This window comes from Mesorhizobium sp. WSM4820 (genome assembly GCF_055811075.1).
Map to the genome: position 1 here is coordinate 209,145 of NZ_JBVVQN010000006.1, position 55,614 is coordinate 264,758.

General features: G+C 63.2%; 56 protein-coding genes and 2 pseudogenes (2 of these 58 running past the window's edge). 23 read left to right on the plus strand and 35 right to left on the minus strand.

Features of this window, described 5'->3' with window-relative positions:
- The 5 genes from pbpC to AC0L2R_RS12515 form a co-directional block, all read left to right on the plus strand.
- On the plus strand, positions 1–128 hold the end of the coding sequence (gene pbpC, locus AC0L2R_RS12495; RefSeq protein ID WP_473509216.1) for a penicillin-binding protein 1C. Its footprint begins 1,978 nt before the window's first position; 128 of the gene's 2,106 nt are visible here — the last part of the coding sequence; its start codon lies beyond the left edge, outside the window; it ends in the stop codon at positions 126–128.
- A gap of 272 nt (positions 129–400) precedes the next feature.
- Positions 401–1,429 carry a sulfate ABC transporter substrate-binding protein gene (locus tag AC0L2R_RS12500; RefSeq protein ID WP_473509217.1) on the plus strand — a complete coding sequence of 343 codons (1,029 nt, stop codon included), beginning with the start codon at positions 401–403 and terminating at the stop codon, positions 1,427–1,429.
- Between the two features lie 32 nt (positions 1,430–1,461).
- The gene (cysT, locus tag AC0L2R_RS12505; RefSeq protein ID WP_473509219.1) at positions 1,462–2,313 is read left to right on the plus strand and encodes a sulfate ABC transporter permease subunit CysT; all 852 of its coding nucleotides are present in this window, start codon (positions 1,462–1,464) and stop codon (positions 2,311–2,313) included.
- A complete protein-coding gene (gene cysW, locus AC0L2R_RS12510) occupies positions 2,306–3,190 on the plus strand; it encodes a sulfate ABC transporter permease subunit CysW (RefSeq protein ID WP_023798668.1) in 885 nt (294 codons plus the stop codon). Before cysT ends, cysW begins: the two co-directional genes overlap by 8 nt.
- Positions 3,191–3,270: 80 nt before the next feature.
- Positions 3,271–4,311, plus strand: a complete 1,041-nt coding sequence (locus tag AC0L2R_RS12515; protein ID WP_473509220.1) for a sulfate/molybdate ABC transporter ATP-binding protein — start codon at positions 3,271–3,273, stop codon at positions 4,309–4,311.
- 18 nt (positions 4,312–4,329) lie between these two features.
- On the opposite strand, the pseudogene AC0L2R_RS12520 reads toward AC0L2R_RS12515, so the two are convergent.
- Positions 4,330–4,449, minus strand: a pseudogene (locus AC0L2R_RS12520) (type II toxin-antitoxin system VapC family toxin); the annotation flags it as partial.
- Between the two features lie 377 nt (positions 4,450–4,826).
- Between AC0L2R_RS12520 and AC0L2R_RS12525 the strand changes: the two are divergent.
- The gene (locus tag AC0L2R_RS12525; RefSeq protein ID WP_473509222.1) at positions 4,827–5,813 is read left to right on the plus strand and encodes a sulfate ABC transporter substrate-binding protein; all 987 of its coding nucleotides are present in this window, start codon (positions 4,827–4,829) and stop codon (positions 5,811–5,813) included.
- Between the two features lie 252 nt (positions 5,814–6,065).
- Positions 6,066–6,515 carry an RrF2 family transcriptional regulator gene (locus tag AC0L2R_RS12530; RefSeq protein WP_027154320.1) on the plus strand — a complete coding sequence of 150 codons (450 nt, stop codon included), beginning with the start codon at positions 6,066–6,068 and terminating at the stop codon, positions 6,513–6,515.
- Positions 6,516–6,552: 37 nt separating this feature from the next.
- Here AC0L2R_RS12530 and AC0L2R_RS12535 read toward each other — a convergent pair whose 3' ends face one another.
- From AC0L2R_RS12535 to AC0L2R_RS12580, 10 genes are all read right to left on the minus strand, one after another.
- The gene (locus AC0L2R_RS12535; protein ID WP_473509224.1) at positions 6,553–7,080 is read right to left on the minus strand and encodes a gluconokinase; all 528 of its coding nucleotides are present in this window, start codon (positions 7,078–7,080) and stop codon (positions 6,553–6,555) included.
- A gap of 29 nt (positions 7,081–7,109) precedes the next feature.
- A complete protein-coding gene (locus tag AC0L2R_RS12540; protein ID WP_023798663.1) occupies positions 7,110–8,096 on the minus strand; it encodes an ABC transporter permease in 987 nt (328 codons plus the stop codon).
- Positions 8,093–9,073: an ABC transporter permease gene (locus AC0L2R_RS12545; RefSeq protein ID WP_473509226.1), complete on the minus strand. Its 981-nt coding sequence runs from the start codon at positions 9,071–9,073 to the stop codon at positions 8,093–8,095. The genes AC0L2R_RS12540 and AC0L2R_RS12545 overlap by 4 nt, the downstream gene beginning before the upstream one ends.
- Positions 9,070–10,638 carry a sugar ABC transporter ATP-binding protein gene (locus tag AC0L2R_RS12550; protein ID WP_473509228.1) on the minus strand — a complete coding sequence of 523 codons (1,569 nt, stop codon included), beginning with the start codon at positions 10,636–10,638 and terminating at the stop codon, positions 9,070–9,072. Before AC0L2R_RS12550 ends, AC0L2R_RS12545 begins: the two co-directional genes overlap by 4 nt.
- 69 nt (positions 10,639–10,707) lie before the next feature.
- Positions 10,708–11,832, minus strand: coding sequence for a sugar ABC transporter substrate-binding protein (locus tag AC0L2R_RS12555; RefSeq protein ID WP_023798660.1), 1,125 nt, complete (start codon positions 11,830–11,832; stop codon positions 10,708–10,710).
- A gap of 375 nt (positions 11,833–12,207) precedes the next feature.
- The gene (gene gntR / locus AC0L2R_RS12560) at positions 12,208–13,236 is read right to left on the minus strand and encodes an HTH-type transcriptional regulator GntR (protein ID WP_473509230.1); all 1,029 of its coding nucleotides are present in this window, start codon (positions 13,234–13,236) and stop codon (positions 12,208–12,210) included.
- A 248-nt stretch (positions 13,237–13,484) separates the two neighbouring features.
- The gene (locus tag AC0L2R_RS12565) at positions 13,485–13,706 is read right to left on the minus strand and encodes a hypothetical protein (RefSeq protein WP_236385640.1); all 222 of its coding nucleotides are present in this window, start codon (positions 13,704–13,706) and stop codon (positions 13,485–13,487) included.
- A gap of 122 nt (positions 13,707–13,828) precedes the next feature.
- Positions 13,829–14,239, minus strand: coding sequence for an SRPBCC family protein (locus tag AC0L2R_RS12570; RefSeq protein WP_473509232.1), 411 nt, complete (start codon positions 14,237–14,239; stop codon positions 13,829–13,831).
- Complete coding sequence (locus tag AC0L2R_RS12575) at positions 14,236–14,559, minus strand: ArsR/SmtB family transcription factor (RefSeq protein WP_473509361.1); 324 nt, start codon at positions 14,557–14,559, stop codon at positions 14,236–14,238. The genes AC0L2R_RS12570 and AC0L2R_RS12575 overlap by 4 nt, the downstream gene beginning before the upstream one ends.
- Positions 14,560–14,700: 141 nt before the next feature.
- On the minus strand, positions 14,701–15,933 hold the full coding sequence (locus tag AC0L2R_RS12580; protein ID WP_287285202.1) for an MFS transporter: 1,233 nt from the start codon (positions 15,931–15,933) through the stop codon (positions 14,701–14,703).
- 194 nt (positions 15,934–16,127) lie between these two features.
- Between AC0L2R_RS12580 and AC0L2R_RS12585 the strand changes: the two genes are divergently transcribed.
- On the plus strand, positions 16,128–16,415 hold the full coding sequence (locus AC0L2R_RS12585) for a DUF3175 domain-containing protein (RefSeq protein ID WP_091600302.1): 288 nt from the start codon (positions 16,128–16,130) through the stop codon (positions 16,413–16,415).
- A gap of 98 nt (positions 16,416–16,513) precedes the next feature.
- On the opposite strand, the gene AC0L2R_RS12590 is transcribed toward AC0L2R_RS12585, so the two are convergent.
- A complete protein-coding gene (locus AC0L2R_RS12590) occupies positions 16,514–16,852 on the minus strand; it encodes a hypothetical protein (protein WP_473509234.1) in 339 nt (112 codons plus the stop codon).
- A gap of 277 nt (positions 16,853–17,129) precedes the next feature.
- Between AC0L2R_RS12590 and AC0L2R_RS12595 the strand changes: the two genes are divergently transcribed.
- A complete protein-coding gene (locus AC0L2R_RS12595; protein ID WP_473509236.1) occupies positions 17,130–17,732 on the plus strand; it encodes a Crp/Fnr family transcriptional regulator in 603 nt (200 codons plus the stop codon).
- Positions 17,733–17,734: 2 nt separating this feature from the next.
- Positions 17,735–19,102, plus strand: coding sequence for an adenylate/guanylate cyclase domain-containing protein (locus AC0L2R_RS12600; RefSeq protein WP_473509238.1), 1,368 nt, complete (start codon positions 17,735–17,737; stop codon positions 19,100–19,102).
- Positions 19,103–19,129: 27 nt separating this feature from the next.
- Here AC0L2R_RS12600 and AC0L2R_RS12605 read toward each other — a convergent pair whose 3' ends face one another.
- Together AC0L2R_RS12605 and AC0L2R_RS12610 are read right to left on the minus strand one after the other, a co-directional pair.
- On the minus strand, positions 19,130–19,906 hold the full coding sequence (locus AC0L2R_RS12605) for a FadR/GntR family transcriptional regulator (protein ID WP_473509240.1): 777 nt from the start codon (positions 19,904–19,906) through the stop codon (positions 19,130–19,132).
- Between the two features lie 102 nt (positions 19,907–20,008).
- Positions 20,009–20,905, minus strand: coding sequence for an NAD-dependent epimerase/dehydratase family protein (locus tag AC0L2R_RS12610; protein ID WP_287121290.1), 897 nt, complete (start codon positions 20,903–20,905; stop codon positions 20,009–20,011).
- A 153-nt stretch (positions 20,906–21,058) separates the two neighbouring features.
- Here AC0L2R_RS12610 and AC0L2R_RS12615 point away from each other — a divergent pair, with 153 nt between their 5' ends.
- The gene (locus tag AC0L2R_RS12615) at positions 21,059–21,997 is read left to right on the plus strand and encodes an NAD(P)-dependent oxidoreductase (protein ID WP_473509242.1); all 939 of its coding nucleotides are present in this window, start codon (positions 21,059–21,061) and stop codon (positions 21,995–21,997) included.
- A gap of 122 nt (positions 21,998–22,119) precedes the next feature.
- Here AC0L2R_RS12615 and AC0L2R_RS12620 read toward each other — a convergent pair.
- Both AC0L2R_RS12620 and AC0L2R_RS12625 read right to left on the minus strand, forming a co-directional pair.
- A pseudogene (locus AC0L2R_RS12620) lies at positions 22,120–22,491 on the minus strand (FadR/GntR family transcriptional regulator); the annotation flags it as partial.
- 138 nt (positions 22,492–22,629) lie between these two features.
- A complete protein-coding gene (locus AC0L2R_RS12625) occupies positions 22,630–24,033 on the minus strand; it encodes an FAD-binding oxidoreductase (protein ID WP_473509244.1) in 1,404 nt (467 codons plus the stop codon).
- Between the two features lie 86 nt (positions 24,034–24,119).
- Here AC0L2R_RS12625 and AC0L2R_RS12630 point away from each other — a divergent pair, with 86 nt between their 5' ends.
- Complete coding sequence (locus AC0L2R_RS12630; RefSeq protein WP_473509246.1) at positions 24,120–25,151, plus strand: GlxA family transcriptional regulator; 1,032 nt, start codon at positions 24,120–24,122, stop codon at positions 25,149–25,151.
- A 931-nt stretch (positions 25,152–26,082) separates the two neighbouring features.
- Here AC0L2R_RS12630 and AC0L2R_RS12635 read toward each other — a convergent pair.
- From AC0L2R_RS12635 to AC0L2R_RS12645, 3 genes are all read right to left on the minus strand, one after another.
- Positions 26,083–26,391, minus strand: a complete 309-nt coding sequence (locus tag AC0L2R_RS12635) for an EthD family reductase (protein ID WP_473509248.1) — start codon at positions 26,389–26,391, stop codon at positions 26,083–26,085.
- A gap of 182 nt (positions 26,392–26,573) precedes the next feature.
- On the minus strand, positions 26,574–27,407 hold the full coding sequence (locus AC0L2R_RS12640) for a FadR/GntR family transcriptional regulator (protein WP_473509249.1): 834 nt from the start codon (positions 27,405–27,407) through the stop codon (positions 26,574–26,576).
- Positions 27,408–27,541: 134 nt separating this feature from the next.
- On the minus strand, positions 27,542–28,531 hold the full coding sequence (locus tag AC0L2R_RS12645) for a sugar-binding protein (protein WP_091599170.1): 990 nt from the start codon (positions 28,529–28,531) through the stop codon (positions 27,542–27,544).
- Positions 28,532–28,957: 426 nt separating this feature from the next.
- On the opposite strand from AC0L2R_RS12645, the gene AC0L2R_RS12650 reads away from it, so the two are divergent.
- Together AC0L2R_RS12650 and AC0L2R_RS12655 are read left to right on the plus strand one after the other, a co-directional pair.
- The gene (locus tag AC0L2R_RS12650; RefSeq protein WP_027154335.1) at positions 28,958–29,698 is read left to right on the plus strand and encodes an ATP-binding cassette domain-containing protein; all 741 of its coding nucleotides are present in this window, start codon (positions 28,958–28,960) and stop codon (positions 29,696–29,698) included.
- 40 nt (positions 29,699–29,738) lie between these two features.
- Entirely contained in the window at positions 29,739–30,737 is a 999-nt protein-coding gene (locus tag AC0L2R_RS12655; protein ID WP_128175099.1) for an ABC transporter permease, read from the plus strand.
- A 115-nt stretch (positions 30,738–30,852) separates the two neighbouring features.
- Here AC0L2R_RS12655 and AC0L2R_RS12660 read toward each other — a convergent pair whose 3' ends face one another.
- The gene (locus AC0L2R_RS12660; RefSeq protein ID WP_473509251.1) at positions 30,853–32,706 is read right to left on the minus strand and encodes an ABC transporter ATP-binding protein; all 1,854 of its coding nucleotides are present in this window, start codon (positions 32,704–32,706) and stop codon (positions 30,853–30,855) included.
- Between the two features lie 87 nt (positions 32,707–32,793).
- Positions 32,794–33,312: a GNAT family N-acetyltransferase gene (locus AC0L2R_RS12665; protein WP_473509252.1), complete on the minus strand. Its 519-nt coding sequence runs from the start codon at positions 33,310–33,312 to the stop codon at positions 32,794–32,796.
- Positions 33,313–33,650: 338 nt separating this feature from the next.
- On the opposite strand from AC0L2R_RS12665, the gene AC0L2R_RS12670 reads away from it, so the two are divergent.
- The 9 genes from AC0L2R_RS12670 (at position 33,651) to AC0L2R_RS12710 (ending at position 41,729) form a co-directional block, all read left to right on the plus strand.
- Positions 33,651–34,478 (plus strand): AraC family transcriptional regulator, encoded by an 828-nt coding sequence (locus AC0L2R_RS12670; RefSeq protein ID WP_287121277.1) that lies wholly within the window; start codon positions 33,651–33,653, stop codon positions 34,476–34,478.
- Positions 34,479–34,617: 139 nt separating this feature from the next.
- Entirely contained in the window at positions 34,618–35,061 is a 444-nt protein-coding gene (locus tag AC0L2R_RS12675; RefSeq protein WP_473509254.1) for an SRPBCC family protein, read from the plus strand.
- A 31-nt stretch (positions 35,062–35,092) separates the two neighbouring features.
- A complete protein-coding gene (locus AC0L2R_RS12680; protein ID WP_473509256.1) occupies positions 35,093–35,887 on the plus strand; it encodes an FAD binding domain-containing protein in 795 nt (264 codons plus the stop codon).
- 48 nt (positions 35,888–35,935) lie between these two features.
- Entirely contained in the window at positions 35,936–36,418 is a 483-nt protein-coding gene (locus AC0L2R_RS12685; protein ID WP_236376878.1) for a (2Fe-2S)-binding protein, read from the plus strand.
- 14 nt (positions 36,419–36,432) lie between these two features.
- Positions 36,433–37,800, plus strand: a complete 1,368-nt coding sequence (locus AC0L2R_RS12690) for a xanthine dehydrogenase family protein molybdopterin-binding subunit (RefSeq protein ID WP_473509258.1) — start codon at positions 36,433–36,435, stop codon at positions 37,798–37,800.
- Between the two features lies 1 nt (position 37,801).
- Positions 37,802–38,806: a xanthine dehydrogenase family protein molybdopterin-binding subunit gene (locus AC0L2R_RS12695; RefSeq protein ID WP_473509260.1), complete on the plus strand. Its 1,005-nt coding sequence runs from the start codon at positions 37,802–37,804 to the stop codon at positions 38,804–38,806.
- A 9-nt stretch (positions 38,807–38,815) separates the two neighbouring features.
- Entirely contained in the window at positions 38,816–39,712 is an 897-nt protein-coding gene (locus AC0L2R_RS12700) for an AAA family ATPase (RefSeq protein ID WP_473509262.1), read from the plus strand.
- 53 nt (positions 39,713–39,765) lie between these two features.
- On the plus strand, positions 39,766–40,842 hold the full coding sequence (locus AC0L2R_RS12705) for a vWA domain-containing protein (RefSeq protein ID WP_473509363.1): 1,077 nt from the start codon (positions 39,766–39,768) through the stop codon (positions 40,840–40,842).
- On the plus strand, positions 40,842–41,729 hold the full coding sequence (locus tag AC0L2R_RS12710) for an amidohydrolase family protein (RefSeq protein WP_473509365.1): 888 nt from the start codon (positions 40,842–40,844) through the stop codon (positions 41,727–41,729). The genes AC0L2R_RS12705 and AC0L2R_RS12710 overlap by 1 nt, the downstream gene beginning before the upstream one ends.
- A gap of 38 nt (positions 41,730–41,767) precedes the next feature.
- Here AC0L2R_RS12710 and AC0L2R_RS12715 read toward each other — a convergent pair whose 3' ends face one another.
- The 14 genes from AC0L2R_RS12715 to AC0L2R_RS12780 form a co-directional block, all read right to left on the minus strand.
- Entirely contained in the window at positions 41,768–43,204 is a 1,437-nt protein-coding gene (locus tag AC0L2R_RS12715; protein ID WP_473509264.1) for a DHA2 family efflux MFS transporter permease subunit, read from the minus strand.
- A 208-nt stretch (positions 43,205–43,412) separates the two neighbouring features.
- Positions 43,413–44,213: a 3-methyl-2-oxobutanoate hydroxymethyltransferase gene (locus AC0L2R_RS12720; RefSeq protein ID WP_128170193.1), complete on the minus strand. Its 801-nt coding sequence runs from the start codon at positions 44,211–44,213 to the stop codon at positions 43,413–43,415.
- Between the two features lie 37 nt (positions 44,214–44,250).
- The gene (locus AC0L2R_RS12725; RefSeq protein ID WP_128247706.1) at positions 44,251–44,565 is read right to left on the minus strand and encodes a MocE family 2Fe-2S type ferredoxin; all 315 of its coding nucleotides are present in this window, start codon (positions 44,563–44,565) and stop codon (positions 44,251–44,253) included.
- A 43-nt stretch (positions 44,566–44,608) separates the two neighbouring features.
- Positions 44,609–45,697, minus strand: a complete 1,089-nt coding sequence (locus tag AC0L2R_RS12730; RefSeq protein WP_473509266.1) for a fatty acid desaturase family protein — start codon at positions 45,695–45,697, stop codon at positions 44,609–44,611.
- A 91-nt stretch (positions 45,698–45,788) separates the two neighbouring features.
- Positions 45,789–46,970 carry an aldose 1-epimerase family protein gene (locus AC0L2R_RS12735; RefSeq protein ID WP_091599136.1) on the minus strand — a complete coding sequence of 394 codons (1,182 nt, stop codon included), beginning with the start codon at positions 46,968–46,970 and terminating at the stop codon, positions 45,789–45,791.
- Between the two features lie 16 nt (positions 46,971–46,986).
- Positions 46,987–47,769 carry an ATP-binding cassette domain-containing protein gene (locus tag AC0L2R_RS12740; protein ID WP_167366554.1) on the minus strand — a complete coding sequence of 261 codons (783 nt, stop codon included), beginning with the start codon at positions 47,767–47,769 and terminating at the stop codon, positions 46,987–46,989.
- A complete protein-coding gene (locus AC0L2R_RS12745) occupies positions 47,766–48,770 on the minus strand; it encodes an ABC transporter permease (RefSeq protein ID WP_473509268.1) in 1,005 nt (334 codons plus the stop codon). The genes AC0L2R_RS12740 and AC0L2R_RS12745 overlap by 4 nt, the downstream gene beginning before the upstream one ends.
- Positions 48,771–48,831: 61 nt before the next feature.
- Complete coding sequence (locus tag AC0L2R_RS12750) at positions 48,832–49,773, minus strand: sugar ABC transporter substrate-binding protein (protein ID WP_091599127.1); 942 nt, start codon at positions 49,771–49,773, stop codon at positions 48,832–48,834.
- Positions 49,774–49,798: 25 nt separating this feature from the next.
- Positions 49,799–50,713 (minus strand): sugar phosphate isomerase/epimerase family protein, encoded by a 915-nt coding sequence (locus tag AC0L2R_RS12755; protein ID WP_091599124.1) that lies wholly within the window; start codon positions 50,711–50,713, stop codon positions 49,799–49,801.
- A 26-nt stretch (positions 50,714–50,739) separates the two neighbouring features.
- Positions 50,740–51,852, minus strand: coding sequence for a Gfo/Idh/MocA family protein (locus AC0L2R_RS12760; RefSeq protein WP_473509366.1), 1,113 nt, complete (start codon positions 51,850–51,852; stop codon positions 50,740–50,742).
- Between the two features lie 35 nt (positions 51,853–51,887).
- Complete coding sequence (locus AC0L2R_RS12765; protein WP_473509271.1) at positions 51,888–52,979, minus strand: ABC transporter ATP-binding protein; 1,092 nt, start codon at positions 52,977–52,979, stop codon at positions 51,888–51,890.
- Positions 52,980–53,179: 200 nt separating this feature from the next.
- Complete coding sequence (locus AC0L2R_RS12770) at positions 53,180–54,268, minus strand: ABC transporter ATP-binding protein (protein WP_473509272.1); 1,089 nt, start codon at positions 54,266–54,268, stop codon at positions 53,180–53,182.
- The gene (locus tag AC0L2R_RS12775) at positions 54,265–55,242 is read right to left on the minus strand and encodes a carbohydrate ABC transporter permease (protein ID WP_473509274.1); all 978 of its coding nucleotides are present in this window, start codon (positions 55,240–55,242) and stop codon (positions 54,265–54,267) included. The genes AC0L2R_RS12770 and AC0L2R_RS12775 overlap by 4 nt, the downstream gene beginning before the upstream one ends.
- Positions 55,239–55,614: the 3' end of a carbohydrate ABC transporter permease gene (locus AC0L2R_RS12780; RefSeq protein WP_473509276.1), read on the minus strand. Its footprint extends 485 nt past the window's final position; 376 of the gene's 861 nt are visible here — the last part of the coding sequence; its start codon lies off the right edge, out of view — the gene reads right to left on this strand; the stop codon is at positions 55,239–55,241. The genes AC0L2R_RS12775 and AC0L2R_RS12780 overlap by 4 nt, the downstream gene beginning before the upstream one ends.

The following is a 55,614-nucleotide window of genomic DNA, read 5'->3' on the forward strand; positions in this document are numbered from 1 at the left end:
GCAAGCCGCTGGTCGGCATCGACCGGCGGCGCACCGCGACCTGGCAGCCGGACGGCGCCGGCTATTCGACCCTGACCGTGATCGACGCGGCCGGGCGTGCGGCCAGCGTGAAAGTGTTCGTTGAATAGAATGCGCCAAGCGATTCAGGGAATTGGCTTTCCATTAGGTCGGCGAGTAAGCAGGACACGCTCGACTCCTCAGGCCATTGCCGAGGCGCGACCTGTCTCTAGATAGATTGCTTCATGTGCCCGGATTCGGCACTGCAGCGTTGCGCGGAAAGAATTTCTTCGTGATGCCGAAAGCCGGCGAAAAATTGCTTCATTAGGCCGAAAAAAGCAACATTGATTGCATCTAATTTCTACCAATTCAATAGATTGAGGTGATCTCAACGGAGGCGGAAATGACCAATCCTCATTTCAGGAAACTGCTCGGCGCACTGGTCGCCACATCTGTCCAGTTCGGCACGCTCAGTTTCGCGTTCGCCGATACCACCATCCTCAACGTGTCGTATGACCCGACGCGTGAGCTTTACAAGCAATTCGACGAGGCCTTCGCCGCCCACTGGCAGGCCGAGACCGGCGAGACGGTAACCGTCCAGCAATCGCATGGCGGCTCGGGCGCACAGGCCCGCGCCGTGATCGACGGCCTCGACGCCGACGTGGTGACGCTGGCGCTCGAAGGCGACATCAACGCCATCGTCGAGAAATCGAAGAAAATCAATCCCGACTGGCGGACCAAGTTCGAGAACAATTCGGCGCCCTACACCTCGACCATCATCTTCCTCGTCCGCAAGGGCAATCCGAAAGGTATCAAGGACTGGGGCGATCTGGTCAAGGACGACGTCCAGGTGATCACGCCCAACCCCAAGACTTCGGGCGGCGCACGCTGGAACTATCTCGCCGCCTGGGCCTATGCCAACGCCAAGGATGGCGGTGACGAGGCCAAGACCAAGGAATTCGTCGGCAATCTCTACGCGCATGTTCCGGTGCTCGACACCGGCGCGCGCGGCGCAACTGTAACTTTTGCGCAAAAAGGCCTCGGCGACGTGCTGCTGGCCTGGGAAAACGAGGCCTATCTGGCGCTCGACGAATTCGGCGCCGACAATTTCGATATCGTCTACCCGCCGACCTCGATCCTGGCCGAGCCGCCGGTCGCCGTGGTCGACGCCAATGTCGATGCCAAGGGCACGCGAAAAGTCGCCGAAGCCTATCTGAGCTACCTCTACTCCAAGGAAGGCCAGACGCTGATCGCCAAGCACCACTATCGCCCGTCGAAGCCGGATTTGGTGCCGGCCGAGGACCTCGCCAAACTGCCTGAGATCAAGCTGATCACCATCGACGATCCGCTTTTTGGCGGTTGGAAGAAAGCACAGCCTTACCATTTCGGCGACGGTGGTATATTCGACCAGATCTACAAGCCGGCCCAGTAGACCCGTTAAGCTAGATTCTAGATCAGGACGACATGACCACAGCACCCGCCAAGGCGGGGTGGCGGTTCAGACAGCCGAGCGTCATTCCGGGTTTCGGATTGACGCTCGGCTTCTCGCTTGCCTACCTCACGCTCATCATCCTCATTCCCCTGTCAGGGCTGATCTGGCGATCGGCCGCGCTTGGCTGGGCCGATTTCTGGGCGATCGCCACCGACCGCCGCACCATCAACGCGCTTGAAATCAGCTTTGGCACCGCCTTCATTGCCGCCATGGTCAATGTCGTCTTCGGCACGATCGTCGCCTGGGTGCTGGTGCGCTACAACTTTCCGGGCCGCCGCATCGTCGATGCCATGGTCGACCTGCCCTTCGCCTTGCCGACGGCGGTCGCCGGCATCGCGCTGACCACGCTCTACGCGCCGAATGGCTGGCTCGGCAGCCTGCTGGCGCCGCTCGGCGTCAAGATCGCCTATACGCCGCTCGGCATCGTCATCGCGCTGATCTTCATCGGCCTGCCTTTTGTCGTGCGCACCGTCCAGCCGATCATGGAGGAGATCGACAAGGAGGTCGAGGAAGTGGCCGCCACGCTCGGCGCCAATCGCTTCCAGACTATCGCCCGGGTTCTGCTTCCGGGCCTGGCGCCGGCCATCGTCACCGGTTTTGCGCTGGCTTTCGCGCGCGGCGTCGGCGAGTACGGCTCCGTCATCTTCATCGCCGGCAACCTGCCCTACAAATCCGAGATCGCGCCGCTTCTGATCGTCATCCGGCTGGAGGAATACAATTATGCGGCGGCGACCGCGATCGCGGCGATCATGCTCGCTTTGTCGTTCGTGATGCTGCTGGTCATCAATCTGGTGCAGACGTGGAGCCGCAAGCGCTATGGCTGATCCGGAGATCAAATCCTACGCACCGCACCACGAAAGCCAGTCGGCGGCAGTGACCGAAAGCCGCCCGGCGAAAGCCGTGCTGATGATCGTGACCTTTGCCTTCCTCGGCATTTTCCTGCTGTTGCCGCTGATCGTCGTCTTCAATGAAGCCTTCGCAAAGGGCATCGGTGCCTATACCGAGGCGCTGACCAATCCCGACACGCGTTCGGCGATCCACCTGACGCTGCTGGTGGCGGCGATCTCGGTGCCGCTCAACATCGTCTTCGGCGTCTCCGCCGCCTGGGCGATCGCCAAGTTCGAGTTCAAGGGCAAGGCCTTCCTGACCACGCTGATCGACCTGCCGTTTTCGGTATCGCCGGTCATTTCCGGCCTGGTTTATGTGCTGCTGTTCGGCGCGCAAGGCCTGTTCGGCGCCTGGCTGAAGGCGCATGGCATCGTCATCCTGTTTGCCGTGCCGGGCATCGTGCTGGCCACCATCTTCGTCACCTTCCCGTTCGTCGCCCGCGAACTGATCCCCTTGATGCAGGAGCAGGGCAATGGCGACGAGGAGGCGGCGCTGTCGCTCGGCGCCAATGGCTGGCAGGCGTTCTGGTACGTGACGCTGCCCAACGTCAAATGGGGGCTGCTCTACGGCGTCTTGTTGTGCAATGCGCGCGCCATGGGCGAGTTCGGCGCGGTCTCCGTCGTGTCGGGCCACATACGCGGACTGACCAACACCATGCCGCTGCATGTCGAAATCCTCTATAACGAATACAATGCCGCAGCCGCCTTCGCCGTCGCTTCACTGCTTGCGGGCCTGGCGCTGGTCACGCTGGTCTTGAAAACACTTCTCGAGATGCGCTACGGCGCCGAGCTCGCCGCGACGCGCGGACACTAGTGCATGTCGCCCAAAAGTGTGTAGCGGTTTTGGGGATGACGACATGCATGAAACAAAGATTTTGAAAAAAGGGACGGTTGATGGAAGTTCGCGTTGCCAACGTGCGCAAGGAGTTTGAGCGGTTTCCGGCGCTCCATGACGTTTCGCTCGACATCAAGTCCGGCGAACTGATCGCGCTGCTCGGGCCTTCCGGCTCCGGCAAGACGACGCTGCTCAGGCTGATCGCCGGGCTGGAGCGGCCGACGAAAGGCAAGATCTTCTTTGGCGAGGAGGATGCGTCGCAAAAGTCGATCCAGCAGCGCAATGTCGGCTTCGTTTTCCAGCATTATGCGCTGTTTCGCCATATGACGGTCGCCGACAATATCGGCTTCGGCCTAAAAGTTCGGCACGGGCCGTCACGGCCGTCGGCGCAGGAAATCCGCCGCCGTGCCTCAGAGCTTCTCGACCTCGTCCAGCTTTCCGGCTTGGAAAAGCGCTATCCGGCTCAGCTTTCGGGCGGCCAGCGCCAGCGCGTGGCGCTGGCCCGCGCGATGGCGATCGAACCGGCCGTGCTTTTGCTGGACGAGCCGTTCGGCGCGCTCGACGCCCAGGTCCGCCGCGAATTGCGCCGCTGGCTGCGCGACATCCATGACGCCACCGGCCACACCACGGTCTTTGTCACCCATGACCAGGAAGAAGCGCTCGAGCTTGCCGACCGCGTCGTGGTGATGAGCCAGGGCAGCATCGAGCAGGTCGGCACCGCCGACGAAATCTACGACACGCCGAATTCGCCCTTTGTCTACGGCTTCATCGGTGAATCGAGCGTGCTTCCGGTCAAGGTCGAGGACGGCCAGGTCTGGATCGCCGATCGCCCGATCGGGCTGTCGGCGCCGCAGGCGCCGCGGGGCGAAGCAACGCTGTTCTTCCGCCCGCACGATGTCGACCTGGTGGACGAATGCAATGGCTGCATCGCCGGCACGGTCGCCGCCAGCCGCCGCGTCGCCGGCACCAGACGGGTGGAGCTCGAAATCGGCGGCGAGCGCCAGCGGGTCGAGATCGAGCTGCCGGTCGACCATCCGGCGGCGCAGAAGAGCCGGGTAGCGTTCAGGCCGCGGCGCTGGAAGCTTTTTCCGGCTGCTTGATCCCCTTCCGGCGCTACTCAGCCAGTTCTCGACCTTCAGGCCCTTGATCCGGTTGAACTCTCCCATGTTGGCGGTTACCAGGGTGGTGTCCAGCGCGTAGGCGTGGGCAGCAATAAAAAGGTCGTTTTGGCCAATAGTGGCTCTGCCCGCCGGGTCTCGGATCATGTCGCTGACAAGTTGGTGTCCAGCATGAGCCGCATTAAAAAATTCTTTCGGATTTGACAGGCATGTCGTCGGTTCCGGGGAAGTCGTCCTCGGGACCGAGCGGTGGCTCTTGCGCCCATTGCGCGAGCCGCGCCGAGAGGCCAGTGTCGCGATGCAATCGTCTTGCCAACGCATGGGGACCGCTGCCCAGGTGCTTCGCAAGACCCCGGGTGAAAGAAAATCCTAGCAACGGCCTGGAATGGGAACATTTTTCTCGCGAGGGCGTGGTGAAGCCGCTCTGCGTGTCTCGTCGCCCACCATGCCTTGCCGCTATGGTGGGAATAAGCGCACTGCATCGGAGCCCTGTTTTCATGAAGCGATTTTTGCTTGGCGTCGCCACATTGGCCGGCCTGTTCCTCGCATCCTCCCAAGCCTGGTCGGCCGACAAATTGCTGAACGCGTCCTATGATGTCGGCCGCGAACTGTTTGCGCAGATCAACAAGGCCTTCGTCGCAGAGCACCCCGGCGTGACCGTCGACCAGTCGCACGCCGGGACGTCGGCGCAGGCGCGTGCCATCGCCGAAGGCCTCGGCGCCGATGTCGTCACCTTCAACCAGGTCCTCGACATCGACTTCCTGGTCTCGAAGGGGCTTATCTCCGCCGACTGGCAGAAGGACTTCCCCGACAACGCCTCGCCTTTCTATTCGCTGCCGTCCTTTTTGGTGCGCGCCGGCAACCCGAAGAACATCAAGGATTGGAACGATCTCGTGCGCGACGACGTCCAGGTGATCTTCCCCAACCCGAAAACGTCGGGCAATGCGCGCTACACCTATCTCGCGGCCATCGCCTACGCCAAGGAGGCCTTCAAGGGCGACGACGCCAAGGTCAAGGAATTCGTCACCAAGCTGTTCAACAACGTGCCGATCTTCGACTCTGGCGGGCGCGCCGCCACCACCACCTTCGTGCAGCGTGAGATCGGCGACGTGCTGATCACCTTCGAGTCGGAAACGCGCGGCGTCCGCAGGGAGTATGGCGACGACAAGTTCGAGCAGGTGACGCCCTCGGTCAGCCTGCTGGCGGAGTTTCCGGTGGCGATCGTCGACACGGTCGCCGACGAGCATGGCACGCGTGACCTCGCCAAGACCTATCTCGACTTCCTCTACACGCCGCAGGGCCAGGACATCGCCGCCCGCAACGGCCTGCGGGCTCGCGACGCGGCGGTCGCCACCAAATACAAGGCCGAGTTTCCCGACGTCCGGCTGCTGACGGTCGAAGATGTCTTCGGCGGCTGGGCCAAGATCCAGGCCGAGCATTTCGCCGCCGGCGGACTGCTCGACCAGACCTATGGCAGCCGCTGAGCCAAGCGATCTTCGAAATCGATAGAAAGCCGGCTTTTGCCGGCTTTCTTCGTTTTTCGCGCTCCGGACAGGTGATTTCCCGCACGTTCCTAGCGCGCCGTCCAAAACGTCACGAAGAATCAACGTGTTTGTGCCTACTGTGCCCGCGGACGGCTTGTTTCGCGAAACTGCATCGCGCGACAAAACGTCATGATTTGCACACAAACAACCGCCAGATGCGGGCGGTTGGGATTTTCATGAACTGAATCGGGCATGCTTACCAAAAAAGGCAAATACGGCCTCAAGGCCCTCGTACACCTGTCAGGCTTGCCGGTCGGCCAGCTGGCGTTCGTCAACGACATTGCCGTCGCCAACAACATCCCGAAGAAATTCCTGGATGCCATTCTGGGCGAATTGCGCAATGCCGGCTTCGTCCAGAGCCGCAAGGGCAAGGAAGGCGGCTATCGGCTCGCCCGGCCGGCCTCCGAGATCAAGATCGGCCATGTCGTGCGCGTCCTCGACGGGCCGCTGGCGCCGATCCCTTGCGCCAGCCGCACCCAATATCAGCGCTGCGATGATTGCGACGAGGCGACATGCCAGGTCCGGAACATGATGCTGGAGGTGCGCCATGCGATCGCCGAGGTGCTGGACAATCGCAGCCTCGCCGCCATGCGCGACGCCGACAATGACGATTTTCCAGTCGAACTGACGTCACAGATCTGATCTGGCGTCTTGAAGCGGAATCGGCGCCAGCGACCCCTCATGAATCCGACTCGAACAGGCTTGTTACGTCGGCGACGATATCGGTGATCGGGCGCGTCGCATCGAGCGTCAATGCATTCTCGTCGGCTGCCGGCGGTTCGAGCGTGGCGAACTGGCTGTCGACCAGGCTTGCCGGCATGAAATGCCCCTGGCGGGAGCCGACACGCTGCTTTGCGGTCGCGGGGTCGATTTCCAGGTAGAGGAACAAAATGTCCTGGCAAAAACCGCGCAGACGCTCGCGGTAACTGCGCTTGAGCGCCGAGCAGGCGGCGACGACGCTCTGCCCATCGCCGACCGGTCCGGCAATGCGCCGGCCGGTCGCGTCGAGCCAGCCTTCGCGCAATGCGTCGGTCAGCGGCTCGCCGCTTGCCATGCGCGCGACGTTTTCCGGTGGATGCAGCCGGTCGCCCTCGACGAAGACAGCGGCCAATGCCGCCGCCAGCGCTTCGCCGACCGCCGACTTGCCACAGCCGGCGACGCCCATCACCACGACGGCCGGTGCGGGCCGAATGCGATCGCTCTGCATTTGTGCTGTCTTTTCGTCCACGATGCGGGTCAGCGGCTGGCCGGCGCGCGGCCGTAAAGCAGGAGCATGGCGACGATGACGACGCCATAGATGATCTGCCGCCCCGCCTCCGGCATCTGCATGACGGAAAGAATGGATTGCAAAAGCGTGATCAGGATGACGCCCGCGACCGTGCCGAGATAGGAGCCGCGGCCGCCGAGGATCGAGGTGCCGCCAAGCACCACTGCAGCGATCGACGGCAGGAGATAGGCGTCGCCCATCGACTGCGCCGCCTTGGAGGCATAGCCGGCCAGAAGCACGCCGCCGAAGGCTGAGAGCCCGCCGGATACGGCGAAGGCGATCAGCACCACGCGCCGCGTGTCGATGCCGGAGAGGTAGGCGGCGCGCTCGCGGTTGCCGATGCCGTAGACCGTGCGGCCGAAGCCGGTGCGGGTCAGCACGAAAACCATCGCAGCACCGATCAGCGCCCAGATGACGACGGCATTGGGCACGCCCGGAATGGCAAAGCCGGTCGCCAGATAGCGCATCGCCCGGGTCGCCGAATCCTGTGGCGAGAAGCCGCCTGTATAGACCACCATCAGCCCTTGGGCGACGGCATTGGTGGCGAGCGTGATGATCATCGAGGGAATGCGCAGATAAGCGACGCCGATGCCGTTGACGATGCCGATCGCGACGCCGCAGAAAATGCCGAACGGGATCGCCAGCGCCACGCCGAGCGGGCCGTAGGCGGCGGCCGCACAGGCCATCATCGCGCCCGTCGCCACCGACCACGGAACCGACAGGTCGATCTGGCCAAGCAGGATGACCAGCATCATGCCGGTGGCGATGACGCCGAGAAACGACGCCACCTTGAGCTGCTGCAGCAGATATTCCGGCGACAGGAAGCTGCGCGAATAAAGGCTGCCGACAAACAGCAGCAACACGATGCAGGCAAAGGCGGTCAGCACCGCAGGGTCGGCGCGGCGGATGAATTTCGGCATGCGGCCGGCGATGCCGGCGATGGTCGTTTCGCTCACAGGAACCACTCCAGCCGGTTGCGGACCCTGAACAGGGCGAAGGCGCCGAGGCTGACGGCGATCAGCAGGATGACGCCCTGGAACAGCGGCTGCCAGAGCGGATCGAAATCGAAGACGAAGAGCAGGTCGCCGATGGTGCGGAAGGCGAGCGCGCCGAAAATCGCGCCGATGGCGCTGCCCTTGCCGCCGAACAATGAGACGCCGCCGAGCACCACGGCGGCGATCGAGAACAGCGTATAGGCATTGCCGCTGGCATAGGCCGCCTCGCCTGTATAGGTGAAGAAGGTCAGGAACAGCCCGCCAATCGCGGCCAGCAGGCCGGCCAGCGCGTAGGCGGCGAACTTGCCGCGGCGGATCGGCACGCCGGACATGTAGGCTGCCATCTCCGAAGATCCTGCGGCATAGGCCGCGCGCCCAAGCACCGAGCGGCTGAACGGCACCCAGACGACGAGCACGATGGCCAGCAGCGCCACCAGGCTCGCCGGCACCACGCCGAACAGCCGCCCGGTCAGCGCGTCGGCAAGATCCTCATTGACCGAACCGCCCGGGAACGGTCGCAGCAGCAGCGCGATGCCGAAATAGACCGCGCCGGTGGCGATGCTGGTGACGATCGGCTGCAGCCGTCCGTAGATGACGATGGCGCCGTTGATCGCCCCGCACAGCAGCCCGGTGCCGAGCACCGCGACGACACCGAACGCGGTCTCGATGCCGGTGCCGATGACCAGCCATGAGGCCAGGCAGTTGGTCAGCAGAAAGATCATGCCGACGGAAAGGTCGATGCCGGCGGTGATCACCACCAGCGTCTGCGCCATGGCGACGAAGGCAAGCAGCACGCCTTTGTTGGAAGCCGTCTGCACGACATTGGCGGTAAAGCCGGCCGGATGGTTCGAGGTGTAGATCGTGAACATCACGATGAAGATACCGAACGCCAGCAGCGTTCCGCGTTGTTCGGCAAGCCAGTAGCGCCAATCCTTCACGCGTCTGCTCCTCGGGCTGGCGTCTTCGCCATGCCTCTGACGGGCATCTCTTCGCCATGGATGTTGAGCGCGCTGGCGATCAGCGCCCGCTCGGTGATCTCGGCGCCGACCAGCTCGCGCTTGACCGCTCCGTCATAGAGCACCAGCACCCGGTCGCAGCAGCCGATCAGCTCGTCATAGTCGGTCGAGTAAAACAGGATCGCCGCGCCCTGGTCGGCGAGCTTGCGCATCAGCTGATACAGTTCCTGCTTGGTGCCGACGTCGATGCCGCGCGTCGGGTCGTTGAGCAGGATGATGCGCGGCTGCCGCATCAGCCATTTGGCGATGACCACCTTCTGCTGGTTGCCGCCGGACAGCGCGCCAACCGGGATGTCGAGGCCGGCCGTCTTGATCGCCAGCAGGGCGACCATTTCGTCGATCAGCCGCTGTTCGGCGGCACGGTCGATGATGCCGGCCCTGGACAACCGGTCGAGTGCGGCGAAGGAGAGGTTTTCGCGCACCGTCATTGGCAGCATCAGGCCTTCGGTCTTGCGGTCCTCCGGGATCAGCGCCATGCCGATCCGGTCACTGCGGGCCTTGGCAGGGCTGGCGATCGCCACCGGCTTGCCGTCGATCAGTATCTGGCCGCTGAGGCCGCGCAGCACGCCGAAGAAGGCGAGCAGCAATTCGCGCTGGCCCTGGCCGTCGAGGCCGCCGAGGCCGACGACCTCGCCTGCCCCGACCGTGAGCGAGATATTGTCCAGCCGGTCGGTCCACGACAGTTTTCGCGCCTCAAGCACCGGAGCGGTTATAGCCGGGGCGCGCACCGGCTTCGGTGGAAAAATATGGCTGTATTCGCGGCCGATCATCAGCTCGACGACTTCGTTGTCGCTCTTCGAGCCCGCAGCATAGCTGGCGACGTTGCGGCCGTTGCGGTACACCGTGCACTGGTCGGCCAGTTCGGCGATCTCGTTCATCCGATGCGAGATGTAGAGCAGCGCCAACCCTTCCGAGCGCAGCCGCTTCAAGACGCCAAAAATCTTGGCGACGTCGGCCGCGGTCAGCGCCGAGGTCGCCTCGTCGAGGATCAGGATGCGCGGCTTCCTGGCAAGTGCTTTGGCGATCTCGACCATCTGCCGTCTTGAAAGCGGAAGATCCTTGACCAGCGCCAGCGGGTGGATGTCGGCGGCGCCTGCACGCGCCAGGGCTTCCTCCGCGATGCGCCGCTGCGCCTTGCGGTCGATCATGCCGAACCGTTTCGGCGGATCGGAAATGACGATGTTGTCGGCGACGCTGAGTTCGGGGACGAGCGACAATTCCTGGAAGATGCAGACGATGCCGGCCTGGTTGGCCGCGGCCGGCGACGCGAAGCTCACCTCGCTTCCGTCCAGCATCATGCGGCCTTCGTCAGGCGCGACGACGCCGGCCATGACCTTGATCAGCGTCGATTTGCCGGCGCCGTTTTCGCCGAGGATAGCGTGGATGCTGCCTGGCGTGACCGAAAGCTCGGCCTTTTCCAGCGCCCGCACACCGCCATAGCGCTTGGATATGCCCTCCATGCGGAAGAGCGGAACCGCACCGTCCATCGGCCCCTCCCAAGGCGCTTGTTCTTCGGGACCGGCGCCACGGAATACCCGCGGCGCCGAGCGATCAGCCTACTGGTTCTCCTTGCTCTGGCCCATGATTTCCTGCGCGGTGAAATTGATGCCGCAGGTCGGGAAGGAATTGCCGACGAAGAAATTGTCGGACTGGTCGGGGAAATAGTCCTCGCCCTCCTTGAGGTTCGGATCCTCGACGATCGCCAGCGGCAGCTTCACCGCCTGCGGGACGACCTGGCCTTCGAGCGCGGCGATCGCCGTCTTGATGGCGACCGCCACCTGGGCGGGTCCGGTTCCGGCCGACGAGCATTTCAGCCCTTCTGAGGCAAACTTGGCGCAGAATTTGCGAAACCCATTCTCCGTTTCGCCGCCGAACGGCACGAACGGATGCTTGGCGTCGATCATCGCCTGGACGATGCCGGTGTCGCCGCCCTGCCCGGTGACGCCATCGAAGGGACCGTTGGTGGCGATCGCGTCGGCCGTAGCCTTTTGCGCGACGCCATCGTCCCATTTGCCGACGACTTCGGTGACCTCCCACTTCTTGCCCGAAGCGTCGAGGGCCTCATGGATGCCGTTGTGGCGGTCGGTGTCGACCGACGTGCCGGCAACGCCGCGCACCTCGAGGAGCTTGCCGCCATTGGGGATATGCTTGATCAGCCAGTTGGCCCACAACTCGCCAAGGCCTTTCTGGTCGACATTGACGTTGATGGCGTCCTTGGTGTCGAGGATGTTGTCGAAGGCGACCAGCACGACGCCGGCTTGCTTGGCGCGCTTGATGACCGGACCGAACGCCGTCGGATTCTGCGCGTTGACGACGATCGCGTCATAGCCGGAATCGATGAAATTGTTGATCGCCGAAATCTGCGCCGGCACGTCTTCGCCGGTCGAGACGACCTTGAATTCCTTGAGCTTGGCCGCGACCTCCGGCTGCGCCGCATAGGCTTTTGCCGTCTGCACCATCTGGATGCGCCAGGTGTTGGCGATATAGCCATTGGCGAGCGCGATGCGGTACGGGCCTTCCTTCTTGGGAAACTTGAAGAACTGCGTGTCGGCGGCCCATGGCGCGAAGCATTCCGGCTCGGCGGATGGGCCTGCGACGATTTCGGGTTCGGCGAGCGCCGACGAACTCAGCATGACGAATGCAGTGGCGGCGACGACGCCACCTACGAGTGACTTGATCATCGATATTCCTCCCAGTTGCAGTTTCTGATTGTTCTACGCGTCTCGCGTGCCTGGCTCGGCACCTCCTGCCTTGCCGTCGCGCTTTCAGGGTGGCCGAATGCCAACCCGATCTCCTCCCTCGTGGCTCAGTAAACCGGAATAAAAACTATCATATTATCCATAATAAACAAGCATCAGCTGTCGCTTATATATAATAAACAGACTTTCGCTGTTTCGCGAGCTTTCGCCTGGATATAACTGGTAGCGCTACCATGACGTAGAGTAAAGCGGCATTTGGCGATGCCTGCAAGCGCTTTCAGCGGCCAGTGCTTTCAGCGGCCAGTGCTTTCAGCGGCCAGTGCTTTCAGCGGCCAGTGCTTTCAGCGGCCAGTGCTTTCAGCGGGAAGTGCTCTCACGGCGCTTGAGTTCGAAGCCAAGGTCTACGACCGGTTGTTGCGGCCGCTTGCCTGCAATCGCCGCGAGCGCCATGGCGACCGACAGCCGGCCGATCTCGTAGCGAGGCGTCCGGACGCTGGTGACCGAGGGGAAAGCCACTTCCATCATATCGAGATCGTTGAAGCCTGTGATGCCGATCGTCTTCGGCACGGCGATCGAGGTGCGGTGGCACTCGAACAGCGCGCCGAGCGCGATGTCGTCATTGTTGCAGAAAATCCCGTCCAGCGTCGGCATCTTGGCCAGCGCGTCGCGAAACAATTCGCGCCCGAGCGTCACGCTGGACGGCACCGGCGTGGTGGTGACAAGCCGCGCGTTGAACAGGCCGGCCGCCTCCATCGCCGCGCGATAGCCGGCCAGACGCCGCTGCGAGCGCGGGTCCATGCGCGCGCCGATGAAGCCGATGCAGCGATAGCCCATTTCGATCATGTGCTCAGTCGCCGCCCTGCCGCCATCGAAATGCGAGAAGCCGACCATCATGTCGACCGGATCGGGGCCAGTCTCCATGACCTGCACCACCGGGCAGCCGGCCGTCTCGAGCAGTCTTCGCGAAACTGGCGTCTGGTCGATGCCCGCCACGATCAGCGCCGCCGGGCGCTGCGGGCCGAACACCTGCAGCAGCCGTTCCTCCTCGAGGCCGGAATAATGGGTGTTGCCGAACTGGATGCGGTAGGAACTGTCGGACAGGCTGTCATAGATGCCGCGCAGCACTTCGGCAAAGACGCTGTTGGTGAGCGACGGCACCAGCACGCCAAAGACCTCGGCGCGCGCCGAAGCCAATGCTCGCGCATTCGGATCGGGCAGATAGCCGAGCTCATCGACAGCAGCCTGGATCTGGCGGCGCAGATCCTCCGAAACGCGCTCCGGCTCGCGCAAGGCACGGGAGACGGTAATGGCGCCGACGCCGGCCTTGCGCGCGACATCGGCGATCGTCGGACGGCCGCCGCCACGGCGCGAGCGCGGTTTGGTCATAGCCTGGTCCCGAACGCGGCGCCCTCGCCGAAGCGCGACCGCGAAATGCTGTTCAGCGTCTTTGCCACTGTCGCCATGCCAATCCGACTTTGCCGCACCCGACTTGCCACACCCGTCTGGCGTCGCGCAGCCTTACCCCATTGTCAAGCGAACCGGGCAGGACGCTACCCGAACTCGGGTAGCGCCACTGTTTGAATTTCGGCTGTGGGTGGTGAGCGGGCGTCTTGTCGTCCACCGTGCTCAGTCTTCTACGCCGTGCGTCGTCCGCTGCGCCAGTTCGTGGCATAGGGCAACGCGAACAGATAGAGACCGCTGAGCATGAGCAAGCCGAGCGGGATCAGCGGCATGAGATATACCCAATAGGCCGGCTCGACACCTACGCCCAAGGTGATGAAGATGGCAGCGACGACCGCCGTAAAAATGATCGACAGCCAGCGGTGGAATTGCCGGATCCATTTGTTCCAGTTCATTTGGGACCTCCTCAGAAGACGAGCTGCACGCCCGCTTGGCGGCTTTTTTGCTACCTTGTTTCGTTGACAGACGTCTTGTTGGGCATTGCGTTCGCCCGCAGATGCCTATGGCGCCGGCACGCCTATTCTATTCGCGCCAGGACCTGCTCCAGCTTCGCAAAGAACCGCTGCCATCCGTGTTGGGCGCCCTGATAGTACTGCTGCTGATCCGGCCGGAAGCCCAACTGCTCCATGCGCAGATGGGTCCCCGTGCTCGTAGGGGTGAGCGTCCACGTGACGACACTTCTGAGATCCTTGGTATCCCACGTGTAAGACAGCGTCTTGTTGGGCTCGACTGCCTGGACCTGACAGTCGACCGTCCCCCAGTCCGCGCTCAGATTGAAACGGTGCCCCTCGTCTGGCTTGAAATCGTTCTTCATCAGCCACTCCTCGATCAGGTGTGATTGGGTGAGCGCGCGCCAGATCTTTTCCGGCGGAAAAGCGACCTCCCGTTCAACAATGACGGCGCGCGTTTCGGTCTCGGTATTGATCATTGGTCCATCCTTTTGAGCAGATCTTCGAGGTTGTCGAACCGGCTTTGCCAGAACCCAGCCATTTGGTTTGTCCAGTCGATCAGCGGCGCCAGGGCGCCGAACTCCGCGCTGTAGCGCGTGTTGCGGCCTTCGTGGCGGTCGCGCACCAATCCGGCCTGCTTCAGCACCCCAAGATGCTTTGACACGGCCGGTTGTGAGACCCCGGCCCGAGCGGTCAGGGCCGCGACGGTCTGGTCTCCGTCGCGACACAGCCGCTCGAAGATGGCCCGTCGCGTCGGATCGGCAAGCGTTTTGAAGAGGATCTCGTGGGGCTGTGACATGGCGATCGATAACTCTCTGGCTATTGAAAACCAATAACCGCCGAGATATGTGTAAGTCAAGCAGGAACCTGGACCGGGCTCCGCGTCACGGGGGGCTCACCCCATGTCGCTGCCATCGCTCTGGGCCAGCGGGGTCAGTGCTCAGGCCATCGCCGCGGCGCTGCGTCGCGCCTTCCACAACAGCAGCACCATGGCCGCTATGTTCAGCAGGTTCCAGGCGATGCCGTTGAGGAACGCGGCGGCGTAGGAGCCGGTCAGATCGTAGATCCAGCCCGACATCCAGCCGCCGATTGCCATGCCGAAGATCGTTGCCATGATTACGATTCCGACGCGCTGGCCGGCCTCTTTGGCGGGCATGTATTCGCGCACGATGATGGCATAGCAAGGCACGATGCCGCCCTGCGACAGGCCGAAGACCAGCGAGACGACGTAAAGCGACGCGAGCCCGTCGAAGGGGATGTAGAACAACAGCGACAGGGCTTGCAGCACCGAGCCGATTAGCAGGGTTTTCACGCCGCCGATGCGATCGGCAAGGAAGCCGGACGCCAGCCGGCTGACGACGCCCGCCGCCATCATGATCGACAGCATGTCGGCGCCTCGCGCCACGCCGTAGCCGAGATCCATGCAATAGGCGACGATATGGACTTGCGGCATCGACATCGCCACGCAGCAGCCAAGGCCGGCGACGACGAGCAACACCTGCAGCGCTGCCGGTGACAGCGTGATCGGCTGGACCGGCCGGCTGCCGGGTGAACCGGGAGCGGCGGCATGTGGTGCGCCGCGCCTGAGCAGCATGATCAGCGGCAGCATGGTGGCGAGGCAGACGACGCCGATTGCGGCATAGGTGAAGCGCCAGCCCTCGCTCTGTATGACGTAGGGCATTGCCAACGGCCAGATCACCCCGGCGAGATAGCTGCCGGCGGCGGCAGCCGTCACCGCGACGCCGCGGCGGCGGTTGAACCAGTGCGAGATGTCGGCGATCAGCGGCCCGAAAATCGCCGACGTGCCGACGCCGATCAAAAGTCCCTGGACAAGGGTGAACTGCAGGATCGAAGTGGTCAGCGACGCCAGCAGGAACCCGGTACCGAGCGTCACCGAGGCAATGAGCGCCGGTATCCAGTAGCCGATGCGGTCGATGGCGCGGCCGACCAGCACATTGCCGACGGCGAAACCGGCCATGGTCGCGGTATAGGGCATCGAAGCGGCGGCGCGATCGACGCCGAATTCGGCCTGCATGGCGGGCAGCACCACGACCACCGCCCACATGCCGACACCGCCGATCGTCGCCAGCAGCATCGAGATGCCGAGCCGCAGCCAGGCATAGGCGCTGTCTATGCCGGGGCTGCTCGGCCGGCTGGAGGCGGTTGTGGTCAAGGCGTTTCCTGTCCGCGGTTGTGCGCAAGTCGACGTGTTCGACACCACTATCGGCACATTGGCGGCGCCGTGCAGCGCCACATCCGCAATTGCGTGGCTCCAGGGATTTTGAGCTGCAGTGGAACGGTGGCCGCCGTCCCGGAGTTTTTCATCAAACTTGCCAATAGGCCAATAGAAGGGAGAAGGAGCTTGTCATGACCGCGAAAAGGAAATGGTCGGCCGAGGTCACCGAGCACAGCGATGCGCTGGACCTCGAGGAACATATCTTCGAATCCCACGACCCCAAGAAGATCGCAGCCTCGCTGAAGCGATCGGCCGAGCACAGCGACCGGCGCAAGGCCGAGCCGTTCCAGTCCGCCATGTCGATGCTGAATTTCTACATCAACCGCGCCGGCACGAACCTGCCGGCCAAGCAGAAGAAAGTGCTGGAGGACGCCAAGGACGAACTGCGCGCCGCGTTTGGCCGCCCGAGAGAACACTGAGACGCCTGCAGGACAACGAAGGCATAGGGGCCACGGCAGCCAAATACAAAAGAGGCCCGGTTGCAATAGGCCGGGCCTCGGTGTGTCCAAGCTATGGTTCAACCGCAGATCCAGATCTTCTTCCAGAAAATGCCATGGTTGGTGAAAATCTTCTTCTTGGTCCAGCAGCTATAGCCGGGATAATCATAGACGGGATAGTAGTCGTAGAAGCCGAAACGCTTGTGCCAGCGGTGGCCGTGACCGTGGCCATGACGATGGCTGAGATGGCCGACCTTGATGACAAAGTCGCCGGCAGCCTGGCTCTGCTGCCCAGTGTTGCCGAAGGCCGCCGATGGTGTGTTGCCGAAGGCCGCCAATGGTGCTGCGGAAGCCGTCGATGCGAGCGCTGCGATGGCGATGGTGGCTGCTGTTGCGATGCCGATAAGTTTGCTGGTCATGTTCGTTCCTCCCTGGGTTTCGCGAAGAGCGCCAATCGCCCTTCGATGGAGACGATCATGCCGTGTCCCGAATTTTTACGATGTGCATTCGGTCACATCATCAACCTGGGCGCTCTTTGCTTGCCAGTCCGGCACGACGCGGCCACTATGTCCCGGAAGGGCCAGCGTCACTTTTTTTCGGTGGCGGGTTGGGAAGATGACCGATCTGGATGCCATTCCAGTGTTCGAGACACTCGACGCCGATACGCGCGTGCGTATTTCGCAGCGCTGCAGACGGATGAGCGTCGACGCCAATCAGATGATCATCGATTTCGAGGATCCGAGCACCGATGTCTATTTCCTGATGTCGGGCCGGGTCCGCATTCTCTATCGCTCTCCAGTTGGCAAAGAGGTGATCCTTGGCGAGTTGGGAGTGGGTGGATGTTTCGGCGAACTGGCGGCCATCGACGGCCGGCCGCGCGCTGCCAATGTCACCGCGCTCCACCGTTCAGAACTGGTGGTGATGCCTGCTCCGTTCTTTTCAGGGTTGCTCCACGACAATCCGGCGTTCGCCCTGCATTTCCTCGCGCTGCTGGCCGAAAGGATACGGAGCCTGAACACGCGCCTTGCGGAATATTCGTTCCTGCAGGTGAGGCCGAGGCTTTTGTGCGAATTGCTGCGCCTGTCGCGGCTGCGAAGCGGCAGCAGCGGTGAGCGGATCATAACGCCACCGCCACTGCAGAACGACCTCGCCGCGCGCATAGGTTCCCGCCGTGAGGTGGTGTCACGCGAATTATCGGCGCTTGTCCGGGACGGGCTTGTTGCGAAGGCGCGCGGCGCGCTCGTTCTTACAAACCCGGCAGAACTCAACCGGCGTATCTCGGTTGCGATGAATGCCTGACGATGGCTGGGCTGCACGAACTGACCCCGAAGAGCCGATCGCGCCGGCGTCAGACCCCGCCCTGGATTTCGCGCCTTATCCAATTGGGTGTCACGGCTGACAATCCCGATATCCGCCGGCGGCAGATTTTCACCAATATCGGCGCATTCGCCATCGCGCTCAACGCCTTCTCGCATCTGCTGCTGAATGCCGTCCTCTTCCCCTGGGCTTTGATGCCGCTGCATATTTACAATGCGGTGGTGACCGTTCTTGCCCTGTCCGTGCACCGGCTGCACCGGCTGCAACGCTATGGTGAGAATCTTGGAGCGATCGCCCTGTCGACGCTGACCATCGGCGGCCATACTTATGTGGTTCTGGCGCTCGGTCTGGACAGCGGCCTTCAGATCTACTTTACGCTTGCCGCTTTCCTGCTGTTCATTTTCGGCATCGAGCAATGGCGGCAGTTCTTGATCTTCTACGCAGCGGCGTTCCTGGCCTTGATCGCGACGCTTTACTTCGGGCGCCCGACTGGCTTCGTAATGCCCCAACAGGCCGGTTTTCGGGAAACGCTGGCGGTTCAGGCGCTCATAAACACGATGATCATCAACCTCCTGTTGATCGCCTACGCCCTCACCGCTCTGCGCCGTGCCGAGATTGAGCTTTCACAGGAATTCGCCCGCTCGGAATCGCTGATCGAGGTGATATTGCCCCGGGCGATAGCGGCGCGCCTCAAACGCGGAGAAGAACGGCGCATCGCCGACAAAGTACCATCGGCGAGCATCATGTTTGCCGACCTCGCCGGCTTCACAGCCGCAGCCAATGCAGTCGGACCCGATGAGCTGGTCGGATGGCTGGACGAGTTGTTCTGCAGCTTCGATGGACTCTGCACAAGCAACGGCGTCGACAAGATCAAGACGATCGGCGACAGCTATATGGCCGTCGGCGGCCTCGACGGCGACGCTCAACGCGGCGCCGTCGCGATCTGCCGGCTGGCGCTCGAGATGCAGCATGAAATGAGCCGGCACAAGGCATTGGGAGGCCACCGGCTCTCCTTGCGGATCGGCATCCACAACGGCGTGGTTGTCGCCGGGGTGATCGGTGACCTGCGCGTCTCCTACGACGTTTGGGGCGACGCGGTGAACGTCGCGCAGCGCATGGAGGCTCATGGCGAGCCCGGCCGCATTCAGGTCTCGGCTCAATTGATGGCGATGGTCGGCCATCGCTTCGCCTTCGAGCGCCGCGGCAGCATCGCCCTTAAGGGATTGGCTGAAACCGAAGCCTGGTTTTTGACCGGTGCGCTTGCCGATGCCGACAAGGAGATTGCGAACGGGGAGATCGCGAACGGGGAGATTGCGAACGGCGAAATTGCGGGCGGTGGAGAAAGAAGATGAAGCGCTGCAGTGGTCCGGCGCGCTTTTTCAGCGCGACTTGATGACGCTATCTGTATTGGCCAACAGCTTGCGCACCGCGTTGCGTGCCGCATCCGGCCGCTGCAGGCGGATGTTCCTTTCGATCGCCTCGTGCAGTTTCTGCGCGTGCTGCAGATCGTCCAGTTCCCGCGTCGTATAGGCGAACAGATGATCGAACGCCGATTCGATCAGCACGCCGAGCGGCACCAGGAGGTCGTTGCCGGAGGCGCGCAGGATCGCCAGATGAAAACGCGTATCGGCGCGCGTGCGCTCCTGCAGCGTCGCCGCCGCGCCCATCTCCCGGCAGGCCCGGCTGATCTCGGCCATCTGCTCGTCTGTGCGCCGCATCGCGGCAAAGGCGGTCGCTTCCGGCTCGATGATGTGGCGGAACTCCTGCACCGTCTTCAGGAACACCTCGCGGTCGGGCGAGGTCGCGTACCAGGCCAGCACGTCGCGGTCGAGCAGGTTCCAGCGCTCTTTCGGCTCGACCCAGCTGCCGATCTTTGGACGCGACGCCAAAAGGCTCTTGGCCATCAGCATTTTGATCGCTTCGCGCACCGCCGAGCGGCTGACGTCGAAAGTCTCGGACCATTTGGCCTCATTGGGCAGGATGGTTCCCGGCGGATAGTCGCCGCGCACGATCCTGAGACCGATTTCGTTGGCTAGCGACGCATGCACGCTCGCCCCAGGCATACGCGCCGTATCGGCACGGCGAACGACAGCCGGGCGCTCGGCCGACGCCGCCCTGGCCGGTGTTTTTGGCTTATTCGGCTTGCCGTCCCGCATGCGTTCACAAAGTCCGGATTCCGAAAGCTGTCAAGCACCGCAACAGCCTCGGGCGGCAAAGCCTGCTTCTGTGCACAGATCAGCCGGGATGCATCGGCCTCGTCATGCCGTCCTGACGTATTTCCGCCAGCTGTGTTCCGGGCGGAAGCCGAGCATATCCCGCGCCTTGCGGTTCGAGAGCAGCGTCTCGTATTCGCCGAGTTCAACCTTGACCGGCACGCCGGGATAGAACCGCTTCAACAGTTCGGCCGTCGGCAGGTCGGAGGAGGTGTCGTCATTGGCGGCGTTGAACACCTGATAGCCGAGCCCGTCCTTCTCGATGGCGCGCAGCGTGATCTGGCCGAGGTCGCGCGCGTCGATATAGCTCCAGGCGATCCGCTTGCGGAAACCTGGATCGGCGAACCATTTCGGGAACAGCGAATATTCATGCGGCTCGATGACGTTGCCGATGCGCAAGGCGTAGATGTCGATGCCGCTGCGCAGCGCGAAGGCGCGCGCCGTCTTCTCGTTGACGATCTTCGACAGCGCATAGCTGTCCATTGGATCGACGTCATAATCCTCGTCGAGCGGGAAATGCGTCGGGTCGCGCGGCTCGTTGGCGAAGACCAGCCCATAGGTCGTCTCGCTGGAGGCGATCACCACCTTGCGGATGCCGAGTTTTGCCGCCGCCTCGATGACATTGTAGGTGCCGAGCGCGTTGATGCGGAACACCTCGTTGTCGGGCGTGATCATGATGCGCGGGATCGCCGCGAAATGCACTACGGCATCGACCGGCTGCGCGCGCAGCGACGGGTCGAATTCATGCAGGCCCATATAGCTCGACAGCGCATTGAACACCTGCCCGCTGTCGGTGATGTCGGTGATCAAGGTGCGCACCTTGGGATTGTCGAGCGGCTTGGTGTCGATGTTGAGCACCTGGCAGCCCTGCTCGACCAGATACTGCACGACATGACGCCCAGCCTTGCCGCTGCCGCCGGTGAACATGATCCGCTTCGTCATTTTGCTCTCCACATTCTCCAGGATTCATGTGTATTGTCAGACAATATCGAACTCTGCAATCGTCTGCCAACCGCTTGCGGCAAAAACCCGCTTCAACAATTCGCCTGCAGAAGTGCGGCGCCGTCATCGAGACCGCAACAGGGATTACACGACATGAACACCACCGCCGCGAGCGAAAAGATCGGCTTCATCGGCCTTGGCCTGATGGGACACGGGATCGCCAAGAACATCGTCGACAAGGGCTATTCCCTGACGTTTCTCGGCCGCAAGAACCGCGCACCGGCGCAAGACATGCTCGACCGCGGTGCGAAGGAAGCCGCAACCTCGCGCGAGGTGGCAGCGGCATCCGATATCGTCTTCGTCTGCGTCACCGGCTCGCGCGAGGTCGAGGCCATCATCCGCGGGCCGGGCGGCCTCAAGGAAGGCTTGAAGAGGGGTTCGGTCGTCGTCGATTGCTCGACCTCCGACCCGACTTCGACGGTGGCGCTTGCCGCCGAACTCAAGGGGCTCGGCGTCGACTATGTCGACCCCCCGCTCAGCCGCACCCCGAAGGAGGCTTGGGAAGGCACGCTCGACGCCATGGTCGGCGCATCCGACGCGGTCTTTGCCCGGCTGAAGCCAGTGCTCGACACCTGGGCCGGACGTATCGTCCATATCGGTGACACCGGCGACGGCCACCGTATGAAGCTGCTCAATAATTTCATCTCGCTGGGCTATGCGGCGATCTATTCCGAGGCGCTGGCGCTGGCCGAAAAGGTCGGCATCTCGCCGCCGCGCTTCGACAGCGTCATCCGCAACGGCCGCATGGATTGCGGCTTCTACCAGACTTTTATGCGCTGGACGCTTGAAGGCGACCGCGATGCGCACAAATTCACCATCGCCAACGCCTTCAAGGACCTCACCTACCTCGAATCGATGGCCGGTGCCGCCGGCATCGCCAACCCGCTCGGCAACGCCACCAAGAACGCCTTCGCCAGCGCATTCGCCGCCGGGCCCGCCGATCAATATGTGCCGATGCTGGCGACGCATATCGGCAAGGTCAACGGCGTCGATTTGACGCCGACGAAGGATGGGAAGAAACAGACGATCTGAGGCGATCGCCGTCCCTTCTCCCCTTGTGGGAGAAGGTGGCCTGGCGAAGCGAGGTCGGATGAGGGGTGTTCCAGGGAACGCCAACGCCTCATTTCTTCCAATACCCCTCAACCGTCTTGGCGCTACGCGCCAATCCACCTTCTCCCACAAGGGGAGAAGGAAAGGCGTATGAAACACCGCCGCGACCGGCCGATAACCTCGTCGGTATTGGCGAGCAGCCTGTGCACGGCACTTCTTGCAGCCGCCGGCCGCCGGAGGCGGATGTTCTTCTCGATCGCCTCATGCAGCGCCTGCGCCCGAGGCTGGTCGCTGGTTTCGCGCGTGACGAAAACGAAGAGATGATCGAGCGCCGATTCGACCAGCACGCCCAGCGGCACCAGCAGGTCGTTGCCCGAGGCGCGCAGGATAGCCAGGTGAAAACGCGTGTCGGCGCGGGTGCGCTCCGGCAGCGTCGCCGCCTCGCCCATCTCCCGGCAGGCCTGGCCGATCTCGGCCGTTGCGGACAGATTTGCCACTGATTGAAAGCACACATCGCGGCGACCACACTGGGAGTCGCTCGCGACTCAGCGCGATCAAAGCCATCACGATCGAGACGAGAGTCGCAACCGTACGCGCCCGATTTGGATTGTGCGTCAGAGCATTGGCAGGATGTTCTGGTTGAGGCGGAACAGATTGTCCGGATCGTATCTGTGCTTGATCTTGGCGAGCCGCGCGTAGACCTCGGCTCCGAAGGCGTCGCGCACGAGATCCGCACCTTCGCCATGGCCTGGGAAGTTCAGGTAGAGGCGGCCGGTCGAGTAGCGCTGCATGTCCTGCCAGAAGCTGCGAACCCAGCCGATGTTCGCATCGTCATCGTCAGCGCCTGGCCAGATGGCGTCGAGGCTGAGCATGAAGGGCATGGAGCGGTCGCCGAAGGCGGTCGCATCGGCTGCAACGCGCTGGACGAAACCGCCGAACTTCCAGATCGAGGCGAAGGTCATCTCGGAGGGCCGCTTCGCCATCCGCGCGGTGATCTCCCCGATGACCTCGTCGTCGAGGCGCGAGAGGTAGGTGGATTTCCAGTAGCAGCGGTCGCGGCCTTTCGGGAACAGGCCGTCATAGAGCGCCTGGATGGTTCGATACGGCATGCGACCGCTGAAATCGACGAGCGGTTCGCCAAAGCTGCGCAGCGGAGCCACGACGCGCTCGCCCTCGTCCGCCGGTCCGTCATAGACATGCGCAAGCGCCAGGACGCGGCGGCCCCAGGCGTGTTCGGGAACGGAGGGGTCCTCCGGCATGGTGGAGAACTCGGCCAGCCCGCTCAGGCGGTCGGGGGCGGTTTGCATGAAGTCGCGCCAAAGCGGAATGATCTCGTTGGCGCGCTCTTCCGGATAGGCAGGACCGCAGAACATCAGCTCCGGTTCGATCGGGTGCAGCTTGAACTCGAAGCTCGTCACCACGCCGAAATTGCCGCCGCCGCCGCGCAACGCCCAGAAGAGATCCGGGTTCTGCGTCGCATCGACATGGATGAGGCGTCCATCGGCGGTCACCAGATCGGCGGCCAGCAGATTGTCGACGCTGAGGCCGTGGCTGCCGCGCAGCCAGCCGATGCCTCCTGAGAGTGTCAGGCCGGCGACGCCGGTCGCCGAGATCAGGCCGCCCGGCGTGGCGCGGCCAAGCGGGGCGGTGGCCGCATCGACATCGGCCCACGTAGCGCCGCCCTCTACGAAAGCACGATCGAGGCCGGCGACCCGCACGCCATTCATCAGCGACATGTCGATCATCAGGCCGCCGTCGCAGACGGCATAGCCTGCGACATTATGGCCGCCCGAGCGGATCGCGATCGCCAGCCGCTCTTCGCGCGCGAAATTCACCGATGCCGCGACATCGGCAGCATTCCGGCAGCGCGCGATGACGGCGGGACGGCGGTCGATCATGCCGTTCCAGACGACCCGCGTCGCATCGTAGGACGGGCTAGACGGCTCCAGCACCTCGCCACGCATCGTTGAACGGAAGCTTTCGATGCTCGATGGTGCAAGGGTGGCGGCGGTGGCCATATGGCGGTCTCCTCGTTTCACGCACGCTAGCGCAGCACCGGCACGACCGCTAAAGTCAAAAATGCTGGAAGGCGGTCATTTCTGCCATGGTTGAACAGACCGGCCCATTGAATGTGGCGATCCTTGCCGTTCCGGAGGCTACCGCCTCCACGATCTACGGCATGTTCGACCTGTTTTCCTCGCCCGGCAGGGATTTCCTGTTCATCACCAGCGGTGCCGCGGGCACGCCGCGCATGCGGCCCTATGTGGTTGCTGGGGACGGCAGCGCGTTTCGCGCCGCAAACGGCGTCTGGGTACGCCCGGACCACGCGCTTTCCGACTGCCCGCGACCCGACATCGTCTGCATCCCCGATTTCTTCGTCAATCCGGGCGAAAGCGTCGCCGGGCAGTATGATGCCGAGGCCCGCTGGCTGCGGCAGGCGCATGCGGACGGCGCCATGTTGGCCAGCGCCTGTTCCGGCGCGGTCCTGCTCGGCGAAGCGGGGTTGCTGGAAAATCGCGAGGCCACAATCCATTGGGGCTATGTCGCGACGCTCGCTAACAACTATCAAGGCGTGAAGGTGAAGCCGGGCCAGTCGCTGGTGCTGAGCGGCGAGGCCCAGCGCATCGTCATGGCCGGGGGCGGCTCGAGCTGGCAGGATCTCGCCCTCTATCTCATCGCGCGCTTCGTCGGCCTCAAGGAGGCGATGGAGGTCGCCAAGGTCTACATGCTGCAGTGGCACGACATGGGCCAGCAGCCCTTCGCCGCGCTGATGCGTTTCCGCCAGACCGACGACGCGGTGATCAACCGCTGCCAGAAATGGGCGGAGCTCAACTACCGGACGCCCTCGCCCGTCGCTGCCATGACCAAGCTGTCAGGCCTTTCCGAGCGCTCCTTCGTGCGCCGCTTCGCAAGGGCCACGGACATGAAGGCAATCGACTACATCCACGCGCTCAGGCTCGAAGCGGCCAAGGAACTACTCGAGACGGGCGACCTGCAGGTCGAGGCGGTGGCCAATGAAGTGGGCTATGAGGATGCGAGTTTTTTCGGGCGCCTGTTCCGGCGCAAGATCGGACTGACGCCCCAGCAATATCGCATTCGTTTCAGTGCTCTCCGGCGAGCGCTGAGCCGCGATTAAATGTCAACAGTCGCGGCGCGATGCCCATATTCCGCTCTGCGCCGCGATGTCGGCCATAAAGGCCAGCTTTGCCATTTCTCGTAAGCCGACATTGCCGGCATCCGCAACCCTTCACAGAAGCGGAAGTTGCGGCAGCACCGGGTAATGTCCGCAAGCAATCGCGTACTCGACATTCGCAATGACGAGGTCAGAGGTTCGGTTCTCCTCAGCTCCTCCAGCTAGCAAGCAGATAAAAAGCGCGGGTGCCGAACATGGCAAGAGTGGCTTGAGCCGCCGCCCACCAGGAGGGGCACAGCGCGGCAAATCAGCTTCTGTATTCGCTTTACTGGGCGCGGCAGGAAAGCAAGACAGCCGCTCACTAAGTTGATGGCGGCAACCTGCACCCATATCGGTCGTCGACGATGACGATGCAGACTACCTCTTTTTGAGGAGTTTCCCGAACGCCGTCTCACTGTCATCGTTCGAGCAGAAGGTGCGGGAATAAACAAGAACTTTGAGGCGACCCATGACGCAAGAGCGTGAACCTACGCTTGACGATCTCCTGAGCGAGCCGATCATCCTGACGGTCATGGCAATCTACGGTCATACTGCAGATGACATCCGACATCTAATGCACCAAGTGGGCGCTCGGAAAACGCCATCAATGCTTCAGAAGCCCTCTACGATGGCTCACGCGCCCCAGCGGATTTCCAGTCCCGCCTTGACGGCCACTTGATGGCGGATCGGTTGGTGACAGTGGCTTTTCCACGGGACGTCGTTGAGAACCGCGATCCGTGTCAGTCGGCGTTTAGGCGTGACATCCGCCGACAGCAGATCGCCCAGGAAACGCAGACAGGTCAGGTTTCTCTATCCCAGACCCAGTCCGCCGGCAGCCAGCGAAAGCCATCGCCCTCCTTCACGACATGGCCGATGGGGTCGGATTGTGCGAGGTTCAGACTTCGCTAGTCTCAAAGAGCATTAGCTCCACTCCGCCATCTGCAAAATTGCCAAGATCAGCCGCCGTGGCCCGACCCTCGGGGGACGCTAAGGCCGCTTGAATATCCGCAACGGAATCGAAGTAGAGCGTAGCAACAAGATGATAGCCTGAGGTCCCACCCGGCGAATGGACGCCGCCATCGCTGATTTCGTATTTCCTCAAGCCGGGAATGGCTTTGGCCAGAGGAATGTGGGTCGAAACATAGTAACGGTCGAAGGCGGCCACGTCTTTCGGAGTCTTGTAGAGTGCGACAAGTCTGGCCATGCTCCCCCTTTCAACCGACACTCACCGCCAGCTTTGCGCAAAAGGATACTCCTCAGCAAGAGTGCTGGCAAATGGGGTCGTTCCTCGCTCTGAGGAGGTCAACGAAGCATATGGGGTTTCAGGCCCGACGTGAGTCTTCCAAGTCGCCGCTCCCTGGCCGTTCAGAGCGATGGCGTTTGACCTTACCGCCGCGACCGCCCGATAACCTCGTCGGTGTTGGCGAGCAGTCGGTGCACCGCGGTGCGGGCTGCCGCCGGCCGCCGGAGGCGGATGTTCTTCTCGATCGCCTCATGCAGCGCCTGCGCCCGAGGCTGGTCGCTGGTTTCGCGCGTGACGAAAACGAAGAGATGATCGAGCGCCGATTCGACCAGCACGCCCAGCGGCACCAGCAGGTCGTTGCCCGAGGCGCGCAGGATAGCCAGGTGAAAACGCGTGTCGGCGCGGGTGCGCTCCGGCAGCGTCGCCGCCTCGCCCATCTCCCGGCAGGCCTGGCTGATCTCGGCCATCTGCTCGTCGCTGCGCCGGATCGCCGCAAAGGCGCTGGCTTCCGGCTCGATGATGTGACGGAATTCCTGGACAGTGCGCAGGAACATTTCGCGATCGGGCGCTGTCGCATACCAGGCGAGCACGTCGCGATCGAGCAGGTTCCAGCGCTCTTTCGGCTCGACCCAGCTGCCGATCTTGGGGCGTGAGGCCAGCAGGCTCTTGGCCATCAGCATTTTTATCGCTTCGCGCACCGCCGAGCGGCTGACGTCGAAAGTCTCGGACCATTTGGCCTCGTTGGGAAGGATGGTTCCCGGCGGATAGTCGCCGCGCACGATCCTGAGGCCGATCTCGTTGGCCAGCGACGCATGCACGCTCGATCCGGGGATCAGCGCCGCGTCGGTCCGGCGGGCGCCGGCCGGGCGGGCGACCGGCGGCTTGACCTTGGCCCGTGCCTTGACCTTGGCCCGTGCCTTGACCGTAGCCCGTCCCTTGACCGTGATAAGTCGCTTTTTCGATCTGGCGTCCGACATCCATGTTCCCCGGCACAGGCTGAACTCAAGGCGCGGCAAAGCAGGAGCGGTTCGCCCCAGCCACGTCACCTCGTAGATTTTCGTGAACCGGCGTGACGGGGCGCCCGTCGAGCGGACGCCCCGAAAATGCGAACCTACTTCTGGATGCAGGTATCGACCGTATCCTTGGTGCACTCGTCGAGACCGGTGAAGACCGGATCGGCGACGGGCTTGCCTTCGACCAGGTCGATCATCACCGAGGGCGCCTTGTAGCCCATCTCGAACGGCCGCTGGCCGACCAATGCGGTCACCAGGCCCTCCTTGGCAATGGCCACTTCATCACCGATCGTATCGGCGGCGCCGATGACGAACTCGTTCTTGGCGATCTTGTCGGCCATCGGCTTGAACAGGTCGCGATAGGGCTGCGGCGCACCGAACAGCGGCCAGCCGCCCATGATGCCGAAGGCGTCGAGATCGGGATTTGCGGCGAGGATATCGGTCATCGCCTGCACGCCCTTGGCACCGTCGTCATTGGTGAACACCGGGCAGCCGGCGACCTCGGTCCAGCCGCCCTCGCCCTTGAGCGCCGGGAGATCCTTCTGGCCTGAAAGCGCGTCGCGCATGCCCTGGGCGCGGCGCAGGATGTTGTCAGCCGCCGGATTGCCTTCAATGGTGCAGATCTTGCCACCATCCGGCTTGCCCTTCTTGATGTACTCGCCGATCTTGTAGCCCATCAGGTAGTTGTCGGTGCCGAGATAGGTCTTGCGCAGCCCCGCATCTTCCTTGCTGAGGTCGGCGTCGAGCGTCATGATCGGGATCGACGGATTGGCGCTTTTGATCGTCTGGGCGATCAGCGGTGCGTTGGACGGCGAAATGGCCATCGCCACCGTGTCCGGCTTGCTCAGCATGTCCTGGACGATCTGGGCTTCGCCGGCTTCGTCCGAGGTCGATGCCGGGCCGGTGTAGAAGCACTCATACTCCGAGTCGGCGTTTTCCTTGTTCCATTTCTGGCAACCCTGGTTGATGGCCTCGAAGAACGGATTGTCGAGCCCCTTGACCACGATGACGAGCTGTTTCTTGGCCAAAGCCGGCCCGGCGCCCAGCGCCAGCATGGCGACGGCAGCGAGCAATAGTGACTTCCTCATTTCAGTCCTCCCTTGAAACAGACGGACACGGCGTGCCCGCCACACAGACCAGCCCGGATGCGCGATGACAGAGGTTCGCTTCGCGAGCGCTCGTGTCGTCAAGCCGGGCCGATAAGAATTTCCAGATGCGGTTGCAGACCAGCGCGATATGGACGCTGCCAGATCCTCGACCGATAAACCTCCGCCTGCTCAGCCCCGGCGAACCGGGGCAGGAGATCGGCATAATCTCCTCCGACGCCTAGCTAATATCGGCTTGCGACGGACGTCAATTGCTATTTGTCCTACAAAACGGATTTTTCGAAAGAAGCCGCTGTTGACGGCAAGGGGGCATATGCGTAAATGGGCGAAAGCGCGGTTCCCGGGAGGAGCTGGGAAGGGCGAGGCCGCGGCAGGATCGCAGGCCGAAAGCACGGAGGAAGCAGACTGGTGCCGGTTCTCGAACTCGCCAACATCTCAAAACATTTCGGCGCCATCCAGGCCGTCAACGACGTTTCGCTGTCGATCGAGGCCGGACAGGTGGTCGGGCTGATGGGCGACAACGGCGCCGGCAAGTCGACGCTGGTCAAGATGATCGCCGGCAATTTCCGCCCGAGCCATGGCACGATGCAGATGGACGGCAAGGAGCTGATCCTGCACAAGCCGGTGGAGGCGCGCCAGCACGGCATCGAGATCGTCCATCAGGATCTGGCGTTGTGCAACAATCTGACGGCCGCCGCCAATGTTTATCTCGGCCGCGAGCTGCGCCGCGGCGTCGGACCGTTTCGCATCCTCGATTACGCCGCGATGTACAAGCGCGCCGGCCAGATCTTTGCCGTGCTGAAATCCGAAACCCGCCCGCGCGATCTGGTCAAGCAGATGTCGGGCGGCCAGCGCCAGGCGGTGGCGATCGCCCGCACCATGCTTTCGCAGGCCAAGATCGTGCTGATGGACGAGCCGACGGCGGCGATCTCGGTCCGGCAGGTCGCCGAGGTGCTGAACCTGATCCGCCATTTGCGCGACCAGGGCATTGCCGTCGTGCTGATCAGCCACCGCATGCCCGACGTCTTTGACGTTGCCGACCGCGTCATCGTCATGCGGCGCGGCCGCAAGGTCGCCGACAAGACGATCGCGTCGAGTTCGCCCGAGGAAGTCACCGGGCTCATCACCGGCGCCATCGAACAGGTTTGATGCCAGCCGGTTTCACCACGCAAGCAGATAAAGGTCGACGATGGCAGTAACTCTTGACCAGACGATCGCGCAGAAACAGCACACTTTGCTGACCAGGGTGTTTGCCAGCCAGACCTTCTGGGTGGTGATCGCGGTCATCCTCGCCTGCCTGTTCCTGTCCGTCGCCACCGATTCCTTCGCCACGACGAAGAACCTCTACAACATCACCCGCAACATCACCTTCGTCGCCATCGTCGCGCTCGGAATGACCTTCGTCATCATCACCGGCGGCATCGACCTGTCGGTCGGCTCGGTACTTTGCCTGTGTTCGATGGTGCTCGCGGTGACCATGCATGCCGGCTACGGCATCGAGGTCGGCATTGCCGCTGCGATCGCGACGGCGCTGATCATCGGCGCCTTCAACGGCATCCTGATCGCCTATCTCGGGTTTCCGCCCTTCGTGGTGACGCTCGGCATGCTGTCGATCGCGCGTAGCCTCGCCATGGTCGCCTCCAACAACACCGTCGTCTTCCAGTTCGGGCCCGACCACGACAAGCTTCTGGCGCTGGGCGGCGGCGCCTTTGTGTTCGGCATCGCCAATCCGGTGCTCTACATGATCGTGCTGGCGCTGATCACCGGCTTCGTCCTGCGCTGGACGAAATTCGGCCGGCACATCTTCGCCATCGGCGGCAACGAGCATGCGGCGACGCTGACCGGCGTTCCGGTGCGCCAGATCAAGGTCGCGGTCTACATGATCTCGGCGCTGGCGGCAGGCCTTGCCGGCATCATCCAGACCGGCTGGCTGGGCGCCGTCACCACCAATCTCGGCAACGGCATGGAGCTTCAGGTCATCGCCGCCACCGTCATCGGCGGCGCCAACCTAGCCGGCGGCATGGGCACGGCCTTTGGCGCCGTCGTCGGCGCGGCGCTGATCGAAGTGATCCGCAACAGCCTCGGCCTGCTCGGCATCAATGCCTTCTGGCAGGGGGTGTTCATCGGCGGTGCCATTCTGATGGCGGTCCTGTTCGACCGGCTCCGCAATTTCCGGCGCAACGAGTGAGACAGGGAGCTGTCATTTCACCTCTTCTCCGGCTGTGGTGTTATAGCTGCCCTGCCACTTGAGTGCCAGAATGGCGCTTTCGCGACCTTGCAAACGTGTTCGTCACCCGACGAGGCTATGCTAATTCTTCGGGAATGAAGCCGCCTGTCTGGCGTTTCCACAGGCGGGCAAACAAGCCATCCTGTTCGACCAGTTCGTCCGGTTTGCCTTCTTCCACGATACTGCCCCGGTCGAGCACCACTATCCTGTCCATTCTGGCAATGGTCGAAAGGCGATGTGCGATGGCAATCACCGTCTTCCCCTCCATCACGAAATTGAGTTTTTCTTGGATGACCGCCTCGGATTCGCTGTCCAGGGCGGAGGTCGCTTCGTCAAGCACAAGGATCGGCGCGTCCTTCAGCAAGACGCGCGCGATGGCGATACGCTGGCGCTGACCGCCAGAGAGCTTGATGCCACGATCCCCAACGAAGGCGTCATAGCCCTTGCGGCCTTCGCCGTCGGCAAGATCGACAATGAATGCATCGGCTCTTGCCGTCTTCGCCGCCTGTTCGATCTCGTCCTGCGTCGCCTCCGGTCGGCCGCAGCGGATATTGTCGCCGACCGAACGGTGCAGCAGCGAAACGTCCTGGGCGATGACTCCGACCGACTGTCGCAGGCTCGTCTGTGTGACCGTGCGGATATCCTGCCCGTCGATCAGGATCGCGCCGTCCCTGATGTCGTAGAAGCGTAGCAGCAGACTCACCAGCGTAGTCTTGCCGGCCCCGGAGAGGCTGACCAGCCCCACCTTCTCGCCGGGCCGAACCGTTAGCGACAGATTATCGATGACATGCTTCCCGGACTTGTATGCGAAGCAGACGTCTTGGAAACGAATTTCGCCGCTATTGACCGTGAGGCTCGCCGCGTCAGGCCGATCTGTGATGGTGGGCGGCGTCGTCATCACGGGCATCGCGTCTTTGATCGTTCCGATTGCCTGAAAGATCTGCTGGCCCATCTGCAGGAACGTGAAGGTGTGACCAGACAGCCGTTGCAGAATATAGACCGCGCCGACGAACTCGCCGACTGTGAGAAAGGCGTGGACGAGGCCCGAAAAGCCAATCGAAAGCATCGCTAGCCAGAGTGCCATGTTAAGCGCCACGACAGTCAGTTCCGACGTGCGGTAGATGCGTTGTTCCTTGTGCTGCGTCTGTATGGTCTTCTGAATGATGCGACGGATTGCGCCAGCCTCGCTGTCTTCGGCCGCGAATTGCTTGATCATTTGCATATTGGTGTAGAGGTCGGTGATGGCGCCGGCCACCAAGCTGCGCTGCTTGGCGGTGCTGCGCGAGCGTTCGACGAATATCGGCGCCATCCTGATGGCGAGCGCCACATTAAGCGCAATCCAGACGACGACCGGCAGGGCGAGCTGCCAGGATAACGCGCTGAGCAGAACCACGGAGCCGACCATCTGCAACAAGAAGCGCGGAATGGACTGGAAGGCGGCGATGATCTGCTGCTGGACGGCCGATGCTACCTGTGACAGGCGCGATGCGACCTGTCCGGCAAAAAGGTCGTGGGAAAACGCCAGATCCTGCCGCTCGACCGCCTTGTGACCCTGCCACTGGATAGCGGCCGGCATGCCGACGCCGAGCGTATGCGAATTGAGTGTGTTCAGAAGGAACGAGGCGACTGGCATGGCCGGAAATATCAGAAACCCGAGAAAAGTCAGGAGTGGCCATTCGCTGTGCAAGAAGGCGGATGCGCCCTTCTGCGATACGCCATCGACGATGACCGAAAGCCCCCAGACGATGGTCAGGTTGATAGCCTCGATTGTCATGGAAGAAAGTGCGAGCGCGATCAGCACGCCACGGAACATCGAGATGAAGTGCAGAAGGACGGTTACGGGCCCCTTGGAGGGCAGCGGCCGGTAGGGAATATCGAGTGGCCGGATCAAATTTTCGAAGGGACCGTAGATAGCATCGGAAATCGACATGGCTCGCTCAGACGCTAAAGGAAAGAAGGAGGGCGAGGACTCAGTTAACCAGAATGCGACTGCGATTTCACGTCCGGTTTCCCCACTTCAATCATCGGCCAGTCGTCCAAATAGCCGCCGATCGAAGCGCCGCTTGCGTATGACCATTTTCTTTCGCTGGGTACCCTCGTGCCGATACCCCGCTTTTGTGAGCACGCGATCCGATGCCGGGTTCCCCTCAACTGTCCAAGCCTCCAGCCGATAAAGCTTCATGGCCTCATGGCAGTGTATGGTGACAGCGATCAATGCTTCGGTGGCGTATCCCGTCCCCCAGAAGGACTTACCGAACTCGTAACCGATGATCGCCAGCGACGCTGGCTTGTCGATCGAATTCAGGCGGATACAGCCCAAGAGAACCCCAGTACCGCGATCACGCACCATCCAGCCGAATCCCTTGGACTGCTGGGAAACGCGGACCATCCAGTTCACGAACCCTCTTGTCCGCTTCTCGGTAGGCTTGCGTGGAAAATCGGAAAACCGCGATGTCTCCGGGGCTGAAAAGATCGGATAATAGGGCTCCCAATCTTCAGGTTGAACCCTTGATAGTCGCAGGCGAGAGGTTTCCAAGTCCAGTGTTCATTCAAAGCTCCTCATCTCTTGTGCTGCTTTGCCCTGTTGGCCGCCACCTCCATGGCCGGATGGCGAGGGTGAGCCAGTGATTCCGGTCAGCGCGGCTGGCAAGTCATTGCATTCTCCATGGATACAACCGCTCCGGCAGGTAAATACGTTGGCCGGCGACAGAAAGCGCTATTCGTTTTCGTTGCTATCGCTCAGTCTGAAAATCGGTCGGCACGCCGCGTGGCGGCTGCCAGGCGCACACATGCGCCTTGACGCGGACCCGGACTGAGCAGCACTATCCCGATTGCAGGCGAAGGGAGGCCAGTCGCCTGCGGGAGGATATACCCATGACGGAAGCGATCAGGCTCTACTGGGGCCGGTTCGGACATGTTTCTGTCCTGAACGTCGCCAGCGACTTCGTCACCCATGCCCATGTCGAGGCGCATATCATCATCTGGCTGGAAGGCACGGCCGGCGAGATGACCATCGGCCGCGAGACGGTGCGGCTTGGACCCGGCACCGCCGCCGGCATCAATTCCTTCCAGCCGCACAGCCACGCTTTGTCCCGCGACGGCCGGCCCGGCCTGTTCCTCGCCTTCTACATCGATCCGGACTGGGCGCGCCGGCGCCGCGACCTGCCGTCGACCGCGCCGCTGTTTTCGGCACCGGCGATCACGCTGGAGCCGTGGCTGCACAAGGCGGCAGCCAATCTTCTCGATCATCTCAGCGACAATGAGAGCATCGACGACATCGCCAATTACGAGATCGAGCGCTTCATCGACAGCGTGCTCGACGCCGCCGACGCCTCGGCGCCACAAGTGGCGCGCGCCCGCGTCCACAGCGTGCAGGATTTCCGTGTCCGCAAGGCGATCCAGCTGATGAAGGCCAATGTCTGCGAACGCATCTGCTTCGACGAGGTGGCGCGCAGCGTCGGCCTGTCGCGGCCGCATTTCTTCGCGCTGTTCAAGGAGCAGACCAATCTGACGCCCAATGTCTACTGGAACACGCTGCGCATGGAGGAAGCGGTGCGGCAGTTGCAGTGGTCGCAGGAACCGCTGATCTCGGTCGCCTGCAATCTCGGCTTCACCACGCAGGGCAATTTCTCGCGCTTCTTCCGCGACCATGTCGGCGTTCCCCCGACACTCTATCGCGAGGCGGCGCGGGCCATTTCCTGAGCCATTTTCACACTGCCCGTTTTTTTCAGATTGCCGGTTTTTTTCAGACTTATTGATAGGCGTTCAAGACGCATTGATAAGTGCTGCCGGGCTCGCCGCCCTACCCTCGCGACACAGCTATCTGCAAGGGAAGCATCATATGGCGAAAGTCACCGTCTCCAGCGTCATCGACGCACCGGTCGAAAAGGTCTGGGCGCGCATACGCGACTTCAACGGGCTGCCGAACTGGCACCCGCGCATGGTCGAAAGCCATATCGAGGACGGCAAGGACGCCGGCACGATCGGCTGCGTGCGCAATTTCCAGCTCGCCAGCGGCGCCCGCATCCGCGAGAAGCTGCTCGACTTCTCCGACGATAATTTCCTCGTCAGCTACTCCATCCTGGAGACGCCGCAGCCGCTGACCAACCACCAGGCGACGCTGCAGCTGCGCCGGGTGACCGATGGCGACCGCACCTATGCCGAATGGACCGCCAGCTTCGACGCGGCTCCAGAGGAAGCCGACAAGCTGGCCGAGGGCATGGGCGCCAATGTCTTCCAGGGCGGCTTTAACGCCCTGAAGACCCATTTCGCCGGCCAGGGTTGAGCTGAACGGGGCTCACAAAAAGGAGCGTTCCATGGCGCTTGCACTGCAGACTTTCTCGACGGTCAAGGACGCCAGTGCGGCGCTGAAAGCCGCCGGCACCCGCTATCTCGGCGGCGGCACGCTGGTCGTGCGCGCCGCCAATGAAGGCGACGTTTCGGTCTCCGGCCTCATCAGGTCGACCGAACCGGCGCTGTCGGCCATCACCGTTTCCGGCAGGGAGGTCCGCATCGGCGCTTCGGTGACCATGGCGGCGATCGCCCGTCACCCGGATCTGTCTTCCCTTGCCCGCGCCGCGCGCGCCGTCGGCGGCCCGGCGATCCGCAACATGGCGACCATCGGCGGCAATCTCTTCGCCCCGGCGCCCTATGGCGATTTCACCGTCGCGCTGCTGGCATTGGGCGCAACCGTCGGCACCGACGATGGCGAGGTGCCGATCGAAACCTTCCTCGCAAAACGCGAAGACAATCACGCCATCGTCACTTCGGTAGGCTTCAGCTTGCCACTGGAAGGCGGCTTTCGCTTCCTGAAAATATCGAGGGTCAAGCCGAAGGGCGTCTCGGTGCTAAGCATCGCCGCCGTGCTGGAACGAGCGCCGGACGGAACCGTGTCATCGGCGCACATCGCGCTGGGCTGCATGGCCGACCGGCCGATGCGCGCCAAGGCGGCGGAGAAGGCGCTGCTCGGCAGAAAACTCACCAGCGACGGCATCGCGCCGGCGCTGGCCGTCGCGAACGACGGCACCTCGCCGATTACCGATGCGGTCGCCAGTGCCTGGTATCGCAACGAAGTCCTGCCGGTCCATCTCGGCCGGCTTTTGCTCGCCTGAAAGCCAATGGCGCATGTCCGCCTGGCTGCGGCGCAAGGAGAAAAAAAAATGGCAAAAATCCCGGTTCAGTTCACTCTCAACGGCGTGGAAAAGGCCGAATTCATCGACAGCGGCACGACGCTGCTCAATGCGCTGCGCGACAAGATCGGCGACACCTCGCCGAAGGGCGGCTGCCATCAGGGCACATGCGGCGCCTGTTCAGTCATCATCGACGGCGAGTTGCGGCTGTCCTGCCTGACGCTGGCCGAAACCTGCAACGGTGCGGCGATCACCACGACGTCAGGGCTTTCGCAAGGCGGCGTGCTGCATCCTTTGCAGCGCGCCTTCCTCGACGCCTTCGCCACGCAATGCGGATTCTGCACGCCGGGCATGATCATGGCCGCCAAGGTGCTGCTCGATCACACGCCGGACCCCAGCCGCGACGAGGTGGTCGAGGCGCTGTCGGGCAATATCTGCCGCTGCACCGGCTACGAGCCGATCATCCAGGCGGTGCTGACCGCCGCGCGGTCCAATTCGCAGAACGCAGCTTGAGGGGAGTCGAAAAAATGGAACTCCGCAAGAGCTATTTCGCCGACCAGCGCACGGACGATCTGCACGAGATCGGCCAGCCACGGCCGCGCTCCGATTCGCCCGGTCACGTCACCGGCAAGACCGCCTATTTCGCCGACCGCAATTTTCCAGGCATGCTGCATCTGAAGATGGTGCGCAGCCCGCATCATCACGCCCGCATCCGCAGCATCGACACTTCAGAGGCGCAGATGCATCCGGGCGTGGTGAAAATCCTGACCGCCAAGGACGTGCCGCACAATGTCTACACCATCCTGATCCTGATCCAGATCGGCCCGGAGGACGAGACGGTGCTGGCCGACGGCAAGGTGCGCTGGAAGGGAGAAGCCGTGGTGGCGGTGCTGGCCGAGACCGAGCGTGCCGCCCAGGAAGCGGCGGCCAAGGTCAAGGTCGACTACGAGGTGCTGCCGGCCGTTTTCGACATGGAAGAAGCGCTGAAGCCCGGCGCGCCTGTTGTCAACGAATATCACGGCCGGAATTATTACCTCTATGACAGCGGCGAATGCCGCAAGGTGCGCTTCGGTGATGTCGAGGCCGGTTTCGCCGGCGCCGATCACGTGCTCGAACAGACCTATCAATCGTCGCCGATCGAGCACGCGCCTACTGAGACGACCGGCTGCATCGTCGCGCCGGAGGGCGACGACCGCTTCACCTGCTACACCAATACGCAGGCGATGTTCTTCACCCTCGACAACGCCTCGATCATCCTGCAGATGCCCGGCAACAGACTGCATTTCGTCGGCGGCACCGTCGGCGGCGGCTTTGGCGGCAAGGTCGACGTCATCGTCGAGCCGATCGCCATCCTCGGCGCCAAGCTGACCGGGCGGCCGGTCTCCTTCATCTACAGCCGCGAGGAGGAGATGCAGATTTCCTCGCCGCGCGCCGCCGAAAAGGTCGTCATCAAGGACGGCGTCATGAAGGATGGCCGCATCGTCGCCAGAAAAGTCACCGGCTACACCGATGCCGGGGCCTATTCGCGCCACTCGCCCTATGGCGCGCAGAAGGGCGCCGGCCACTATCCCGGCCCTTACACCATCCCGAATGTCTGGATCGACACCTACTGCGTCTACACCAACCGCACCCCCTCCTCCGCCATGCGCGGCTTCGGCGTCACCATCGGCGATTTCGCACTTGAGGTGCAGATGGACAAGCTCGCTCGGCTGATCGGCATGGACCCGCTTGAATTCCGCTTCATCAACGCCTACCGCGACGGCGACATGAAGGCGCACCGCCAGCCGACCGAGGGCGCGGCGCTGATCGAGTGTATGCAGGAAGCCTCGCGCGCCGCCAACTGGCCGGTGGCGGAAAAATTCATGGCGATGTCGTCCTACGCGAAGGGAGCTTGAAATGGCGATCAGGCGCGGGCGCGGCGTCGCCGCGATCAACTATCCGACCGGCATGAATCTTGGCGGCGACCCGACCCAGGCGCTGGTCCATTCGACGCCGACCGGCAATTTCATGGTAACGCTGTCGAGCGTCGATCTCGGCCAGGGCATGAAGCAGATCATGGCGCAGATCTGTGCCGAGACGATCGGCGTGCCTACCGACCGCGTCGTCGTCGACACCGCCGACACCGACACCGGCCCGCACTGCATGGGCACCTTCGCCTCGCGTGGCACGCACCGCGCCGGCAACGCCGTCATCCAGGCGGCCAGGGAAGCCCGCCAGGTGATGCTGGAAGTGGCGGCCGAGGAGCTGGAAGTGAACGCCTCGGACCTCGAGACCGACGGCCAGGGCAACGTCCTGGTCAAGGGCGCGCCGCAAAGATCGATCTCGATCTTCGATGTCGCGCTGTCGGCGCATTTCAAGCGTGGCCGCTCGATTTCCGGCCGCGGCATGTTTTTGATCCCGCGCTCCTCTCCCGAGAAAGAAACCGGCGCGATGAAACCGTCGACCTGCTATGCGCACGCCTGCACCGTGGCCGAGGTCGAGGTCGACGACGAAACCGGCGAGGTCACCGTGCTGACGGTGAAGAATGTCTTCGAGATCGGCCGCGCGCTGAACCCGAAAATGGTCGAGCAGCAGCTCGTCGGCGGCTCGTGGATGGGCATCAGCCACGCGCTCTACGAGACGACGGAACCCTATTACCCCGACCGCGATCATGGCGGCACCGACTTCAACCACTATCTGATGCCGGGACCAGGCGATCTTGCGCAAACCGAGATCATCGTGCTGGAGAGGCCCTCGGCCGACGGACCCTTTGGCGCCAAGGGGCCGGGCGAAATGTGCGCCAACCCGCAAATCCCGGCGGTCGCCAACGCGGTCTTCGACGCCGTCGGCGTGCGCATCGACACGCTGCCGATCACGCCGGAACGCATCCTGCGGGCGCTGAAGGCGCAAGCCTCGAACTGAGTGCTGGAAATGCCCAAAAGAAGCGCCCGGGCTAGAAGCGCCGACACTGTCGTGATCTCGCCGGAGGCGGTGGCATCGCGCCTCGCCGCCTCGCGCTATCTGGCCGATGAAAGCCTGGCCACCGCCATTTTCCTGGCGATCCGGCTGGGCAAGCCGCTGCTGCTCGAAGGCGCGCCGGGCGTCGGCAAGACCGAGGCGGCCAAGGCGATAGCCGAACTGCTCGGGCGCGACCTGGTGCGGCTGCAATGCTACGAAGGCATCGACGCCGCACACGCGCTATACGAATGGAACTACCAGCGCCAGTTGCTCGCCATCCGCCATGCCGGCGAGCATGAGGTCGACATCTATGACGACCGTTTTTTGATCGCGCGGCCGCTGCTGCAGGTGCTGAAGGCGCCGGAAAAGCGCGTACTGCTGGTCGACGAGATCGACCGTTCCGACCATGAGTTCGAAGCGCTGCTGCTGGAATTCCTGTCCGATTTCCAGATCAGCATTCCCGAGCGCGGCACCATCCGCGCCAAAGCGCAGCCGATCGTCGTCCTGACCTCGAACCGCACCCGCCAACTGGCGGAGGCGCTGCGGCGGCGCTGCGTCTACCACTGGATCACCTATCCCGACGCCGAGCGCGAGGCCGAAATCATCATGCTGCGCGCCGGCGACGTCGCCAACGCCACGGCGCGCGCCGTGGCTATGGCCGTGCGCGACATCCGCGCCCGCCCGCTGGCCAAGCCGCCCGGCATCGCCGAAGCGGTCGAATGGGCGAACGCCGCGACGATCCTCGAAAAGGGCGGCAGCCCGTGGCCGGAAGCGTTCCGCCGCGCCATCGGCGTGCTGATCAAGGATGAGGAGGACCTGTCCTACATCGCCCCCGAGCTTGGCCGGATCGTCGAGGAGGCATTGGCGTGAGCCCCGCGGCCCTACCCCGGGCGGCTGCACCCTTGCTCGGCTTTGGCCGGCTGCTGCGCCGCTACGGCTTTCCGGTTGCGCCCGAGCAGGTGTCAGGCTTCATGCAGGCGGTGACGCTGCTCGGGCCCCGCTCGATGGCCGACATCCACGAGGCCGCGCTTGCCACGCTGGCGCCGCCGCCCGACCGCCGCGACGAATTCGAGGCGCATTTCCAAAGTTATTTCTACGGCAACACGGTTGCCGTAGTCGAAGGCGAGGCCGACGAGGAAACCCGCATCAAGGATGACGGCGGCGCCAGCCACGAGGAGAACGAGGTGGCGCGTCAGGAGGAAGGCGGCGCGCTGTCGTCCGGCGCAGAACAGCTGAGCGCCCGCGACTTCCAGCGCGTCGGCGACGGGCTTGCCGCTTTCCGCCGCAAGCTCGCTAGCGCCCTGCCCGCCCGCCGCTCCTTTCGCACCGTGCGCACGCACGCACGCGGCAAGCTCGATCTGCGCCGCTCGCTGCGCGAAATCGTCAGTGCCGACGGCGATATACCGTCGCCGCTGCTGCGCCGCCGGCAGACCGTGCCGCGCAAGCTCTTGTTGCTGATCGACGTGTCCGGCTCGATGAAGCTCTACACATCGGAATATCTCAAGCTGGCGCATGCAGCGGTGCAAGGCGCGGACCGGGCTGAAATTTTCACCTTCGGCACGCGGCTGACCCGCATCACCACGGCGCTGCGCATTCGCGACCGCGACCAGGCGCTGGCGCGGGTGGCAGCACTGGTCGACGACTGGGACGGCGGCACCCGCATGGGACCGACGCTGCTCGCCTTCCTGTCGGTGCCGCGCTTTTCCGCATTCGCACGCGGGGCGGCGGTCGTCATCCTGTCGGATGCGCTGGAGCGCGGCGACCATGCCGAGCTTGAAATGGCGATGCGCCGGCTGAGCGCACGCGCCTTCCGGCTTTCGCTGGCGACGCCTCTGGCCGGCGACCCGCGCTTTCAGCCGGCGACGGCAGCACTTCGCGCCATCCTGCCGGTGCTCGACGATCTCGTCGACGGCTCATCGATCTCGGGTCTCAGCGATTTCATCCTGTCGCTCGCCCGCCCTGCCCCGACAGCCGCAGCAATCTGGAAAAGGGTTTCATGATGCAGAAGGCGATAGACGCGCATTTCCACATCTGGCGCCGAGAGGACCAGCCCTGGCTGCGCGGGCCGATGGTGCCGCGCATTTTTGGGCCCTACGAGCCGATCCGCCGCGACTACCCGATCGAGGAATTCCTCGCCGACCAGCAAAGCTCTGGCGTCGAGAAGGCGGTCTACGTCCAGACCAACTGGGCCAAGGAGGATTTCGAGAAAGAAGTCGCCTTGCTGCAGACGACGGCTAACGAAACCGGTTGGCCGCATGCCATCGTCGGCTATGCCGACATGACGGTGGACGATGTGCGCCATCAGGTCGACCGTCTGATCAAATACCCCCTGCTGCGCGGCGTGCGCATGCAGCTCCACTGGCATGAAACGCCGGCCTTCCGCTTTGCCGCCTCCGCCGACCAGGTCGTCGACCCGAAGGTGCGGGCCAATGTGGCGCGGCTGAAGGACTATGGTCTGACCTTCGACCTGCAGCTTTTCCCGGCTCAGATGAAGGACGGGCTGACGCTTGTCGGCGAAAATCCTGAAACCAATTTCATCCTCACCCATGCCGGCATGCTGACCGACATGTCGGAGCAAACCACGCAAGCCTGGAAGGCCGGCCTGCGCACGCTTTCAGCGGCGCCAAACCTCTACGCCAAGCTGTCCGGCCTCGGCACCTTCGTCCACCGCAACGACCCGGCGCTGATCGCCTACATCGTCGACAACGCAATCGACATCCTCGGCAGCGACCGTCTGATGTTCGGCTCCAACTTCCCGATCGAAAAGCTGTGGACCAGCCACGCCGAACTGATCAAGAAGCACCGGGAGGCGGTGGCCAAGCATGGTGCGGCGGCAGAGGCGGACATTTTTTGGAACACAGCGGAAAAGGTATATCGGCCGGTGTGACGCGCTGCCCCCCTTCCAAACACCCTTGTGGGAGAAGGTCACGCCCGATGGCCCGAAACCTCGGCGCCGGCGGCCAGCGGCAGCGCCAGGAAGCGGAACGAGGCCACGAGCCCGATGGCGCCGATCGCCAGCAAGGCGAGGCGGAAGTCGACCAGGTCGGGCGCCGCCCCGGCCCTGGCGATCTGCGACAGGTTGAGCAGCGCCGCGGCGACCGCCACGCCGAACAGCATCGCCACCTGCTGCAGCATGCTGGACAGCGTCGCCGCCGAGCTGCGCTGCGCCGAAGCGATATCGGCAAAGGCCAGCGTGTTGAGCGCAGTGAACTGCATCGACCGCGTCAGTCCGGCAATCAGCATCAGCGCCACCACCAGCGCTTGCGGTGTCTGCGGCGATATCGCCGCGCAGGCCATGATCGACAGCGATGCGATCACGCCGTTGACGACCAGCACCGAACGGAAACCGAAGCGCTTCAGCGTCGGCGTCGTCACCGTTTTCATGCCGAGATTGCCGAGGAAATAAGCCAGGATCAGCATGCCGGCATCGACGGGTCTCAGGCCGAATCCGACCTGGAACAGCAGCGGCAGCAGGAACGGCTGGGCGTTGATGGAGACCCGGAAAATGGTGCCGGCCGACAGCGTCGATATGGCGAAAGTCTGCACCTTGAATGCCGCAAGGTCGAGCAGCGGATTTTTGGCGCGCGCCAGGTGCCGCACGGCCAGCCAGCCGATCAGGAGGCCCGCGCCAAGCAGCGCCACGGTCGGCAATGCGCCGTCTTGCGGATGGGCGATGCGCTCGAGGCCGTAGAGCATCGAGGCGAGCCCGACCGAGGTCACAAGGAAGCCTGGCCAGTCGAGCGGCCTGGTTTCGGAAGCGCGGTCGCCGGGAATGAAGCGGGCGACCAGCGCCAGGCCGGCCGCGCCGAGCGGAATGTTGATGAAGAAATTCCAGTGCCAGGACAGATAGGTGGTGATGAAGCCGCCAAGCACCGGCCCGATCACCGGCGCAAATAGCGCCGGCCATGTGATCAGCGCGGTGGCGTTGAGAAGCTCGGACTTCGAGGCGTTGCGCAGCACCAGGATGCGGCCGACCGGTGTCATCAGCGCACTGCCCAGGCCCTGCACGGCACGCGCGGCGACGAACTGGGTCAGGTTCTGCGAGATGCCGCAGGCGATCGAGGCCAGCGTGAACAGGGCGATCGCCACAAGGAAAATGTTGCGCGCGCCGAAGCGGTCGGCGAGCCAGCCGGACAGCGGCACGAACACCGCCATGGTCAGCATGTAGACAGTGATGCCGATGCTCATCGCCACTGCCGGCACGCCGAAGGATTCTCCCATCTGCGGCAGCGATGTCGAGATGATCGTCGAATCCAGAAGCTGCATGAAGAAGGCGACGGCGACGATCAATGCCACGCGCCGCGCCTGCCGCGCCGCCGTCGCGGTTTCGGGCAAGGCTTTGTTTTCGGGAATGGCGGTCATGCGCAGAACTGTACGAAAGTTTTTCCCGCGCCACTGGGAACCAGGCGATTGTCCGGCAAATCGATGACGGACCGGTTTGAACAGCATTTGGGCGACGACGTCCAGACATGGCCCAACAAACTTTCGTGTCGTTTCGCGACCTGTCACGGCGGAGAAGGTATCTCCCCTGTTGTGGGAGAAGGTCACAGCAGGTCCTGGCCGGAGCATCTCATCCGGCGTCGATCTTCTCCATGAACTGACCGAGCTGATCCGGGTCCATATGCACCACATGCTTGTCTTCGGGATAGGCCAGGCTGTTGACGTCGGCGACATATTCGGAAAAAGCAGCGATGCGTTCCGCCTGTAGGCGGTCATATTCGGCGGCAAAATTGCGATAGACCTTGGAATGGCGCGGCATGTGGCCACGGTTCTGGCCAAGGATGTCGTCGGCGAACAGATATTGCGCGTCGCAGCCGGTGCCGGCCCCCATCGACAGCATGATCAGCGAGGTTCGCTCCGAAATCGCCTTGGCCACCTCGACCGGCACCACTTCGATCTCGGCGCCGATCGCGCCGGCCGCTTCGTATTGCTTGACTGCCTCGAAAATCTGCATGGCGCTGTCGGCGGTTTTGCCGACAGCCTTGAAGCCGCCGGTCCAGGTGGCGCGCGACGGAATCAGGCCGACATGGCCGATCACCGGGATATTGTCATCGGCCAGCCGTTTGACAGTGGCAAAGCCGGCGCTGCAATAAACCGCGTCGGCGCTCGCCTTGTAGAGCCGGAACGCCCAGCGGACGAAATCGTCGGCTGTGCCGATCTCGTAGAAATTGTCGCCCGGCATGGTGAACAGGCTGGGTGCGGCATCGCGGTATTGCGGATCGAGCACCAGTTCCGGCGGCACCGAGACTATGTCGACCCCGGCTCGTTCGGCGGCCTCGGCCTCGTCCATCGTCAGCACCCGCAGCATGGTCAATTGCCGCTTGCCCTTCATGGCGCGCAGGTCTGCCACCGTCGGTCTTTTCCGGCTCATCGATTCTGGTCCCTATATTACGTGAATGGAAGGCCGGTCAGGCGATCTGGATCATCACCTTGCCAGCTTCGACCTTCACCGGATAGGTCTGCAGATTGACGCAGACGGGCGCGCCCTTGGCCTGGCCGGTCTTGTAATTGAAGCGGCCATTGTGCTTGGGGCATTCGATGATGTCGTCCATGACAAGCCCATCGGCCAGATGCGCCTTTTCATGTGTGCAAAAGCCGTCGGTAGCGAAGAATTCGTCATCCGGCGAACGGTAGATCGCGAAGCTGCGGCCGTCATGATCGAAGCGGATGACATCCTCTTCGTCGACATCGTCCACAGTGCACGCCTCGACCCAATCGGCCATCTCTATTTTCTCCCGAATTTTCGCCTTGCGCTGCTGCACAGTGCTATTCAGCTGCTGCCGACATGTTCACTTCGTGGAACTCGCCACGATAGGTCCGTGCCGTCGGCGGCAGTTCGCGCTTGAGGAAATAATCCTCATATTTGAGCTGCCTGAGCAGGACCGGCCAAACCTCGCGATAGGCATGCCACATCGATGGGTTCGGCTCCGGCAGATCGTGTCTGATCAATTCGTGCAGCCTGGGCAGCGCGTGATAGGGCACCATCGGAAACATGTGATGCTCGACGTGGTAGTTCATGTTCCAGTAGATGAACCGGCTGATCGGGTTCATGTAGACGGTCCGGCTGTTGAGCCGATGATCGACCACATTGTCGGCCAGGCCGATGTGCTGCAGCAGGCCGGTCAGCACCATATGCCAGGTGCCGTAGAGGCGCGGCCCGCCGATCAGCACCAGCGGTATCCACGACTGCATAGTGAGGGCGAGCGCAATCGTGGCGATGTAGATGGCGACATGCCAGCGCGCGGCGATGACGGCCTTGAGCTGTTCCATCTCGGGCACGTAGCTTTTCTCGTCCGGCGTCAGCTTGCCGAACGCCTGGCGTGCCAGTGCCGGAAGCGAATAGCGAAAGTCGAGGATACCGGTGAAGGCGAGTGCGGTGCGCAGCAGGTCCGGCGGGCGCATCACGGCGATCTCGGCATCGCGTCCGACGATGATGGTGTCGGTGTGGTGGCGGGCATGGCTCCAGCGCCAGGTCACCGGGTTGCGCATCAGCATGAAGCTGGCAATCTGGTAGACGACATCATTCATCCAGCGCGTGCGGAAAGCCGTGCCGTGGCCGCATTCGTGCCAGCGCGAATCGCTGGCCGAGGCATAGAGCACGCCATAGGCGAAGAAGAACGGCACGCACCACCAGGTGCCCCAGAAGTAAACGCCGCCGGCGGCGGAGACCAGGATGGCGCCCAGCCAGATGGCCGTGTCGCGGATTGCCGGACTGTCGGAACGTTGCATCAGTTCCTTCATCGTCTTGCGCGGCACCTCGGTATGGTACCACTCCGCCGAGGCTAGCCCGGTCTCGATCGCAATCCGCGTGCTTTCGCCGACCAGGCTGTAATCGCGCTTCACCTTGCCAGCCATTGTGACCTCCAATTTTCGAACCGCCGCGAGCCCTCTCCACTCCGGCCAAGGCCAGCCTTCCAACCGGTGTTTCGCACCGCCTTCGCCATTGTCACGACCTGCCTCCGAGAACAGGAAAATGACCCGATGGCCGCGGATAATCCTCCCGCGGCTGCCTGGCAATCGCTGCGATCCGGCTCTCGGCGGCGGCGATCTCGCCGGCGCCGTCGAGAACCCGAAACACCGCTTCGTACGAACGGCTTTCGCCGTGCTCCAGCCAGATCATCTCGCCGCGTTCGCGCGCTGCCAGATTGCCCAGCACATGATGCGTCGACGGCTCGATGCCGAGCGCATAATGCCCAGCCTGGAAATTCTGCCACTCATAGGCGCAAGGCAACTGGTGCTTGCGGGTGACGACTTCGAGACCGAGGCCGAGACGGTCGTTGACCACCGCCACCGGCACGTCGCCGTTGGCGTCGGCGCCGAGTTCGTGCTGCCAGACCTGTTCCGTGAAGCCCAGTTGCGGTGCCGGCGCCGTGCGGTAGCCGACCTTCTGCGCCTCATAGCGCTCGCCGGCATGGCCCGCCCAGACGACGTCGCGGATCGGCGCCAGGTAGCGCGAGCCCTCGTCGAGCACCGGATGGCTGACATTGATGTGATAAAAGTACATATGCGGCGTGCGGCTAAAACCGTGATTGACGACGCGGTCCGACAGCCGGATCTCGTTGCCGCCGACATCGGCCTCGATCCGCCGCAGCAGATGCAGATCCTCGCCGAACACCGTCGACTGCTGAACGAAGCCTTCGGCCCACAGCACGCAGCGGTCGCCGTCCCATGTCTCGCCATAGCCGGTCAATCGCGCCGGGATGGTGCTGACGCGGCCATGCAGCGAATGGCGCACCGTCTTCTTCGGCGGATAATTGTAGCTGTCGGCGGGGACCTCGTTCATGAACAATATATGGTCAAGGCCGCAGGTCAGCAGCAGGCCGGAAAACGACCGCGCCCAGGCCAGCCCCTCCTCGCCTTCATATTCGTGCAGACCGGGATGGCGAAAGCCGCTCGGCGAATGCCAGCCGATCGCCTGGCCCCTAAAATCGCAATCGGCGATGTCGAGCGCCCGGTCGACCAGCGCGGTGAAGCGCAGGCCGGAGCCGGTGCGGAATTCGAGCATGCGGATGCCGCGCTCCACCCCGTCGCCGAGCGTCATCAGCCGCACGCCGGCGAATTGCGACAGCATGCCGGACCGTTCCGATACCTGCCGGCGCGAAAGCGTCTTGCCGTAAAGTTCTACCATGTGACGGCCAGTTCCTTCACTTCGCTCTCGTCTCCTTGAGCAGGGCCGACATGTCGGCGCCGGTGATGATACTCTCCACCGTCAGCAGATCGGTATCGGCGACCGTCTGCTCGGCGACGATCTCGCCACGGCGCATGACGATGATGCGGTCGGCGACCTGGAAGACATGATGGATGTTGTGGGTGATCAAAAGCACCGAATGGCCGGCGGCGCGCATCTCCTTGACGAAACGCAGCACGCCGTGCGTTTCCTCGACGCCGAGATTGTTGGTCGGCTCGTCGAGGATGATGACCTTGGCGGCGAACTGCATGGCCCGCGAAATGGCGATCGACTGGCGCTCACCGCCCGACAGCGTGCTGACCAGCGCATCGGCGTCGAGTTTTTTCGAGATGCCGACGCGCTTCAAAAGTGCCGCGGCGGCATCACGCAGCTTGGCGAGGTCGAGCGGCGCGAACACGCCCAGCCATTTCAGATTGACCGGCTCGCGACCGAGAAAGAGATTGCGCGCGATGCTCAGGTCCGGCGCCAGCGACGTGTCCTGGTGAATGGTCTCGATGCCGAGATCCATGGCGCCGCGCGTCGAGCGGATCGAGACTTTTAGGCCGCGCACATAAATGTCGCCGCGGTCGACGGGGAAGACGCCGGAGATCGCCTTGATCAGCGTGGATTTGCCGGCGCCGTTGTCGCCGAGCAAGGCCACCACCTCGCCCTCGTTGAGGGTGAAGGAGGCGCTCTTCAGCGCGCGGACGCTGCCGAAGGATTTTTGCAGATTGTGCAGTCGAAGCACTTCCATGGTCAGCTCCTGGCGGCGTTCTTCTGCAGCAAAGCGTGCAGGATGAGCATGGCAAGGATGATGACGCCGACGAAGATATTGTAGGCGAGGCCGGGCACGCCGATCAGCACGATGCCGTTGCGGATGCTGCGCAGCATCAGCGCGCCGACGATGGTGCCCAGGATGGTGCCGCGCCCGCCGGTCAGCGCCGTGCCGCCGACCACCACCATGGCGATCACTTCGAGCTCGTATCCGGTGCCGGCCACTGGCGAGGCGGCCGAGATGCGGAACGCACTGATCATGCCGGCCAGACCCGCCAGCACCGAGGTCAGGATGAACAGCCAGACCTTGACCGCGTCGGCCGGCACGCCACGCGCCACCGCAGCGTTGCGGTTCGAACCGATGGCGCTGATCCAGTTGCCGAGCTTGGCGTAGTGCAGCACGTAGATCGCCAGCAGCGACAGGCCGATGAACCACCACAGCGAGGTATAGAAACGGAACGTTCCGATATTGAAGCTGCCGGCCAGCAGTGTCACGAAAAAGCCAGGCTGGTCCCAGGATTTCAGCGGAAAGCCTTGCGTGATGTAGAGCGCAGCACCTCGCACGACGAGCAGCATTGACAGCGTCACCAGGAACGAGGAGATGCCGATCTTGGTGACGATCAGCCCGTTGACCGCACCGATCGCTATGCAGAGCAGCAGGCCGGCAAGCAGCGCGATGCCGATATCGAACCCGCCGTTCTGCACCAAAAGCATGACGACGACCGGCGCAAGGCCGAACACGGCGCCGACCGAAAGGTCGAACTCGCCCGCCGTCAGAAGCAGCGTCATGCCGAGCGCGATGATGCCGAGTTCGGGCAGGAACGCCATCATGTTGGAGATGTTGAGCGGCGACAGGAAGTTCCCGTCGGCGATCGCGAACATCGCCAGCAGGACAATCAGGATGACGAGCGAAGAGAATTGCGGCGAGCGGATCAGGCTCGACCTGCGTTTGGAGCGCGGCATTTCCTGTTCTGCGGCGATAGTCATGACTGCTTGGACCATATCTCAGCTTGACGCCCGCCGCCTGCGCAGCGGGCGTCAGTTTCAATCACTTGTCGTAGAGTTTCAGGATCGGTTCGACGCTCGATGCGTCGTAGAGGCTGAAAGTGTGAATGTCGTAGCCGATCGGTTCGCCCGCGGCGGCAAGCCCGAGCAGCGCCACCGGCATGAAGCCCTGCGCCGACGGGAATTGCCAGGCAGCCGCGTTGACGAAGCCGGTCTTGACGGCTTCGGCGGTTTCCCTGGAATTGCCCCAGCCGACGACCGGGATCTTGCCGGCCGGAACGCCGGCGCCGTCGAACACCCGCTTGACGCTGGCCGCCACGGAATCGCCGAGCGCGATGATTGCCGGCGGATTGTTGGCGACCATGTAGTCGGTCATCTTGGCGATGATGCCGGCCGGATCGGTGCCGCAATCGACCACGTCGTATTTGATGCCGAGCGGATCGAAGACGCTGGCGATCCCTTCGGTCTCGAGCTGCTGATAGCTGGCGCCCGGCACCTCGACCGGCAGGAACACCTTGTCGCCCTGCTTCACCATCTTGTGGTCGACCAGATATTTCGCCCAGATGACGCCGGCTTGCCTGAGGTCGGCGCCGACATAGGCCTGCCGGCCGGTTGCCGGATCGTCGGTGTTGAAGAACACGATCGGGACGCCAGCCGCCTTGGCTGCCTTGACCTCCTCGGTCCACAGGCCGGGCTGCGCCGAGGTGGTGGCGATGCCGTCCGGCTTGGCGGCAAGTGCGGAGTTGAAGGCCTCCTTCTGCGCCGCCATGTCGCCGCCGCTGAACGAGATCTTGCAGGTCACCTTGAGCTGGTCGCAGGCCTTGGTCGCGCCTGCATTCCAGTCGATCCAGAAGGCGTCCGACGGGCCGCCATGCGATAGCAGGTAGAACGTCTTCTGAGCATCCTGCGCCAGCGCCGGTTCAGCCAGTGCAACACCGGCGAATACGGTCGCCGCAGCCGCGATTTTCGATACGAATTTCAACATTCTCTTCCTCCCTTTGTTGTGGCCGTCACAGTCCGTTGGCGCGGAATTTCTCGTCGAGGAATTTCTTGGCGCGCGGCACGTCGTCCTCCGAAAGGTGCTCGATGATGACCGGGATGTTCGGGTGCTTTTCGGACAGCCGCTTGAGATAGAGGTCGTAGTTCAGCGAACCGAGGCCGGGCGCCGGCAGCTCGATCTCGCCGACACCGCGAAAAGTGTGGCTTTCCAGCGCATCCTCGTCGCCGATATCGGCGTGCTTCTCCGACTTGTCGCCGCCCGAGCGCTTGACGTCCTTGGCGTGGGCTATTTTGATCTTGTCGGTCAGGGTGTCGAATACCTGGTTCAGGATCTGGTCCATCCTGTCGATGTTATGGGTCTCGAAATAGTTGGTCGGATCCATCAACAGGCCGAGGCCGGGATGGTCGACCTGCGCGAACATCTTCACCGTCTCCTCGACCGAGCCGACGACATTGTTGACATAGGTTTCGAGCAGGAACACCGCGCCGTGGTCGTAGGCGGTCTGGGCAAGGTCGGCGATGACCTTGCGGCATTCCTCAAAACCTTCCTCGGTCTTGTTCTTGGGATGGTGCACCCAGTCGGATTCGGTGTTGTAGGTGCCGGTTTCCGAGATCACGTAAGGCGAGCCGAATTCTCGCGCATTGCGGATGATCTCCTTGAGATAGCCGACGCGCCTCTCGCGCTCGCCGATGTCCGGATGAATGATGTTGGTGTAGCCCGACACGCAGCACACCGGCAGGTTGTGGTCGCGGAAGGTGTCGCGAACCGTCCTGGCCTTGTCCTTGGTGATCTGCCCGGCCGACAGGTCGATATCCCTGAAATGCAGGTCGAGCTGCACCGTGTTGAAATCGAGCGCACGGATCTTTTGCGCGGTTTCCTTGAGGCCGTACGGGAAATAGCCCGTGAAGATACCTGCCTGCATCATGATGTGAAATCCTCCCTGTAAGTGATTCAGTTGATTGGGTTTATCGAGATTTCGGACAGCTTGACCGTGCGGCGCTCGTCGATCGAGCGATAGCCGGCTTCGATCAGCGCCATGGTCTTGACGTTGTCGGCGACGGAAAGTGCCGGCGGCTCACCCGTCTTGACCGCATGCTGGAGTTGCTCCATCACGCCGATGAAGGCATGCGGGAACCACATCGTCTCCCAGCTAGGGGTGACCCATTCACCGCCGGTGGTCTCGGTCGAGGCATAGGTCAGCGTCGAGGCCGAACCCGTCGGCCAGCCTATCGTGCCCTTGGCGACGCCCTTAGTGCCGTCGACGCGCCAGTTGATGTGCTGGTCGTCCTTGTAGCCGTCCTGGCGCGGGCCGGACCAGACATCCTCCAGCGACACAGCGAGCACGCCGGACGGAAACCGCAGCGTCGAAACTGTGATGCCGTCGGAATGGTCGAAGCGCGTGCGCGGATCCTTGCGCGTCAGCGTGGTGATCTCGTCGGGATCGCCGAACAGAAAACGCAGCACATCGAGATGGTGGACGCTCATATTGGCGAGCGTCAGCCGGTCGTAGTCCTCGAGAAACGTCTGCCAGTGCGGGATCGCATGCATGTCGATCTGGGCGAAGACGATGTCGCCGAGCGCGCCGCTGTCGATGATCTGCTTCAGCACGCGCATCGACTGGTCGTAGCGCATGTTCTGGTTGACCGAGAGGATCTTGCCGGCCCTGGCCGCCTCGTCGCGCAGTTTGACCGCTTCATCGAGCGACAGCGCCAGCGGCTTTTGCGCCAGGACCGCCTTGATATGCTGCTGCTTCAGCGCATGGCGGATCAGTGCCGGCTGCTGGTCCGGCGGAAACGCAAGGTCGATGATCTCGACATTTTTGTCCTCGATCAATTGTTCCGGCGTGTCGTGAACGGTCGGGATCTCCCAGCGCCTGGCGACTTTCTCGGCGCTGGCCTTGGTCCGCGAGGCGATCGCCACCACGGGAAAACCAGCTTCCTTGTAGGCGGCAAGATGGCATTCGGCCATGATCATGCCGGCGCCAACGCAGCCGATCCTGTAGTCCCTGGTGCGGACTTTAACGTCCGGCTCGAAGCCGTTTCTTGGCCCGCCTTCGCTCGCCATGTCTTCCTCCCGAACCTCGTTGCTTGCGGTCGCCGTCATCTTGCCAGCGCTCCCCCGCTTTGCCCGAAATAATGCACCCTGCCCGGCTCGCAGGATATCGCCACCATCGCGTCCGGCCTGATATCGGGCTGGCCGCGCAGCAGTGCCCGCAGACGCGCCTGCCCGGCAGCGAGTGTCACCACGGTGTAGCCGCCGAGCGGCTCGACCTCGAACACTCGCGCCGGGCGGCCCGCGCGCCCAACCGACATTCCATCATCCGATATTTCCCCATCCTGCCAGGGCCGGACCTTGATGTCTTCCGGCCTGAGCCCAATCTCGACGGCATCGGCCGGCGCGGCCTTGTCCGCGATGCGGATCGTGCCTTCGGCCGCCTCCATGCCTTCCGCGCCGCGCACCGACTTCAAGATGTTCATCATCGGCGAACCGAGCAGCCGCGCGACATAGGTGCTGGCCGGCCGATCATAGATCTCGGCCGGCGCGCCGGTCTGCCTGATCCTGCCGTTTTCCAGAATGGCGATGCGGTCGGCGACAGACATCGCCTCTTCCTGGTCGTGCGTGACATAAATCAGCGTCTTGCCAAGCTCGCGCTGGATGCGCTTCAGCTCGACGCGAGTCTCCTCACGCAGCCTGGCGTCGAGCGCCGAGATCGGATCGTCCATCAGATAGGCATTGGGGTCGCGCACCAGCGCCCGGGCAATCGCCACGCGCTGCCGCTCGCCGCCCGAAAGCTGCGCCGGCGGCTTGTGCAGGATGTGGCCGATATGCAGCTTGGCCGCGACGTCATCGACACGTTTTACGATATCGGCCTCGGCGACCCGGCGTTCGACCAGGGGAAAGCGGACATTGTCGCGCGCGCTCATATGCGGAAACAGCGCCAGGTTCTGGAACACCATGGCGACATTGCGCTCGGCTGGCGACACCGTATTGACCGGCCGGCCGCCGATCAGGATCTCGCCGGTGTCGGGGGTTTCCAGTCCGAGCACCAGGCGCAGTATTGTGGATTTGCCGGACAGCGGCGGGCCGAAGAAGCAGAAGAACTCATTGTCGTTGACAGTGAACGAGGCGTCGTCGACGGCGAGCGTGTCGCCATAGCGTTTCGTCACATTGCGGAAGACGATATCGGCCATGGTCTTAATCCGCTTCGCTGGTTGCGGACAGACTACCGGCGTTGGCGCTGCCCCTCATCCGCCTGCCGGGACCTTCTCCCCGTGTAGTGTCGGGGAGAAGGGTGAAGCTCCAACGCCGGCGCCCCCCTCTCCCCGTCTCTATACGGGGAGAGGGTAAGGGTGAGGGGCAGCACCGACCTGGGAATACCTGCACGAACATCTCAGCCTCCCGCCCTTATCGCGCAACCAGTGCCAGCGTCGAAGACGCGCACCGACTGCGCGGCCGGCGCGACAACCGCTGTCTGCCCGATCGCCAGCCCGACATCATTGTCGAACACCGCCTTCACCGCGCTCTCGCCCTGGCCGAGATGGACGATGGTGCGCGCGCCGATGCGCTCGACGAACGTTACCGGCATCGACAGGCCGCGGTCTGAGAGAATCACCTGCTCCGGCCGAAAGCCGTAGAGTACATCCCCGCGCGCGGCCCTCACCGCCGCGGCGAGATTGTCCGGCAGCGGCGGCGTGACACCGAGCGGGCCGAGGTCGATGACCAGGCCCCGGTCGCTTTCCACCGGCCTGCCCCTCAGCAGGTTCATGCCCGGTGCGCCGATGAAGCCGGCGACGAAAACGTTGGCCGGATTGTTGTAGACCTCTAACGGCGTGCCGACTTGCTGCAGCACGCCGTGGTCCATCACCGCGATGCGGTCGGCCATGGTCATCGCTTCGAGCTGGTCGTGGGTGACATAGACCATGGTCTGTCGGAACTGCCGCTGCAGCTGCTTCAGCTCGGTCCGCATCACCGCCCGGAAGGCGGCATCGACATTGGACAGCGGCTCGTCGAGCAGGAAGATCGCCGGCTCCATGATCGCCGAGCGGCCGATCGCCACCCGCTGCAATATGTTGACTGACAGCCGGTCGGCTTTGCGGTCGAGCAGCGGCGTCAGCTGCAGCATCTCGGCAATCGCGCCGACGCGGCGGTCGATCTCGGCTTTTGGCGCCCCGCGCATTTTGGGGCCGTAGGCGAGGTTCTGCCGCACGCTCATGTGGGTGAAGATCGCGTAGTTCTGGAAGACGAAGCCGACGCCACGCCGGCCCATCGGCACGCCTTCCATGTCGCGCTCGCCGAACAGGATCTTGCCGCTGCTCGGCTCTTCCATGCCGGCGATCATGTTCATCGTCGTCGACTTGCCGCAGCCCGACGGCCCGAGCAGCGCCATGAACTCGCCGTCGGCGATGGCAAGATCCATCGTCTTCAGCGCGGTGAAGTCGCCGAACTTCTTGACCAGGTTCTGCAGGTGGATGGCGCTCATGCCGTCACCTCGCGTGCCCGGGCCATGCGCTTCATGGCAAACACCGCGGCGATGGACAGCACGATCAGGATGGCCAGCGCGATCGCCGCGACGTAGCCCCAGATCAGGTCCTGGGTGGTGAGCTTGTAGATATAGACGGAGATGGTTTCGGTGGCGACGCCGGGACCGCCGCCGGTCATGATGTAGAGCGTGTCGAAGATCTTGAAGTTCTCGATCACCCGGATCGCCAGCGCGATGATGATGATCGTCTTCATCTTCGGCAGCACGATGGTGACGAAGCGCTGCCAGGGATTGGCGCCGAGCAGCGTCGCCGCCTTGATCTGGTCTTCGGGCACGCCGACCAGGCCGGCAAGCAGGATGAGGAACATCAGCGGCGTCCACTGCCAGATATCGGCGACCATGACGGCGATGAGCGCCAGCGTTGGGTCCGACAGCCAGGCGATGGTGACGGGAAAGCCTGATAGCGCCGACAGGATGTCGTTGACCGGGCCGCCCGACTGGAACAGCATGAAGAACATGTAGCCGGCCACCGCCGGCACCACCATCATCGGCATCAGCAGGATCGAATAAAAGATCCGCTTGCCCGGAAACTCGTCGGCAAACAGCGTGGCGAGCGCCAGGCCGAGCAGGAATTCCGCCGGCACGCAGACGATCATGACGATGGCGGTGCGGTTCAACGCGCTCCAGAAGCGAGCGTCGGCGGCAAGGTCGGTGTAGTTGGCAAAATTGTTCCACAGCGACCAGGCGCTCCACCAGCCGAGTCCCGAGAGCGGCGACCAGTCGGTCAGGCTGATATAGAGCTGCATCAAGAGCGGGAAGACCGCGATGAACAGCACCAGGATCTGCGCCGGCAAGGTCAGCCGGAAACCGAGCTTTGCCCCTTCGTCACGCAATGCCGACTTTGCCTTGGCCGGGTGACTGTCGTCTTCCGGGATGGGGGCCTGCTCCGAAATTGCGGCAGTCGCGGCGCTCATTGCTTGAGCGCCCCGAAGGTCAGCCCGCGCACCAGATGGCGCTGGATGGCGATACCCATGATCACAGGCGGCACCGCGGCGATCAGGCCGAGAGCTGCCTTGGCGCCATAGAGCTGCCCGGTCATCGAGGAGGACAGCGAGGCCATGTAGACGGGGACCGTCACCCATTCGCGCGTCGTCAGAAGCAGCGCGATCAGATAGTCCGACCAGTTGAGGATGAAGACGAACAGCGCGGCACTGGCCAGCGGCGCGCGCATCATCGGCAGCGTGATGCGGGTGAAGACGCGCAGCCGCGAGCAGCCCTCGACCAGCGCCGCTTCCTCGATCTCGCGCGGCATGTCGTCGAAGAACGTCTTCATCAGCCAGAACGCA

Excerpts from the sequence above, each read along its gene's own strand:
- AC0L2R_RS12500 (WP_473509217.1), top strand. The coding sequence starts at position 401 with ATGACCAATCCTCATTTCAGGAAACTGCTCGGCGCACTGGTCGCCACA.
- cysT (WP_473509219.1), top strand. The coding sequence starts at position 1,462 with ATGACCACAGCACCCGCCAAGGCGGGGTGGCGGTTCAGACAGCCGAGC.
- cysW (WP_023798668.1), top strand. The coding sequence starts at position 2,306 with ATGGCTGATCCGGAGATCAAATCCTACGCACCGCACCACGAAAGCCAG.
- AC0L2R_RS12515 (WP_473509220.1), top strand. The coding sequence starts at position 3,271 with ATGGAAGTTCGCGTTGCCAACGTGCGCAAGGAGTTTGAGCGGTTTCCG.
- AC0L2R_RS12525 (WP_473509222.1), top strand. The coding sequence starts at position 4,827 with ATGAAGCGATTTTTGCTTGGCGTCGCCACATTGGCCGGCCTGTTCCTC.
- AC0L2R_RS12530 (WP_027154320.1), top strand. The coding sequence starts at position 6,066 with ATGCTTACCAAAAAAGGCAAATACGGCCTCAAGGCCCTCGTACACCTG.
- AC0L2R_RS12535 (WP_473509224.1), bottom strand. The coding sequence starts at position 7,080 with ATGCAGAGCGATCGCATTCGGCCCGCACCGGCCGTCGTGGTGATGGGC.
- AC0L2R_RS12550 (WP_473509228.1), bottom strand. The coding sequence starts at position 10,638 with ATGGACGGTGCGGTTCCGCTCTTCCGCATGGAGGGCATATCCAAGCGC.
- AC0L2R_RS12555 (WP_023798660.1), bottom strand. The coding sequence starts at position 11,832 with ATGATCAAGTCACTCGTAGGTGGCGTCGTCGCCGCCACTGCATTCGTC.
- gntR (WP_473509230.1), bottom strand. The coding sequence starts at position 13,236 with ATGACCAAACCGCGCTCGCGCCGTGGCGGCGGCCGTCCGACGATCGCC.
- AC0L2R_RS12565 (WP_236385640.1), bottom strand. The coding sequence starts at position 13,706 with ATGAACTGGAACAAATGGATCCGGCAATTCCACCGCTGGCTGTCGATC.
- AC0L2R_RS12570 (WP_473509232.1), bottom strand. The coding sequence starts at position 14,239 with ATGATCAATACCGAGACCGAAACGCGCGCCGTCATTGTTGAACGGGAG.
- AC0L2R_RS12575 (WP_473509361.1), bottom strand. The coding sequence starts at position 14,559 with ATGTCACAGCCCCACGAGATCCTCTTCAAAACGCTTGCCGATCCGACG.
- AC0L2R_RS12585 (WP_091600302.1), top strand. The coding sequence starts at position 16,128 with ATGACCGCGAAAAGGAAATGGTCGGCCGAGGTCACCGAGCACAGCGAT.
- AC0L2R_RS12590 (WP_473509234.1), bottom strand. The coding sequence starts at position 16,852 with ATGACCAGCAAACTTATCGGCATCGCAACAGCAGCCACCATCGCCATC.
- AC0L2R_RS12595 (WP_473509236.1), top strand. The coding sequence starts at position 17,130 with ATGAGCGTCGACGCCAATCAGATGATCATCGATTTCGAGGATCCGAGC.
- AC0L2R_RS12600 (WP_473509238.1), top strand. The coding sequence starts at position 17,735 with ATGGCTGGGCTGCACGAACTGACCCCGAAGAGCCGATCGCGCCGGCGT.
- AC0L2R_RS12605 (WP_473509240.1), bottom strand. The coding sequence starts at position 19,906 with ATGCGGGACGGCAAGCCGAATAAGCCAAAAACACCGGCCAGGGCGGCG.
- AC0L2R_RS12610 (WP_287121290.1), bottom strand. The coding sequence starts at position 20,905 with ATGACGAAGCGGATCATGTTCACCGGCGGCAGCGGCAAGGCTGGGCGT.
- AC0L2R_RS12615 (WP_473509242.1), top strand. The coding sequence starts at position 21,059 with ATGAACACCACCGCCGCGAGCGAAAAGATCGGCTTCATCGGCCTTGGC.
- AC0L2R_RS12625 (WP_473509244.1), bottom strand. The coding sequence starts at position 24,033 with ATGGCCACCGCCGCCACCCTTGCACCATCGAGCATCGAAAGCTTCCGT.
- AC0L2R_RS12630 (WP_473509246.1), top strand. The coding sequence starts at position 24,120 with ATGGTTGAACAGACCGGCCCATTGAATGTGGCGATCCTTGCCGTTCCG.
- AC0L2R_RS12635 (WP_473509248.1), bottom strand. The coding sequence starts at position 26,391 with ATGGCCAGACTTGTCGCACTCTACAAGACTCCGAAAGACGTGGCCGCC.
- AC0L2R_RS12640 (WP_473509249.1), bottom strand. The coding sequence starts at position 27,407 with ATGTCGGACGCCAGATCGAAAAAGCGACTTATCACGGTCAAGGGACGG.
- AC0L2R_RS12645 (WP_091599170.1), bottom strand. The coding sequence starts at position 28,531 with ATGAGGAAGTCACTATTGCTCGCTGCCGTCGCCATGCTGGCGCTGGGC.
- AC0L2R_RS12655 (WP_128175099.1), top strand. The coding sequence starts at position 29,739 with ATGGCAGTAACTCTTGACCAGACGATCGCGCAGAAACAGCACACTTTG.
- AC0L2R_RS12660 (WP_473509251.1), bottom strand. The coding sequence starts at position 32,706 with ATGTCGATTTCCGATGCTATCTACGGTCCCTTCGAAAATTTGATCCGG.
- AC0L2R_RS12670 (WP_287121277.1), top strand. The coding sequence starts at position 33,651 with ATGACGGAAGCGATCAGGCTCTACTGGGGCCGGTTCGGACATGTTTCT.
- AC0L2R_RS12675 (WP_473509254.1), top strand. The coding sequence starts at position 34,618 with ATGGCGAAAGTCACCGTCTCCAGCGTCATCGACGCACCGGTCGAAAAG.
- AC0L2R_RS12680 (WP_473509256.1), top strand. The coding sequence starts at position 35,093 with ATGGCGCTTGCACTGCAGACTTTCTCGACGGTCAAGGACGCCAGTGCG.
- AC0L2R_RS12685 (WP_236376878.1), top strand. The coding sequence starts at position 35,936 with ATGGCAAAAATCCCGGTTCAGTTCACTCTCAACGGCGTGGAAAAGGCC.
- AC0L2R_RS12690 (WP_473509258.1), top strand. The coding sequence starts at position 36,433 with ATGGAACTCCGCAAGAGCTATTTCGCCGACCAGCGCACGGACGATCTG.
- AC0L2R_RS12695 (WP_473509260.1), top strand. The coding sequence starts at position 37,802 with ATGGCGATCAGGCGCGGGCGCGGCGTCGCCGCGATCAACTATCCGACC.
- AC0L2R_RS12700 (WP_473509262.1), top strand. The coding sequence starts at position 38,816 with ATGCCCAAAAGAAGCGCCCGGGCTAGAAGCGCCGACACTGTCGTGATC.
- AC0L2R_RS12710 (WP_473509365.1), top strand. The coding sequence starts at position 40,842 with ATGCAGAAGGCGATAGACGCGCATTTCCACATCTGGCGCCGAGAGGAC.
- AC0L2R_RS12715 (WP_473509264.1), bottom strand. The coding sequence starts at position 43,204 with ATGACCGCCATTCCCGAAAACAAAGCCTTGCCCGAAACCGCGACGGCG.
- AC0L2R_RS12720 (WP_128170193.1), bottom strand. The coding sequence starts at position 44,213 with ATGAGCCGGAAAAGACCGACGGTGGCAGACCTGCGCGCCATGAAGGGC.
- AC0L2R_RS12725 (WP_128247706.1), bottom strand. The coding sequence starts at position 44,565 with ATGGCCGATTGGGTCGAGGCGTGCACTGTGGACGATGTCGACGAAGAG.
- AC0L2R_RS12730 (WP_473509266.1), bottom strand. The coding sequence starts at position 45,697 with ATGGCTGGCAAGGTGAAGCGCGATTACAGCCTGGTCGGCGAAAGCACG.
- AC0L2R_RS12735 (WP_091599136.1), bottom strand. The coding sequence starts at position 46,970 with ATGGTAGAACTTTACGGCAAGACGCTTTCGCGCCGGCAGGTATCGGAA.
- AC0L2R_RS12745 (WP_473509268.1), bottom strand. The coding sequence starts at position 48,770 with ATGACTATCGCCGCAGAACAGGAAATGCCGCGCTCCAAACGCAGGTCG.
- AC0L2R_RS12750 (WP_091599127.1), bottom strand. The coding sequence starts at position 49,773 with ATGTTGAAATTCGTATCGAAAATCGCGGCTGCGGCGACCGTATTCGCC.
- AC0L2R_RS12755 (WP_091599124.1), bottom strand. The coding sequence starts at position 50,713 with ATGATGCAGGCAGGTATCTTCACGGGCTATTTCCCGTACGGCCTCAAG.
- AC0L2R_RS12760 (WP_473509366.1), bottom strand. The coding sequence starts at position 51,852 with ATGGCGAGCGAAGGCGGGCCAAGAAACGGCTTCGAGCCGGACGTTAAA.
- AC0L2R_RS12765 (WP_473509271.1), bottom strand. The coding sequence starts at position 52,979 with ATGGCCGATATCGTCTTCCGCAATGTGACGAAACGCTATGGCGACACG.
- AC0L2R_RS12770 (WP_473509272.1), bottom strand. The coding sequence starts at position 54,268 with ATGAGCGCCATCCACCTGCAGAACCTGGTCAAGAAGTTCGGCGACTTC.
- AC0L2R_RS12775 (WP_473509274.1), bottom strand. The coding sequence starts at position 55,242 with ATGAGCGCCGCGACTGCCGCAATTTCGGAGCAGGCCCCCATCCCGGAA.